Annotated in this window: 49 protein-coding genes and 7 pseudogenes (1 of these 56 running past the window's edge); 26 read left to right on the top strand and 30 right to left on the bottom strand. The window is 70.8% G+C overall.

Translation table 11 applies throughout. The annotated features are described in order from the left end of the window. The first annotated feature begins 17 nt into the window (after positions 1-17). Genes OHT21_RS03240 through OHT21_RS03225 form a run of 4 tightly spaced genes read left to right on the top strand, consistent with a single transcriptional unit; the run spans position 18 to position 2,857 of the window. Positions 18-635, top strand: a complete 618-nt coding sequence (locus tag OHT21_RS03240; RefSeq protein ID WP_328766661.1) for an Rv1733c family protein — start codon at positions 18-20, stop codon at positions 633-635. A 39-nt stretch (positions 636-674) separates the two neighbouring features. Beyond that, positions 675-2,066 (top strand): nicotinate phosphoribosyltransferase, encoded by a 1,392-nt coding sequence (locus OHT21_RS03235; RefSeq protein ID WP_328766660.1) that lies wholly within the window; start codon positions 675-677, stop codon positions 2,064-2,066. 11 nt (positions 2,067-2,077) lie between these two features. Further along, positions 2,078-2,389: a DUF1876 domain-containing protein gene (locus tag OHT21_RS03230; protein ID WP_328766659.1), complete on the top strand. Its 312-nt coding sequence runs from the start codon at positions 2,078-2,080 to the stop codon at positions 2,387-2,389. 3 nt (positions 2,390-2,392) lie between these two features. After that, positions 2,393-2,857, top strand: a complete 465-nt coding sequence (locus OHT21_RS03225) for an Hsp20/alpha crystallin family protein (protein ID WP_328766658.1) — start codon at positions 2,393-2,395, stop codon at positions 2,855-2,857. A gap of 50 nt (positions 2,858-2,907) precedes the next feature. Here OHT21_RS03225 and OHT21_RS03220 read toward each other — a convergent pair. Further along, positions 2,908-3,584: pseudogene (locus tag OHT21_RS03220) on the bottom strand (CBS domain-containing protein). A 163-nt stretch (positions 3,585-3,747) separates the two neighbouring features. Here OHT21_RS03220 and OHT21_RS03215 point away from each other — a divergent pair. Then, complete coding sequence (locus tag OHT21_RS03215; RefSeq protein ID WP_328766657.1) at positions 3,748-4,677, top strand: DUF1918 domain-containing protein; 930 nt, start codon at positions 3,748-3,750, stop codon at positions 4,675-4,677. Between the two features lie 54 nt (positions 4,678-4,731). Here the strand turns inward: OHT21_RS03215 and OHT21_RS03210 are convergent, their stop codons facing one another. Both OHT21_RS03210 and OHT21_RS03205 read right to left on the bottom strand, forming a co-directional pair. After that, positions 4,732-5,409: a CBS domain-containing protein gene (locus OHT21_RS03210; protein WP_328766656.1), complete on the bottom strand. Its 678-nt coding sequence runs from the start codon at positions 5,407-5,409 to the stop codon at positions 4,732-4,734. Between the two features lie 24 nt (positions 5,410-5,433). Further along, positions 5,434-5,835, bottom strand: a complete 402-nt coding sequence (locus OHT21_RS03205) for a Crp/Fnr family transcriptional regulator (protein ID WP_328773944.1) — start codon at positions 5,833-5,835, stop codon at positions 5,434-5,436. 345 nt (positions 5,836-6,180) lie between these two features. On the opposite strand from OHT21_RS03205, the gene OHT21_RS03200 reads away from it, so the two are divergent. Together OHT21_RS03200 and OHT21_RS03195 are read left to right on the top strand one after the other, a co-directional pair. After that, positions 6,181-7,056 (top strand): universal stress protein, encoded by an 876-nt coding sequence (locus tag OHT21_RS03200; protein WP_328766654.1) that lies wholly within the window; start codon positions 6,181-6,183, stop codon positions 7,054-7,056. A gap of 60 nt (positions 7,057-7,116) precedes the next feature. Beyond that, positions 7,117-8,310: pseudogene (locus OHT21_RS03195) on the top strand (glycoside hydrolase family 65 protein); the annotation flags it as partial. A gap of 62 nt (positions 8,311-8,372) precedes the next feature. On the opposite strand, the pseudogene OHT21_RS03190 reads toward OHT21_RS03195, so the two are convergent. Continuing rightward, positions 8,373-10,165, bottom strand: a pseudogene (locus tag OHT21_RS03190) (sensor histidine kinase). Between the two features lie 329 nt (positions 10,166-10,494). On the opposite strand from OHT21_RS03190, the gene OHT21_RS03185 reads away from it, so the two are divergent. Further along, positions 10,495-11,172: a hypothetical protein gene (locus OHT21_RS03185; RefSeq protein WP_328766653.1), complete on the top strand. Its 678-nt coding sequence runs from the start codon at positions 10,495-10,497 to the stop codon at positions 11,170-11,172. A gap of 518 nt (positions 11,173-11,690) precedes the next feature. On the opposite strand, the gene OHT21_RS03180 is transcribed toward OHT21_RS03185, so the two are convergent. From OHT21_RS03180 to OHT21_RS03165, 4 genes are all read right to left on the bottom strand, one after another. Next, positions 11,691-12,686, bottom strand: a complete 996-nt coding sequence (locus tag OHT21_RS03180; protein WP_328766651.1) for an Acg family FMN-binding oxidoreductase — start codon at positions 12,684-12,686, stop codon at positions 11,691-11,693. Between the two features lie 191 nt (positions 12,687-12,877). Continuing rightward, entirely contained in the window at positions 12,878-13,042 is a 165-nt protein-coding gene (locus OHT21_RS03175; RefSeq protein WP_328766650.1) for a hypothetical protein, read from the bottom strand. Positions 13,043-13,327: 285 nt separating this feature from the next. Continuing rightward, positions 13,328-14,038, bottom strand: coding sequence for a CBS domain-containing protein (locus tag OHT21_RS03170; protein ID WP_328773943.1), 711 nt, complete (start codon positions 14,036-14,038; stop codon positions 13,328-13,330). A 35-nt stretch (positions 14,039-14,073) separates the two neighbouring features. Continuing rightward, the gene (locus OHT21_RS03165; RefSeq protein ID WP_328766648.1) at positions 14,074-14,538 is read right to left on the bottom strand and encodes a Crp/Fnr family transcriptional regulator; all 465 of its coding nucleotides are present in this window, start codon (positions 14,536-14,538) and stop codon (positions 14,074-14,076) included. A gap of 193 nt (positions 14,539-14,731) precedes the next feature. On the opposite strand from OHT21_RS03165, the gene OHT21_RS03160 reads away from it, so the two are divergent. The 6 genes and pseudogenes from OHT21_RS03160 (at position 14,732) to pflA (ending at position 20,416) form a co-directional block, all read left to right on the top strand. Beyond that, positions 14,732-14,971, top strand: a complete 240-nt coding sequence (locus tag OHT21_RS03160) for a hypothetical protein (RefSeq protein WP_328766647.1) — start codon at positions 14,732-14,734, stop codon at positions 14,969-14,971. A 235-nt stretch (positions 14,972-15,206) separates the two neighbouring features. After that, a complete protein-coding gene (locus OHT21_RS03155) occupies positions 15,207-16,115 on the top strand; it encodes a universal stress protein (RefSeq protein WP_328766646.1) in 909 nt (302 codons plus the stop codon). Between the two features lie 47 nt (positions 16,116-16,162). Then, positions 16,163-16,327: pseudogene (locus OHT21_RS03150) on the top strand (ornithine carbamoyltransferase); the annotation flags it as partial. 6 nt (positions 16,328-16,333) lie between these two features. Beyond that, on the top strand, positions 16,334-17,257 hold the full coding sequence (locus OHT21_RS03145) for a carbamate kinase (RefSeq protein WP_328773942.1): 924 nt from the start codon (positions 16,334-16,336) through the stop codon (positions 17,255-17,257). Positions 17,258-17,414: 157 nt separating this feature from the next. After that, a complete protein-coding gene (pflB, locus tag OHT21_RS03140; RefSeq protein WP_328766645.1) occupies positions 17,415-19,673 on the top strand; it encodes a formate C-acetyltransferase in 2,259 nt (752 codons plus the stop codon). Continuing rightward, entirely contained in the window at positions 19,670-20,416 is a 747-nt protein-coding gene (gene pflA, locus OHT21_RS03135; RefSeq protein ID WP_328766644.1) for a pyruvate formate-lyase-activating protein, read from the top strand. The genes pflB and pflA overlap by 4 nt, the downstream gene beginning before the upstream one ends. A gap of 497 nt (positions 20,417-20,913) precedes the next feature. Here pflA and cydC read toward each other — a convergent pair. From cydC to OHT21_RS03115, 4 genes and pseudogenes are all read right to left on the bottom strand, one after another. Beyond that, positions 20,914-22,635, bottom strand: a pseudogene (gene cydC, locus OHT21_RS03130) (thiol reductant ABC exporter subunit CydC); the annotation flags it as partial. Positions 22,636-22,637: 2 nt separating this feature from the next. After that, positions 22,638-22,886: a hypothetical protein gene (locus OHT21_RS03125; protein WP_328766643.1), complete on the bottom strand. Its 249-nt coding sequence runs from the start codon at positions 22,884-22,886 to the stop codon at positions 22,638-22,640. Positions 22,887-22,941: 55 nt separating this feature from the next. Further along, entirely contained in the window at positions 22,942-23,940 is a 999-nt protein-coding gene (cydB, locus tag OHT21_RS03120; RefSeq protein ID WP_328766641.1) for a cytochrome d ubiquinol oxidase subunit II, read from the bottom strand. 73 nt (positions 23,941-24,013) lie between these two features. Beyond that, positions 24,014-25,555, bottom strand: a complete 1,542-nt coding sequence (locus tag OHT21_RS03115) for a cytochrome ubiquinol oxidase subunit I (RefSeq protein ID WP_328766640.1) — start codon at positions 25,553-25,555, stop codon at positions 24,014-24,016. A gap of 266 nt (positions 25,556-25,821) precedes the next feature. Between OHT21_RS03115 and OHT21_RS03110 the strand changes: the two are divergent. The 3 genes and pseudogenes from OHT21_RS03110 to OHT21_RS03100 all read left to right on the top strand — a co-directional run. Continuing rightward, positions 25,822-26,040: pseudogene (locus OHT21_RS03110) on the top strand (hypothetical protein); the annotation flags it as partial. Positions 26,041-26,182: 142 nt separating this feature from the next. Further along, the gene (locus tag OHT21_RS03105; protein WP_328766637.1) at positions 26,183-26,809 is read left to right on the top strand and encodes a hypothetical protein; all 627 of its coding nucleotides are present in this window, start codon (positions 26,183-26,185) and stop codon (positions 26,807-26,809) included. Positions 26,810-27,075: 266 nt separating this feature from the next. Further along, complete coding sequence (locus OHT21_RS03100) at positions 27,076-27,294, top strand: hypothetical protein (protein ID WP_328766636.1); 219 nt, start codon at positions 27,076-27,078, stop codon at positions 27,292-27,294. Between the two features lie 401 nt (positions 27,295-27,695). Here the strand turns inward: OHT21_RS03100 and adhE are convergent, their stop codons facing one another. The 6 genes from adhE to OHT21_RS03070 form a co-directional block, all read right to left on the bottom strand. Beyond that, the gene (adhE, locus tag OHT21_RS03095) at positions 27,696-30,371 is read right to left on the bottom strand and encodes a bifunctional acetaldehyde-CoA/alcohol dehydrogenase (RefSeq protein WP_328766635.1); all 2,676 of its coding nucleotides are present in this window, start codon (positions 30,369-30,371) and stop codon (positions 27,696-27,698) included. 643 nt (positions 30,372-31,014) lie between these two features. Beyond that, positions 31,015-31,740 (bottom strand): CBS domain-containing protein, encoded by a 726-nt coding sequence (locus tag OHT21_RS03090; protein WP_328766634.1) that lies wholly within the window; start codon positions 31,738-31,740, stop codon positions 31,015-31,017. Positions 31,741-32,379: 639 nt separating this feature from the next. Beyond that, complete coding sequence (locus OHT21_RS03085; protein ID WP_328766633.1) at positions 32,380-32,808, bottom strand: hypothetical protein; 429 nt, start codon at positions 32,806-32,808, stop codon at positions 32,380-32,382. Between the two features lie 217 nt (positions 32,809-33,025). Further along, positions 33,026-35,710: a pyruvate, phosphate dikinase gene (gene ppdK, locus OHT21_RS03080; protein ID WP_328766632.1), complete on the bottom strand. Its 2,685-nt coding sequence runs from the start codon at positions 35,708-35,710 to the stop codon at positions 33,026-33,028. A gap of 100 nt (positions 35,711-35,810) precedes the next feature. Next, positions 35,811-36,821 carry an alcohol dehydrogenase AdhP gene (adhP, locus tag OHT21_RS03075; protein ID WP_328766630.1) on the bottom strand — a complete coding sequence of 337 codons (1,011 nt, stop codon included), beginning with the start codon at positions 36,819-36,821 and terminating at the stop codon, positions 35,811-35,813. Between the two features lie 128 nt (positions 36,822-36,949). Further along, on the bottom strand, positions 36,950-37,822 hold the full coding sequence (locus tag OHT21_RS03070) for a universal stress protein (RefSeq protein WP_328766629.1): 873 nt from the start codon (positions 37,820-37,822) through the stop codon (positions 36,950-36,952). Positions 37,823-38,142: 320 nt separating this feature from the next. Here OHT21_RS03070 and OHT21_RS03065 point away from each other — a divergent pair, with 320 nt between their 5' ends. The 5 genes from OHT21_RS03065 to OHT21_RS03045 all read left to right on the top strand — a co-directional run bounded on the left by OHT21_RS03065 (position 38,143) and on the right by OHT21_RS03045 (position 42,329). Then, positions 38,143-38,835: a response regulator transcription factor gene (locus OHT21_RS03065; RefSeq protein ID WP_328766628.1), complete on the top strand. Its 693-nt coding sequence runs from the start codon at positions 38,143-38,145 to the stop codon at positions 38,833-38,835. Positions 38,836-38,970: 135 nt separating this feature from the next. Then, on the top strand, positions 38,971-39,999 hold the full coding sequence (gene gap, locus OHT21_RS03060; RefSeq protein ID WP_328766627.1) for a type I glyceraldehyde-3-phosphate dehydrogenase: 1,029 nt from the start codon (positions 38,971-38,973) through the stop codon (positions 39,997-39,999). A 431-nt stretch (positions 40,000-40,430) separates the two neighbouring features. Continuing rightward, complete coding sequence (locus OHT21_RS03055; RefSeq protein ID WP_328766626.1) at positions 40,431-41,273, top strand: GAF domain-containing protein; 843 nt, start codon at positions 40,431-40,433, stop codon at positions 41,271-41,273. Beyond that, complete coding sequence (locus OHT21_RS03050) at positions 41,233-41,529, top strand: hypothetical protein (protein ID WP_328766625.1); 297 nt, start codon at positions 41,233-41,235, stop codon at positions 41,527-41,529. The genes OHT21_RS03055 and OHT21_RS03050 overlap by 41 nt, the downstream gene beginning before the upstream one ends. Then, positions 41,508-42,329, top strand: a complete 822-nt coding sequence (locus OHT21_RS03045; protein ID WP_328766623.1) for an NAD(P)(+) transhydrogenase (Re/Si-specific) subunit beta — start codon at positions 41,508-41,510, stop codon at positions 42,327-42,329. The genes OHT21_RS03050 and OHT21_RS03045 overlap by 22 nt, the downstream gene beginning before the upstream one ends. A gap of 89 nt (positions 42,330-42,418) precedes the next feature. Here OHT21_RS03045 and OHT21_RS03040 read toward each other — a convergent pair whose 3' ends face one another. From OHT21_RS03040 to OHT21_RS03010, 7 genes are all read right to left on the bottom strand, one after another. Further along, positions 42,419-43,897, bottom strand: a complete 1,479-nt coding sequence (locus OHT21_RS03040; protein ID WP_328766622.1) for a hydrogenase large subunit — start codon at positions 43,895-43,897, stop codon at positions 42,419-42,421. A gap of 3 nt (positions 43,898-43,900) precedes the next feature. Further along, positions 43,901-45,538, bottom strand: a complete 1,638-nt coding sequence (locus OHT21_RS03035; protein ID WP_328766621.1) for a proton-conducting transporter transmembrane domain-containing protein — start codon at positions 45,536-45,538, stop codon at positions 43,901-43,903. A 26-nt stretch (positions 45,539-45,564) separates the two neighbouring features. After that, positions 45,565-46,272: a hypothetical protein gene (locus tag OHT21_RS03030; RefSeq protein ID WP_328766619.1), complete on the bottom strand. Its 708-nt coding sequence runs from the start codon at positions 46,270-46,272 to the stop codon at positions 45,565-45,567. Next, entirely contained in the window at positions 46,272-47,237 is a 966-nt protein-coding gene (locus OHT21_RS03025; protein ID WP_328766618.1) for a respiratory chain complex I subunit 1 family protein, read from the bottom strand. Before OHT21_RS03025 ends, OHT21_RS03030 begins: the two co-directional genes overlap by 1 nt. Next, positions 47,234-49,318, bottom strand: coding sequence for a proton-conducting transporter transmembrane domain-containing protein (locus OHT21_RS03020; protein ID WP_328766617.1), 2,085 nt, complete (start codon positions 49,316-49,318; stop codon positions 47,234-47,236). Before OHT21_RS03020 ends, OHT21_RS03025 begins: the two co-directional genes overlap by 4 nt. Then, positions 49,315-49,797, bottom strand: a complete 483-nt coding sequence (locus OHT21_RS03015) for an NADH-quinone oxidoreductase subunit B family protein (protein ID WP_328766616.1) — start codon at positions 49,795-49,797, stop codon at positions 49,315-49,317. The genes OHT21_RS03020 and OHT21_RS03015 overlap by 4 nt, the downstream gene beginning before the upstream one ends. A gap of 150 nt (positions 49,798-49,947) precedes the next feature. Further along, the gene (locus tag OHT21_RS03010; RefSeq protein WP_189325396.1) at positions 49,948-50,298 is read right to left on the bottom strand and encodes an ArsR/SmtB family transcription factor; all 351 of its coding nucleotides are present in this window, start codon (positions 50,296-50,298) and stop codon (positions 49,948-49,950) included. A gap of 252 nt (positions 50,299-50,550) precedes the next feature. On the opposite strand from OHT21_RS03010, the gene OHT21_RS03005 reads away from it, so the two are divergent. Continuing rightward, positions 50,551-50,700, top strand: coding sequence for a hypothetical protein (locus OHT21_RS03005; RefSeq protein WP_328766615.1), 150 nt, complete (start codon positions 50,551-50,553; stop codon positions 50,698-50,700). Between the two features lie 11 nt (positions 50,701-50,711). Here OHT21_RS03005 and OHT21_RS03000 read toward each other — a convergent pair whose 3' ends face one another. The 5 genes and pseudogenes from OHT21_RS03000 to OHT21_RS02980 form a co-directional block, all read right to left on the bottom strand. After that, the gene (locus OHT21_RS03000) at positions 50,712-51,128 is read right to left on the bottom strand and encodes an anti-sigma factor antagonist (RefSeq protein ID WP_328766614.1); all 417 of its coding nucleotides are present in this window, start codon (positions 51,126-51,128) and stop codon (positions 50,712-50,714) included. A 35-nt stretch (positions 51,129-51,163) separates the two neighbouring features. Next, the gene (locus OHT21_RS02995) at positions 51,164-51,595 is read right to left on the bottom strand and encodes an ATP-binding protein (protein ID WP_328766613.1); all 432 of its coding nucleotides are present in this window, start codon (positions 51,593-51,595) and stop codon (positions 51,164-51,166) included. Positions 51,596-51,612: 17 nt separating this feature from the next. Continuing rightward, a pseudogene (locus OHT21_RS02990) lies at positions 51,613-51,687 on the bottom strand (transcriptional regulator); the annotation flags it as partial. Positions 51,688-51,866: 179 nt separating this feature from the next. After that, the gene (locus OHT21_RS02985) at positions 51,867-52,232 is read right to left on the bottom strand and encodes a zinc ribbon domain-containing protein YjdM (protein WP_328766612.1); all 366 of its coding nucleotides are present in this window, start codon (positions 52,230-52,232) and stop codon (positions 51,867-51,869) included. Positions 52,233-52,503: 271 nt separating this feature from the next. Continuing rightward, positions 52,504-53,016 carry a universal stress protein gene (locus OHT21_RS02980; protein ID WP_328766611.1) on the bottom strand — a complete coding sequence of 171 codons (513 nt, stop codon included), beginning with the start codon at positions 53,014-53,016 and terminating at the stop codon, positions 52,504-52,506. A 528-nt stretch (positions 53,017-53,544) separates the two neighbouring features. Between OHT21_RS02980 and OHT21_RS02975 the strand changes: the two genes are divergently transcribed. The 3 genes in view from OHT21_RS02975 to OHT21_RS02965 are tightly spaced (at most 2 nt apart) and all read left to right on the top strand, a layout consistent with a single transcriptional unit that may run on beyond the window. Beyond that, positions 53,545-54,420 carry a universal stress protein gene (locus OHT21_RS02975; RefSeq protein ID WP_328766609.1) on the top strand — a complete coding sequence of 292 codons (876 nt, stop codon included), beginning with the start codon at positions 53,545-53,547 and terminating at the stop codon, positions 54,418-54,420. A 2-nt stretch (positions 54,421-54,422) separates the two neighbouring features. Continuing rightward, positions 54,423-55,196 carry an HAD family hydrolase gene (locus OHT21_RS02970; protein WP_328766608.1) on the top strand — a complete coding sequence of 258 codons (774 nt, stop codon included), beginning with the start codon at positions 54,423-54,425 and terminating at the stop codon, positions 55,194-55,196. Further along, a protein-coding gene (locus OHT21_RS02965; RefSeq protein WP_328766606.1) for a glycoside hydrolase family 65 protein crosses the window boundary here: on the top strand, positions 55,193-56,158 show its start. Its footprint extends 1,404 nt past the window's final position; 966 of the gene's 2,370 nt are visible here — the first part of the coding sequence; it begins with the start codon at positions 55,193-55,195; its stop codon lies beyond the right edge, outside the window. Before OHT21_RS02970 ends, OHT21_RS02965 begins: the two co-directional genes overlap by 4 nt.

Raw genomic sequence — 56,158 nt, 5'->3', positions numbered from 1 at the left:
CAGCTGGAGGCCAGACCATGAGCGCACAGGATCCGCCGCACGCATCCGGTCCCCACGGACCGCACAAGGAGCAGCCCCCGCCGAGAGGCGCGAACCCACTGAGGCGTACGTCCGATCGGGCCGAAGCCTGGTGCTCCGGTTTCCTGCTGGCGGTGCTTGTCCTCGGACTGCCCGTGGCTTCGGTGAGCGCGGGGCTGGCGGTCCACGAGTCGACGATGCGCACCGTTCAAGCCCAGGCCGCGGAGCGGTTCCAGGTCACCGCTCGGGTGACCTCGGCCCCGGAGGCAGCATCGGGCGCTGCTGCGGACGAGAAGCAGAAGGTTCAGGTCAGGTGGACCGACAAGGACGGCCGACAGCAGACGGGAAGCGCCCCTGTACCGCTGGACAAGACCGCAGGCTCGACCGTGCGGATCTGGGTGGACCGGGAAGGAACCGTCAAGAACCCGCCGATGCCTGCGAGCAACGCGAAGGCCGGCGGCTGGCTCATGGGCGGCATGACGGCGGTCGGCGTGTACGCCGGCTTCGTTGCTGCGCGCAAAGGTATGCGCCTGGCGTTCGACCGCAGAAGGTACGCACAGTGGGACGCCGAATGGGACCGGGTGGAACCCCTCTGGTCCGCGCGGTTCCACAGGTGACAGGCCGAGGCCCCGAGCGTGGTCCAGGAGGTGACGCAGATGTCCGATGCGACGACCACTGACCTCTACGAGGTCACGATGGCGATGTCGTACCTGCGTGAGGGAATGACCGGCCCGGCAACGTTCAGCCTGTTCGTCCGCGACATGCCGCCCGGCCGGGGCTTCCTGGTGGCCGCCGGCCTGGAGTCGTCGCTGGACTTCCTGTCAGGGTTCCAGGTCGACGCCGAGGATGTCGATTCCTTCGCCTCAGCACTGCACCGGCCGCCACGTGATCTGGCCCCGCTGCTGGGCATGGAGTTCACCGGCCAGGTGCGGGCGGTGCCGGAGGGGCGGATCGTCCTGGCGGGGGAGCCGCTGCTGGAGGTGACCGCTCCGCTCCCGCAGGCCCAGCTGGTCGAGACGTACATCCTCAACCAGGTCAACCACCAGACGACGATCGCCTCGAAAGCCGCACGGTGCGTCCTGGCCGCTGCCGGCCATCCGGTCGTGGACTTCTCCCTGCGCCGCACGCACGGCCCTCAAGCCGGTTTCCAGGCCGCCCGGCTGAGCGCCATGGTGGGATTCACCGGAACGAGCAACGTCGCCGCGGCCACCGCCGAAGGACTCTCGGCCGTCGGCACGATGGCCCACTCGTACATCGAGGCGTTCGGAACGGAGGAGGCGGCCTTCCGGGCCTTCGCCCGGTCCCACCCCGGTCCGGTGACGCTCCTGGTGGATACCTACGACACCGAAGAGGGGGTACGCGTCGCGGCCCGCGTCCTGCGGGACCTGGACCGTGGGCCCGGCTCGGCCGTACGGCTGGACAGCGGAGACCTGGGAGCCCTGGCGCAGACGGCGCGTGCCACCCTCGACGAGGCGGGACTGCCGGACGTACGGATCATCGCCAGCGGCGGTCTCGACGAGTACGCCGTGGACGAACTGGTCCGCTCCGGGGCGCCGATCGACGTCTACGCCGTCGGCACCCGCGTCGGGGTCTCGGCCGACGCCCCGTTCCTGGACTCGGCCTACAAGATGGTCGAGTACGACGGCCGACCGGTGATGAAGCTCTCCTCGGCCAAGGTGACCGCCCCTGGACAGAAGCAAGTGTTCCGCCGTCCCGGATTCGCGGACGTGATCGGGCTCCATGATGAGCAGCCGCCGGGGGCAGGCGTACCGCTGCTGGAGACGGTCATGCAGAACGGGAGTCGCACCGTCGAGCGCCCCACTCTGGACGAGAGCGGGGGGAGGTTCGCCGCCGACCTGGCCGGACTCCCGCCCGCGGCACGCCGCATTCATGCCCCCCTCGCGCCACGCGCGACCATCTCCGGACAGCTGACTGTCCTCGCCGACCAGGTCCGGCACCGTATCGAAGACGAGGTCCTGGCCTCATTCGCCAACCTGCGCAACCACGAGTGGAGCGCAACCGGATCACAGCGCTCCCAACCGAGATGAGGAGGGCAGCGATGCCGCATACCGTGGAATGGAAGGTTCGCCTCTACCTCTTCGAGGAAGAGGGAACGACCAAGGCACGTGTGGTGCTGGACACCGGGACCACGGAGCTCACCGGGCACGGGGCCGCGCACAGGAACCCGGCGGACATGGACGTGCCGGAGATCGGTGACGAGCTGGCGGCGGGCAGGGCCCTGCACGACCTCGGCCGGCAGCTGGTGAACGTTGCCGAGCGCGACATCGAGGGCATCGGCGCGGCCGCCGCCGGGCGCAGGGACCACCCGGAGACCGGCTGGCCGTTGCCGGATCAGATGCAAGGAGGATGACCGATGACGCTGCCCGCGCACCATCACCATGGGAGGGGCACTCTCCCCGCATGGGACCCCATCCGCGAACTTGAGGACCTGCACACTCGCATGGACCGTCTCATGCAGTCCGCCTTTCCCGGCGGCGCCGAACTCGGCACAGCCGGGGCATGGGCGCCGCTGGCGGACATCGAGGACACCGAGGACGCGTACCTGGTGGAGCTGGAGCTTCCCGGTGTGGACAAGGACGACATCACCGTGGAGGTCACCGACTCCGAGATCGATGTCCACGGCGAGATCAAGGAGAAGGAACGCACCGGCGTGGTCCGGCGGCGCGCCCGCCACGTCGGGGAGTTCGACTACCGCACGAGTCTGCCGCCGAACTCGGACACCGAACACATCAGCGCCGAGCTGACCAACGGGGTTCTCACCGTCCGCGTCCCGAAAGCCGAGAAAGCCAAGGCGCGTCGCATCGAGATCGCCGGCTGAGCCAAGGACGGGAGCAGCCCCCGTTGCTCCTAGCCAGTTCCTGCGATGCCTTAGCTGTTGTCCTTTGCCGAATTCTGGGAGGCGTCCGGGCGGTGCGCGATGTGCTCGGCGACAGAGACCACGCCGTCAACGCTCCTGCACAGCCGCTCGATCACCGGGATCAGGCTCCTGACCTTGACGGATCCACCGAGGCTCACGTGCCCTTCGCGAACCTCGACCGTCACGTCCGAGGCGATAGGTCCCAGGGTCCCCCGCAGCAGGTCCCCCGTGATCTCGTCGCGGATGGCGTCGTCACGGCGCAGGAAGATCCTCAGCAGGTCACCGCGGCTGACGATGCCCTGCAGCCGGTCCGTCTCGTCCACCACGGGCAGTCGCTTGACGTTCTGGACCGCCATGAGGCGAGCCGCCTCGACCGCGGTCCACTCCGGACGCGCGCACACGGCGGGAGCCGACATCAGCTCTTCGGCCCTGGCGCCTTCGGCCTTGGCACGCTCCCACGCCTCCAGATGCGGAACCGGTGTCAGGCCGGACGGGTCGGCCTGGGCGGAGGACTTGCGCAGCAGGTCGGCCTCGGACTCCACGCCGACGGGGCGGTCGAGTTCGTCGCCACGGGTACGGCGGTGACGTCGTTGTCCGCGAGCAGTTTCACGATCTCCTTGAACGGCATGTCGCGCCGTGCTCGCACGACATCTCGGGTCATGAGCTCCTCGACCGTACGGTGGTGCATGTCGCCTCTCCCTTCCGGGCGGAGACAGCCAGTGGCCAGGGGATGGGGCGGCGCCGGACCGGCCGTCCGGCCACCCGGATCACGGAGGTTCTCGTCCCGTGCGGCGGCACGCCGCGCGGGGGACGTTGGGTTACAGCAGCATTCTGCGGAAACGGCGGCGATCATGCGAGCTCAACTCGGCGATCAACTCGTGGTGAAGAGCCCTGCCACCGGCGCCACCAGGCGCGAAGGCGAGATTGTCGGACTCCACCACGAGGATGGAACGCCTCCCTACGATGTGCGCTGGTCGGACACGGATGAGGTGACCCTCGTCTTTCCCGGGCCCGACGCACACATCCGTCACATCGAGCACGGGCCCGGGAGCGCACACGAGCCTTCCCGGCCACGTACGGACCAGGCAGGCGGGCAGAGAAGTGCCGAGCCCCGCGGAACCCCGCCGAGCAGGCCGCCCAATCCCGGTGACATCGGCCGCCGCGTTGCCACCGAACGCACACGCCAAGGACTGACCCGGGAAGAGACAGCCCGCCGCGCCAGAATGGCACCGGAATACCTGGCATACCTCGAAGAACAGCCTGCCGACCCGACCGTTGCCACTCTTATCGGCCTGGCCGATGCGCTGGGCACCACCACCGCCGCTCTGCGCGGAGGCGGCATCGATCTGCCGCCTGGCCTGGGCCAGGCGCTCCTGCACCCTCGCCTGCTCGACCTCCACCCCGACGAATGCCGCACCCTGATGTCCACACACGGCGTGGGGCGCGTCGCGGTGTCGACAGCGCACGGCCCGGCGGTGGTTCCGGTGAACTACGAGGTCGTCGACGACGCGATCGCGTTCCGGACCGCGCCGGACTCGGTCCCGGCCGCGGCCGTGGGATCGGAAGTCGCCTTCGAGGTCGACCACGTCGACGAAGCCATGAGCCAGGGCTGGAGCGTGCTCGTCGTCGGACCCGCGCGTGAGGTTACCGACCCTGACGCCATGCGCGAGCTGGTCGATCGCGCCCACACCACGCCGTGGCCAGGCGGTGAACGCGAGATGTGGGTGTCGATCCAGCCCACGCGCATCACGGGGCGCCGTATTAGTTCGGCCGAGCAATGAGGGAGGAGCGCCGGCCACTCCTCCCCGCTCGGTACGTACGACTGGGGCGACCTTTCACCGCTCGCCCCTCGGTCCGGCCGGAGTGGTGGACTCACCGGTGAGGTGGGGCTCGACGTCCACCACGCCCTCCACTGCGCGCACGAGGCGCACGGCAACCGAGATCAGCGAGGTGTCCTGGATGTGTCCGCGGAGGGTGACGACGCCCTCGTGCACGTTCACGTGGATGGCGTGGCTGAAGGCCGGGAAAAGGTAGGACACCACGGTGCGGCGGACCTCCTCCTCGATTTCCGCGTCCGACCGCAGGAAGACCTTCAGCAGGTCGGCGCGGCTGACGATGCCCTGGAGCATGCCGATGTCGTCGATCACGGGCAGCCGTTTGACGTGCCTGACGGCCATGATCCTGGCCGCCTGGGTCAAGGTGGCGTCGGGGTGGACCGTGATGGCGGGGGTGCTCATGAGCTCCTCCGCCGTCACTGCCCCGGCCTTGACGACGTCGGACAGGCGCCGACGTTGCTCGGAAAGGCTCGGGTCGCTGTCGCGGAACTCCTCCTTGGGCAGCAGGTCGGCCTCGGAGACGACGCCGATGACGCGCCCTTCTCCCTCCAGCACCGGCATGGCACTGACCTTCCACTGCTCCATGGTCCGGACGATCTCCTTGAAGGGGGCGTCGCGTCCGACGGCCACGACCGTATGCGTCATCACATCGCTCACGATGTGCGGGGTCTCAGGCACTTCGGACCTCCTCGTCTCGCCTCGTCAGGGCACTTCGCCTGCGCCGTAGGGCGCGTACAGGTCGAGCAGTCGCACCCGGTCGGACCTGAGCCGGGCTGCGATCACTCCGGCGACATAGGTGCACATTTCGTGCTGCAGTTCCGGGTTCTTGCCGCACAGCTCACGGACCGCGGCCGCGTCGAACTCGTAGGCGCGCACCGGGCTGCTGGCCTGGGCACCCAGGTGCCAGTGGTGGGGAGGGACGAACCATGACCAGCCCAGCAGTTCCCCGGCCCCGAGGGTGTCGACGACCGCTGCGCGGCGGCCGGGCACGTGCAGGTCGAGAGCGACGGTGCCCGTGTGGATGATCCAGAAGCGGTCGGCCTTGCCGCCCTCGTTGAAGATGCGCTCGTCGATCTCGAACGACACCTCGTGAGCGAGGGACATGAGCTGCTCGCGATGTTCCTTGGTCAGGGCGCCGAAGACGCCGGTCCTCGCAACCACAATGGCCTTCCCTTCTCCATGACCTCGAGAGGCGGGCTCGTATCGGGGCACGGACGTCTCACCAGGCACGGACCCAGGCCAGCGCGAAGGCAGTGGCGGCGATACCGAGTGGCACCGAGCGCTGTGCTCCCGGCCACATGACTCCACGATCGTCGCAAATCGGCATGGTGCAACCCGGGCCGAGACCTCCCTGCGAGAGTCCGGCCACGTGTCGCGATGGCCCCGGGGCGGTGCGACGGTATTCACAGGGGGCCTTCGCGGTGGCCGGGCAGGAAGGCGGTAGGGACCATGGAGCTCCCGCTGGTCGTAGGTGTCGACGGATCGGAGTCCAGCCTGCAAGCCGTGGACTGGGCGATGGACGAGGCTGCGCGCCTCGGGCTGCCCTTGCGCCTCGTCTACGCCTCTCTCTGGGAGCGGTACGAGGGAAGCCGCCCGTCCTTCAGCACCGACCGCCCAGCGGAAGAGGTCATGGCCGAGCACATCATCGCGTCCTGCGCGGAACGCGCCCGGCTGCGCAACCCAGAGGTGAAGGTGTCGAGCGACGTGCTGCCCGACGACGCTGTGTCCGTGCTGCTGCACGCGGCACATGAATCCTCTGCCCTGGTCACGGGGTCCCGCGGCCGCGGCGAGGTCGCCGGGATGCTGCTGGGCTCGGTCAGCCTCACGGTGGCCGTCCGTGCCGCCTGCCCGGTCGTCGTGGTCCGCGGTGGGGAGCGGAACCGGCAAGGCTCCTTCGGCCGGGTCGTGGTCGGCGTCGGCGACTCCACCGAGGGCTCGGCTGCGCTGCGGTTCGCCTTCCACGAGGCCGAGGCACGCGGCTGCGCACTCAAGGCCGTACGGGCCTGGCGCCGCCCCGCCCACGAGCACGTGGACAGCCCTCTGATCGCCGATGATGCCGCACGTGCCCACGAGGAACGGGCCTCCACTCTCCTCACCGACGCACTGCGCGACGCCGAACGGAATCACCCGCAGGTCGAAGTGCGGCGCCAAGCCGTCGAAGGCCCCGCCCACAAGGCCCTCCTGGACGCCTCGGCCGACGCCGACCTGGTGGTTGTGGGTGCGCTGAGGCGGCACGGCCACTTCGGTCTGCAGCTCGGCAGGGCTGCCCATGCCCTGCTGCATCACGCCGAGTGCCCGGTGGCCGTCGTCCCGCAGCGGGTCTGAACTCCGGCGCGCGTCGCACGTTCCTGCACATCTCGTGACGGGAGAAGGCGAGGGCGACGGATGTCGGAGTGGACCTGGGAATACGAGGGATACGACCCCGCCGCCGAGCGGTTGCGCGAATCGTTGTGCACGCTCGGCAACGGCTGCTTCGCCACCCGCGGTGCTGTGCCCGAGAGCAGGGCGGGCCTGGTGCATTACCCGGCCACCTACGCCGCCGGGATCTACAACCGCCTGGAATCCGCTGTGGCGGGGCGACGGGTGGTGAACGAGGACCTGGTGAACCTCCCCAACTGGCTGCTCCTGCGGTTCCGTCTTCGTTCCGCCGACGGATCGGTGGGCCCGTGGTTCTCTCCCGACGCGCGGCGATTGTTCGACTACCGGCACACATTGGATCTCCGCCGTGCCACGTTGACGCGCACGTTCCGGTACTGGGACGACGAGGCGGCCGGCGTGCTGAGCGTGGAACAGGTCCGCCTGGTGCACATGGCGGATCCGCACCTGGCCGCGCTCCGAACCGTTTTCACGTCCGAGGAGTGGTCGGGCGAGGTCGAGGTCGAGTCCGTCCTCGACGGCGACGTGACCAACAACAACGTCCACCGCTACCGGTCCCTCAACCGGAACCACCTGACCCAGGTGCGGACGGGAGAGGCGGGGAACGATACGACGTGGCTGCGTTGCCGGACCAGCAGCTCCGACATCGCGATCAGCATGGCGGCGCGTACGGTCGTCACGGGACAGCGGCCCGCGTCGTCCGAGCTTCGCCCGTACAGCCACCGCGCCGTACACCGACTGGTGATCCCGATAGCCCCGGGCCGGCCCGCCGTGGTCGAGAAGACCGCGGCCCTGCACACCTCACATGACCTGGCGATCAGTGACCCGGTCGGAGCGGTGCTGGACCGGGTGACCGCTGCCGGGGATTTCTCGGAGCTCCTGGACTCCCACGTGGCGGCGTGGCAGCGGTTGTGGCGGCGGGCGGACGTCCAGGTCCCCGGCGAGGCGGGTCGTGTGCTGCGTCTGTATCTGTTCCATGTGCTGCAGACGCTCTCACCGCACACCGCGGAGCTGGACGTGGGTGTGCCGGCCCGTGGTCTGCACGGTGAGGCGTACCGGGGCCACGTCTTCTGGGACGAGCTGTTCGTGCTGCCGTATCTCAACCTGCACTTCCCGGAGGTCTCACGGTCGCTGCTGAACTACCGTCACCGGCGCCTGCCGCAGGCATGCCGCGCGGCTCGCGCGGCGGGCCGGTCCGGGGCCCCGAGCTTCCGGCCACGCGCCAGGCATCCGGCGCAGGTGGCCAGGGAGAGGCACAGGGCTCCTTACCCCTCGCCCACCGGCACCCGCCACACCAGCCGTGCGCCGCCGCCGGGAGGGCTGGCCACCTCCAGCGTGCCGCCCAACTGCTCAGCCCGGTCGGCCATGTTGCGCAGGCCGCTGCGGCGACCCTCGGACGGGATATCGATGCCGTTGTCGGAGACGGTGAGGCGCAGCTCGTCGCCGTCGTTCTCCACTACGATCTCGGCCCGCTCGGAGTGTGCGTGCCGGGCGATGTTGGTCAGGGCCTCGGTGAGGACGGCCATCACGTGGTCGGCGGTCTCCTTGGGGACCTGCGTGTCCAGCAACCCTTCCATGCGCAGGCTGGGCGCGAAACCCAGCACTGGGGCGGCCTCTCCGGCCGCGCGGACGATCTGGGCCCGCAGGCCCTGTCCCACGGCGTCCTCACGCGAGCGCAGCCCGAAGATCGTCGACCTGATGATCTTGATGGTCTCGTCCAGGTCGTCCACGGCCTGGAGCACCCGCTCCGAGGCCTGCGGGTGCTCGATGAAGCGCCCCGCGCTCTGCAGCGTCATGCCGGTGGCGAACAGCCGCTGGATCGCCAGGTCGTGGAGGTCACGGGCGATCCGGTCACGGTCCTGCAGGAGCGCGATCTTTTCGGCGTCCCTGCGGTGTTCTGCCAGTTCCATCGCGACCGCGGCTTGGGCGGCGAAGCCCTGCAGCGGTTCGGTCTCCTTCTCGGTGAACACCGTCCGATCCGCCGCGCGGACCAACAGAACCACGCCTCGTACGCCGTCTACGCTGCTGATGGGCACGGCCACGGCCGGGCCGAGGCCGGTGAAGGGCGGCGGACCCGACGAGACCAGCCCCCCCGCCTCCGGCCGGGGGCGCCCCGCTTTCGCTGCGCTCGTCGTGGGAGACGTCCGGGTTGGTGACCGGGGCGGCGTCGGAGAAGGCCCGGCCGATCAGGCTGTCGTCGACGGGCAGGACCAGCCCGCGGTGCCCTTCGGCTCCCTGTCCGATGGCCAGCTCCACCGTGAGCGAGTCGGTGCCCTCCATCGGCACGGCGACCACTGCGAGGGCGGCGCCCGTGATCTCCCTGGCCCGTTCGGCGATCAGCCCGAGCACCTCGCTGCGTTCGCTGCCTGACATCAGGCTGTGGGTGATCTCCGCGCTCGCCTGAAGCCAGCGCTCACGCAGCCGGGACTCCTCGTAGAGTCGGGCGTTGTCGATCGCCACGCCAGCCGCCACGGCCAGAGTCGACAGCACCGACTCGTCGTCTTCATCGAACTGCGCCCCACCCCGTTTCTCGGTCAGATACAGATTGCCGAAGACCTGATCCCGCACCCGGATCGGGACGCCGAGAAAGGTGTTCATCGGCGGGTGGCGGGGCGGGAAGCCGTACGAGGAAGAATGCTCGGAAATCTTTGGCAACCGCAGCGGCTCAGGGTGCCGGATCAGCTCCCCGAGGATGCCATGGCCCTCGGGGAAGGGACCGATCCGGGCGATCTGCTCCTCCTTGACCCCGACCGTGAGGAATTCCGACAGCCGCTTGCCGTCCGGTCCGATCACGCCCAGGGCGGCGTACTCCGCGTCCACCAGCAGGGCCGCTGCCTGCACGATGCTGCGCAGCGCCTGCTCGAGATCCAGCTCGCGGCCGACTGAGAGCACGGCCTCCAGCAGGCTGTGTACGTGGTCACGGGTTACCGCGGGCCGCGTCCAGGCGCGCCTGAAGCTCCTCCAGCAACTCGTCCAGCCTCAGCTGGGGCAGCCGTACGCGGGCGTCCCCGCTCCCTTTGGGGCTTCCCACCGGCGATCCTCCAGGTCCCCTCGGCATACCCACCGCCCGACCGATCCGGACACGTGCCACCGTATCGGTCCACGTCAAGCGGCGGTACGGGATCAGGGCAGCGGCCTGGGGGGCACGACGGCGGTCGGCTTCGTGGGAAGCGGGCGAAGCGGGCGGCGACGCTTTGGTGAGGTCGAGGAGCCGGTTGATGAGGCCTCACTGGTATCGGCGACAGCGTCGCGGGAGACGATCGGGGCGTCGGACACCCGAGGAATTGCCGTGGTGCGGGGCCGCCGGTCCCTGATGGGGCCGGGCTCTGGCGCTGGCGGTTGCGAGTTCCTGTGGTGGCACTGAAATGGAGCTGCGACGCTGAAGACATGAGCGAGCACCGGTCCAGGGCCCGGCGACGTCCTTTCGGCGTGGCGGCCGCTGCGCTGGCGCTGTACGGCGTCTTTCTGCGGCCGCGGGTGCTGACCTGGGGCACCGAGCGCGACGAAGCTGAACGCGGCTTCCCCGGCGATGACCTCATCCCCGAGGCCCACGGCTCCTCGACCATGGCCACGACCCTGCCGGCGCCGCCCGAAGAAGTCTGGCCCTGGCTGCAGCAGATGGGCTGCAACCGCGGCGGCTGGTACAGCTGGGACCGCCTGGACAACGGCGGACGCCCGAGCGCGCAACGCATCGTCCCCGAGTGGCAGCGCCTGGAGCAGGGCCAGCACCTGGACTCCCTGCCGAGCGGCGACGCCTGGTTCACCGTCGCGGCCCTGGAACCGGAGCGGACACTGGTGCTGCGCTCACAGGTCCAGCTCCCGTCGGGGCGCCCCTTCGACGAGCGGTACGGCCGGCTGCCCACGGCGTACATCGACTCGATCTGGGGCTTCCACCTCCGGCCGGAGTCCGGCGGAAGAACCCGGCTCATCGTCCGCGCGCGGGCCCACAGCCGCCCGCGGCTCCTCACCCGGTCCATGGACGTGCTGTTCTGGGAACCCGCGCATCTGATCATGCAGACCCGCCAGTTCCACAATCTGCGCACGCGCGTCGGTGCGGAGGCATGAATCCGGGGAGGACGCCGAGGCATTGCACCCGCGGACCGACTTCGTGCGGATCCTCGTGGAACAGGCGGTACGCTCGCCCGTCCTCGCACAGCACGTAGCCCCGGACCTTCCGCCGCGCAGGCGGCGCCGTCGGGGCGATGTCGTAGACGATGCTCGTCAGGATCAGCGCTCCGGCCAGCGAGGCAATCTGCTCGAAGAGCTTGGGGAAGTGTCCTCGTCCCGGTCGTCGCGGTGCTGGTCGTGGCCGCCGTGCGCGTCCTGGCACGCAGTTGCGGGCCTGCAGCACCGGTCCGGCCGCCACCGGGTCGGCCGTGCGGCCCACGGCGTCAGCGTGCCGGGCGGTCTCGGACAGGAAGAGTTCGTTGCAGACGACGAGCGGGCAGGCGTCCAGGGCTTGGATCACCCGGTACTGACCTCCGCGGACCCCCGCACGGTGGCGGCGCATCCTCGGCCTCCCAACTCGGCGTGCTCACTGCGGGCCACTGTGACGGGGGTCACTCAAGCACCGCTTCCGGCGCTCAGCGTGCGGCTGACAGTGGTTCCTCGGCCAGTGCCTGTTCCGCTGTCCTGCGCGGGGAAGGCGGTCCCTCCGGCCCGTACCCGAGGCGGAGCACCATCTGGGCGTGAGCGCGCCGGTCGCCAGGGCCCTGTCCGAGTTGGTCGCGCAGGTCCGGCCACTCCAGTGCCTGATGCAGCAGGGATGCCCGTACGCCGTGCGCGGTGGCCACCAGCAGGACGCGTTCGAGCGCCTGGCCGGCGCGCAGCCAGTCGGCCCGCCGGTCGTGCCCCGTGGAGAGCACCATAAGGGAGGGCCACGTCTCGAAGGGGCGGGCGGCCAGCACGGCCGGGTGCCGGTGGGCGCCGAAGTCCCGCATGGGGACCCGGTCCCGGAAGTCCTGCGGTCCCAGCGTCCCGGGCGGCATACCGAGGGCCGCACCGTTCGGTTCGTGCACCCAGCGGCGGCTCTCCGCGGCCCGGTCGGGGTCGGCCGTGTTGCGATGCTCAGCCTCGCGGGTGAGCTGCAGCAGGCGGTCGGTCTCGGCCGGACCGGGACGACTCAACAGGGCGCCTTCGGCGTGTGCAGCCTCGGCGAGCTCTGCCAGGACGGCGGTGGGCAGCGGTCGCTCTGAGTACGGGAAGCGGCTGCTGTGCCGACGCCACAGAGCGTCGTACAGGTGTGGTGTGGAGGAGGAGGCGGTGGTGCCGCCGAATCGCATGGCCGCGAGCAGGTCCGGCTCGTCGGGCCGGGGCAGCAGCCGGGTCACCGGCTCCCTGCCGAAGTGAGCCACCGCCACCCGGAGATTGAGCACCGCGCAGCCCACGGAGAGGTGCAGGGCGCGCCCGGTCGGATCGATGTGGCGCAGCCCGCGATCCGCCGCGGCACGGATCTCCAGTGTGACGGTGTCCGGGTCCAGCCGGAACCGCCAGGGCTGTGTGTTATGGATCGAGGGGGCGGACACGGCCGCGGAGACCAGGTCCTCCAGGGCCGGGACAGCGAGAACCGCAGAGCGCATCGGGAACTCCTCCCCGCCCTACGCCGACGGGGCGGCGGGGCTTGTCGTGAGCAGATGCCAGCGTGGCGCCCACGCCAGTGGCCGCAGGAGGGGCCGTACGGCCCTATCCGGTTCCGAACGGCCCGACTTCATTTCGCGGGAGTATCTGACCTGGGACGTTCGCGGCGGGCGAGGACGGCGGCCCGTATCCGCTACGGATTCGGACTCTGCCGCGTGAAGGGGCGTGCCTCGGTCACGTCGGACAGCGCGAGCGTGAAGGTCGGCACCGCGGTGTCGGTGTGGACGGACGGATGCGAGCAGTTGGTGTCCGCACTGATCGGCTCGGCGGCGGCGGCGCGTGTGGTGCTGACCGGCACGGGGGGCTTTGGTGGGGGCTGGTGATCCTCGCGGGCGGGCACGTGATCCGTCTGCGGATCGAGCGCCGGGCCACCGAGCTGTGGGCGGATCGAGCGCCGGGCCACCGAGCTGTGGGCGAGGAGTGGGACCGGAGCCGGCCGCAGTGGGGGCGCAAGACCAGCTGAGGCCCGGCCGCAGGTGTGCATCACGCGTTCCTGCGGTCCGCCTCGGGTTCGGCTGTTCCCCCGCCGTGGCTCTGATTGTCTCTGGAGGCGATCTCCTGAGGCTCGTTCACTCGCGGTGGGTCATGACAGCGACGCGTTCTCGCTCTTGCCGTGGCCTGACGGGGCAGTGGCCGACTCGGAGGAACCGCCGTGCTCGGCGAGGTTGAACTCCACGTTCACGACGCCCTCGACGGCCCGGACCAGACGTGCGGCCACGGGCACCAAAGACGTGTCCCGGATGCGGCCGCTGAGCGTCACGACCCCGTCCCGCACCGCCACGCGTACGGCTGACGTCGGCGCGGGGAAGAGGTACGACACCACTTCCCGGCGTACCTCCTCCGCGATGTCCTCGTCGTCGCGCAGGAACACCTTCAGCAGGTCGGCGCGGCTGACGATGCCCTGCAGCATGCCGACGTCGTCGACCACCGGGAGCCGTTTGACCTTGGCGTGTGCCATGGTCCGGGCGGCCTGGGCGAGCGTCGCGTCGGCGTGGACGGTGAGGGCCGGTGAGGTCATCAGCTCTCCGGCGGTCACCGCGCCTGCCTTCGCCAGGTCGGAGAGGCGGCGCAGCTGGGTGTGCCGGTCGGGGTCGCTGTCGCGGAACTCCTCCTTGGGCAGCAGGTCGGCCTCGGACACCACCCCGACGACCCGGCCCTCACCTTCCAGGACGGGCAGGGCGCTGACCTTCCAGTCCTGCATCATCCGCACGATCTCCTTGAAGGCGGCCTCGCGGCCGATGGCGGCGACGGTCTCACTCATGACATCGCTCACGATGTGCGGGCTGCCGTGCATCATGCCTCCCTGGGGGGTCGGTTCCTGCGACGCGGTCACAGGAGGTTGCCGCTGCCATAGGGGGCGTACAGGTCCAGCAGCCGGGTGCGGGCCGAGCGCAGGCGGTGGGCGAGGACGTCGCCCACCCACTGGGCGACGCTCGCGCCGAGCGCGGGGTCGTCCTTGCACATCGAGCGGATCATGGTGGCGTCGAACTCGTAGGCGCGCACCGGGGTGGTTGCCTCGGCGCCCAGGTGCCAGGTGTGTGGGGCGAACAGCCAGGACCAGCCGATGAGTTCGTTGTGTCCGAGGGTCTCGATGACGGCGGCGCGGCGGCCGGGCACGCGCATGTCGAGGGCGACGCTGCCGGTACGGATGATCCAGAACCGGTCGGCGCGGCGGCCCTCCTCGAAGAGACGGGTGCCCTGGGGGAACGACACCTCCCGGGCGAAGCGCATCAGCCGTTGCCGGTGCTCGGCGGGCAGCGCCCGCAGCATGCCGGCCGTCGCGGGAGCGTTCATGACGTGCCTCCGATCAGGGCGTACGAACCTGCCATGTCCAGCGTGGCCTCGTGCCCCCTCCTGGGCCATGGGCCACCCGGCCCTATGGCCGGGCCTCCCGGCACCCCGTGTGAGCCCTTGGACCCGCTGAGCCGGAACGGGCCCTGCGGTTCGATGAAGTCGGGAGACAACCCGCTGGAAGGGGGTGTTCATCGTGGGTACGTCACTGACCCCGGAGTTCTGGAGGCTGTTCGCCGTCCTCCTGGTGATCTCTATGGCGGTCACCTTCGTGCTCAGCGCCGCGCTCGACGCTCCCCCAGCCTTCGGCCGGGGGGACCCCCATCTCGCTTCGCTCGCGCTACGGGTACAGCGGCGCCACATTCGTCGTCGGCCGACGGCCACGCGGATGACCGAGGCGTCCCGTCGACCCGTTCGGACCGCGGTCCGGCACTGAGCCACAGCAGCGCGGAGCGTTGTTGTCGCGCTGGGAACCCATGGTGGCGTTGGTCCGGACATCCGAGCCCCCTTGGCGAAGTGGGTTCCGGCACGCGTGCGAGCCCTTAGCGGGGCTGGAGTTGGGGCCGAATGGGTCCAGGAAGGGCCTGTACGGCCTCTGCGCACAAGGCCGTTCCTGCACGACGCTTCGAACCAGAAGTGCAAAACAGGCTCGGACGGAGGAGGTAGGCAGCATGCTTCAGCAGGTCACCGCGGGAGTTGACGGTTCCACCGAGAGTCTCGCGGCCGCGCACTGGGCGGCTCGGGAAGCCCTGCGTCGCGGGGCCTTGTTGAGGCTGGTGCACGCGTGGACGTGGCACCCTCGCCCGGCCTCCTCCGTACCGGCGGACGCGAGCGAGGGCGATTGGGCCGAGCGGACCCTGAACCAGGCGGTCATGAGCGTCCGCGCTGCGTACCCCGGGCTGCGGATCGTCGACCAGTTGGTGTCCGGCTCCGCGGTCGACGCCCTGCTCGCGGCGGCCGAGGAGGCGGAGCTGACGGTGCTCGGCTCCCGCGGGCTCAGCGGTGTCGCGGGGTTCCTGGTCGGCTCTGTGTCCCAGCGGGTCGTCGCCAGGTCCGAGCGCCCCGTGGTGCTTGTCCGTGCGGGTGAGACCGCCGCCGACGAGCACCTTCCGGCCCCGGACGGTGTCTCGCCGGAGGAGATCCCCGAGATCCCGTACCGCGATGTCGTTCTCGGGCTGGACACCCGGCGCCCCTGCGATGAGCTGATCGAGTTCGCTTTCGAGGCCGCCCGCCGCTACGGCGCCGCACTGCACGTGATCCACGCCTTCAGCGTTCCGTCGGCCGACGGCGCCGACCTGCGCGCGGTAACCGGGTCCGGGCCGGAGTTCCTCGCGGCACAGGAACGCGCCGTCATCGCGACGCTGCGGCCGTGGTGCGTGAAGTTCCCCGGGATCTCCGTGACCGAGACCGTCTCCGAAGGCAGGGCGGCCACGGCACTGGTGCGCGCCTCGTCCGGAGCTTCCCTCGTCGTGGTGGGGCGCCGCACACGGGACGGCCGCCTTGGCACTCACATTGGCCCCGTGACACACGCGGCGCTGCACCATGTCAGCTGCCCTGTTGCCGTGGTACCGCACGCCTGAAGCGACTCCCAAGGTGCTTCCGTCGGCGCCCTCCACCTGTTGGCGCTCACGACCACCGCACCGGCCTGGACCGGGAACTGGTCGACACCTATGGCCTCGACGGACCGGAGGTCACCAACGAGTTCATTCCCTCGCCCACCTACACCGTCTTCGACCAGGCGGAGAACCGGTTGCACATCATCAAGGCCGTGCTGGTCGCCACCCTGGAGGACCGAACCGTGCGCATCGTCATCGCCCTCGGCGGCAACGCCCTGCTGCGCCGGGGTGATCGCCCTGACGCAGCCGTGCAGCAGGCGAACATCGACCGGGTGGCCACCGCCGTCGCCGGCCTCGCCCTCGAACATGAGATCGTCCTCACCCATGGCAACGAGCCGCAGATCGGCCTGCTCGCCATGGAGAGCGCGGCCGACCCGATCCTGACCGCCCCCTGTCCGCTGGACCTCCTGGGTGCCCAGACAGAGGGGCTGATCGGCTCGCTGCTGGTCCGCGCCCTGCACGACACGCTGCCCGGCCACAAGATCGCCGCACTGGTCACCCACACCCTGGTACGGGCCGACGATCCGGCCTTCGCGCGACCCACGAAGCGCGTCGGCCCCCTCTACCCTCGGGACGTCGCCCGCTCCCTGGCGCGAAGGCGCGGCTGGCACATCGCCAAGGACGCCACCGGGTGGCACCAGGTCGTCGCCTCTCCCGCGCCCGAGGGGATCGTGGAGACCGAGACCATCCACGACCTGCTCACCTGCGGCGTGCTGGTCATCTGCGCCGGCGGCGGGGGCGTCCCCGTCACCGCCGACCACGACACCGGCGCACTGACCGGTGTCGAGGCGGTCGTCGACAAGGACCTCACGGCAGCTCTGCTCGCCGAGGAACTCAAGGCCGACTTCCTGCTCATCCTCACCGACGTCCCGAATGTCTACGCCGACTACGGCACCCAGCACCAGCAGCCCGTCCTCGACGCAACCCCCGACGACCTGCGCCGCGGAGGCTATCCCAACGGCTCCATGGGCCCCAAGACGGAGGCCGCCGCACGATTCGTCGAACGCACCGGCGGTCTGGCCGCGATCGGTGCCCTCGACGCGGCGTACGAGATCGTTCACGGGAGGTCGGGAACCCTTGTGCGCCCTGACCTGACCGTCGGCTGAAGTCCGTCAGGGCGGGGCCGGGGGCCGAACGGCCCCATGGCCCGGGGACGGACGGCACCGTTCACAGGCCCTGTCCGGCACTGCCCGCAAACCCGGCGGAGGACAAGTATCTGCAGTGAGAGACGCACGCATGCGAACAGGGAGAGGACATCCGGGGATGACCATAACCGTGACAGCTGGCAGCCGAAGGGCCGAGGCATGGCGAGGCTTCGCCGGCACACGCTGGCGCGACCGCATCGACGTGCGTGACTTCATCCAGGCCAACTACACGCCGTACGAGGGTGACTCGGCGTTCCTGGTCGGTCCGACCGAGCGCACCCTCACGGTCTGGCGCAAGGTCAGCGCGCACTTCCCCGAGGAGCGCCGCAAGGGAATCTTTGACGTCGACCCGGGCAATCCGTCCACCATCACCTCGCACCGGCCGGGCTTCATCGACCGAGACCGGGAGCTGATCGTCGGCCTGCAGACGGATGCCCCGCTGCGGCGGGCGATCATGCCCAACGGCGGGTTGCGCATGGTCGAGAGCAGTCTGAAGGCGTACGGCTACCAGGCCGACCCCTTCGTCAAGCGCGTCTTCGGCACCTACCGCAAGACCCACAACGACGGCGTCTTCGACGCCTACACCCCCGAGATGCGCGCCGCCCGCAAGGCCGGGATCATCACCGGCCTGCCGGACGCCTACGGCCGCGGCCGGATCATCGGCGACTACCGGCGGGTCGCGCTGTACGGCACCGACCGGCTCATCGAGTCCAAGCGGGCCGAGCGTGCCCTGCTGGACGCGCGGCCCTCCAGCCCGGATGTCATCAGGGATCGCGAGGAACTGGCCGAGCAGATACGGGCGTTGGGTGAGCTGACCCGGATGGCGGCCTCGTACGGCTGCGACGTCTCCCGCCCCGCCGCCACTGCCCACGAGGCCGTCCAGTGGCTCTACCTCGGCTTCCTGGCCGCCGTGAAGGAGCAGAACGGCGCCGCGATGTCGCTGGGCCGCACCTCCACGTTCCTGGACGTCTACGTGCAGCGGGATCTCGACGAGGGCACCCTCGACGAGACCCGGGCCCAGGAACTGATCGACGACTTCGTGATCAAGCTGCGGATCGTACGGTTCCTGCGCACCCCGGAGTACGACGCGCTGTTCTCCGGCGACCCGACCTGGGTGACCGAGTCCATCGGCGGCATCGGAGGCGACGGGCGCACGCTGGTCACCCGCACCTCCTTCCGCTTCCTGCAGACCCTCTACAACCTCGGCCCGGCCCCGGAGCCCAACCTGACCGTGCTGTGGTCGCCTCAACTGCCCTCCGGCTTCAAGGAGTTCTGCGCTCAGGTGTCCATCGACACCAGCGCCGTGCAGTACGAGTCCGACGACCTGATGCGGCCACGCACCGGCGACGACACCGCGATCGCCTGCTGTGTGTCGGCGATGACGGTAGGTCGGCAGATGCAGTTCTTCGGCGCGCGGGTGAACCTGGCCAAGGCCCTGCTGTACGCGATCAACGGCGGCCGGGACGAGGTGACCGGTGAGCAGATCGCGCCCGAAGCGCCCGCCCTGACCGGCGAGTACCTGGAGTACGGGGAGCTGTCGGCCGCGTACGACCGCATGCTGGACTGGCTGGCGGCCACGTACGTCAACACGCTCAACGTCATCCACTTCATGCACGACAAGTACGCGTACGAGCGCATCGAGATGGCGCTGCACAACCACCCGGTGTACCGCTACATGGCCTGCGGCATCGCCGGACTCTCGGTGGCCGCCGACAGCCTCTCCGCCGTCAAGCACGCGCGCGTGAAGGTGATCCGGGACGACACCGGGCTGGCCGTCGACTACGAGACCGAGGGCGAGTTCCCCGCGTACGGCAACAACGACGACCGCGTCGACTCCATCGCGGCCGACCTCGTGAAGTCCTTCATGTCCAAGGTCCGCCGCCACCCCACCTACCGGGACGCCGAGCACACCCAGTCGGTGCTGACCATCACCTCCAACGTGGTCTACGGCAAGCACACCGGCAACACCCCCGACGGCCGCCGTGCCGGAGAGCCCTTCGCGCCCGGCGCCAACCCGATGAACGGCCGGGACCGGCACGGGGTGGCCGCCTCCGCCCTCTCGGTCGCCAAGCTGCCGTACGAGGAGGCCCGGGACGGCATCTCGCTGACCACGACGATCACCCCCGAGGGTCTGGGGCACAACCCGGACGAGCGGCCGGGCCACCTGGTCGGCATCCTCGACGCCTACATGGCTTCCGGCGGCTTCCACATGAACGTGAATGTCCTGGACCGGGCGACCCTGGAGGACGCCATGGAACACCCGGAGAAGTACCCGGAGTTGACGATTCGGGTCTCCGGGTACGCCGTCAACTTCGTCCGCCTGACCCGCGAGCAGCAGCTCGACGTGATCAGCCGCACCTTCCACGGATCACTGTGAGCACGACAGTCGAGCCGGTGACGGGCCGGGTCCACTCCTGGGACCTGTCCACGGGAGTGGACGGTCCCGGGACCCGGTTCGTGCTCTTCGTCAACGGCTGCCCACTGCGCTGCCTGTACTGCGCCAACCCGGACACCTGGCACATGCGCGACGGGCGCCAGGCCACGGCCGACGAGGTGATGGCGGAGATCGAGAAGTACCGGGCCTTCATCAACACCGCAGGTGGAGGGGTGACCATCACGGGCGGCGAGCCGCTGCTCCAGCCCGCCTTCACCGCCTCGGTCCTGCGCCGCTGCAAGGAGGCCGGACTGCACACCGCTCTCGACACTTCCGGCTTCCTGGGCGCCCGCGCCACCGACGAACTCCTCGCCGACACCGACCTGGTCCTCCTGGACATCAAGTCCTTCGATGTCCGCACCTACCGGAAACTGACTGGCGGCGAACTCGCGCCAACCCTGAACTTCGCCACGCGCCTGAACCGCCTCGGCAGCCGGATGTGGATCCGCTACGTCCTGGTACCCGGCTGGACCGACACCCCGGAAGCCGTCGACGGCCTCGCCCGCTTCCTGGCCGGCCTCGGAAACGTCGACCGCGTGGAGGTCCTGCCGTTCCACAAACTCGGCGCCGCGAAATACGACGCCCTCGGCCTGCCCTTCCCACTTCGCGACACCCCGAGCCCGGGGCCCGAACTGGTCCGGCGGGTCCGGGAGCAGTTCCGCGAGCGGGGTCTGACCGCGTTCTGAACGGCCGGGTCCCGGTGCGGCTTTGTCCTCACCAGGGTGGGTCCGGATCACGGTGTGACAGAGACTGCTCTCCGGCACGGCCGAGGCCGACGGCCCCTCACACGCCTTCCTCGTTCGGCCGAGGATGGACTCCTACCGCGGGACCGCTGCACCAGGCGAGAGCCGGTACGACCTCGGCATCGCGTGCTCGGGATGTTCGGCCCAATGTCAGTGCCATGCCTCAGACTTGAGGGATGCACAGGAACGGCAGCCTGTTCAACCACGGGCACCTTCGCGACTATCTGCGGAACAGAATCGAAAAAGATCACCCGGGCGGTCGACGCGTGGGACGCCGAGAAGCTCCTGGCGATGCCTGAGGCCGACATCATCGAGGAGCTGACGAACGACTTCCGCATCGTGGTGCCGACGCTCGACCGCGAGGGCGTCGAGATCGAGCCGTTGAAGGAGAGCTACGGCGGCGTGGTTCGGCCGGGCCGTTGTCGTGTTCGATGGAGCACTCAAGCGGCAGCTCGCGCCGGCTCGGCTGCCTGCTCCTGCTCGGCCGTTCGCCGCAACGGGCCTGGTACGGCCATGAGTTGGGCCCAGGTGCCGCGCTGGACCACGCGGCCGTGGTCGAGGACGACGATCTCCTCGACGTCCTCAAGTCCCGCCAGCCGGTGGGTGATCAGCACGGTGGCGCGTCCCCGCGTGGCCGCGAGGAGGTCGGTCGTGAGTGCGTCGGCTGTGGGCAGGTCAAGGTGTTCGGCGGGTTCGTCGAGTACGAGGACCGGGAAGTCGGCGAGCAACGCGCGGGCCAGGGAGAGGCGTTGGCGCTGACCTCCGGAGAGGCGGGCGCCGTGCTCGCCGACCGGGGTGTCGAGGCCGGCGGGCAGGTCCCGTACCCAGGAGTCGAGGCGGGCCGCGGCGAGCGCCGTCCACAGATCGGCGTCGGTGCACTCGGGGCGGGCCAGACGGAGGTTCTCGCGGAGGATGCTGTCGAAGAGGTGCGCGTCCTGGGCGCACAGGCCCACGACACGTCGTACGTCGTGTCCGGCCAAGCACGTCGCGTCGGTCCCGGCGAGCGTGTAGGTGCCCGCCGCGGGGTCGAGGAAGCGGAGCAGGACGTGGGCGAGGGTGGTCTTGCCGGAGCCGCTCGGTCCGACGACCGCGATCCGGCGCCCGGGGGAGAGGTCCAGGTCGATGCCGCTGAGCGCCGGCTCGCGGCGGCCGGGCCAGACGGCGGTCAGCCCGCGCAGTCGAAGGGGCAGAGACGGCTGGGGGAGCGGGGCCGGGTGCTCGGGTTCGCGGACCGGGACGGGAGCGTCGATGACGTCGACGACCCGTTCCGCGGCTCGGCGGCTGCGCTGCCGTACCTGGGCGGCGGCAGGGAGTCCCGACACCGCCTCGAACGCGGCGAGCGGGGTGAGGATCAGTACCGCGAGCAGAACCCCGTCCAGTCGGCCGGCGGCCACCGCCTGGACGCCCACGGCCGCGCAGGCGGTGGTCGTGAGCCCGGCGAGCAGCGCCACAAGCCCGGAGCCGAGCCCCGCGGTGGCGGCCGAGCGGGCGGCGATCCGGGTCATGCGGCGGTCCGAGGCTCGTACGGCGGCCAGTTGCCGGGGCAGTGCGCCGGTCACCGTGAGCTCGGCGGTACCGGACAACGCGTCCAGGACGGTGGTCGCCAGTTCGCCGCGAGCCGGTGCCTGGCGGCGTTCGGTACGGCGAGAGGTGGTCGCGGTCAGCAGGGGAACGCCCACGCCTGCGAGCAGCAGTCCGGTGGCGAGCACGATTCCGGCGGCGGGCAGCACCGCGCCCAGCAGTGCCGCGGCCGCCGTTCCCACCAGGGCCGCCGCCGCGGCCGGGAGGCGGAAGCGCAGGAGGTGGTCCTGCACGGAGTCGACGTCGGTGACGAACCGGGACAGCAGATCCCCCTTCCGATACAGGCGCAGTCCGGACGGAGCCAGCCGCTCCAGTCGTCCGTACACGGCGGTTCGCAGGGTGCCGAGACCGCGCAGTACGGCGTCGTGGGCCACCAGCCGCTCGGCGTAGCGCAGGACGCTGCGTCCGATGCCGAAGGCCCGTACGCAGGTCACCGCGACCATCAGGTGCAGCACCGGCGGCTGCTGGGAGGCGCGCGAGATCAGCCAGCCCGACGTGCCCATGAGTGCGACGGCACACCCGAGGGCGAGCGCGCCGAGCACGACCGCCAGGGCGAGGCGAGTGCGTATGCGCCCGGTGACGGTCATCCGTACAAGGGTGAGCCAGGCGACCGCGGCCCGACCGGACGAGAGGCGGCGGCCAGCAGGAGCAGTGGGCCTTGCAGAGAAGTAAGGTCCCGGCCGTCTTCGAAGGCCCCCACCACCACCTCGGCGATGACCGCGGCCTGGACCACGAGCAGCCCCGCGCCGATCGTGCCCAGGGCCACCGAGGCGGCGAGAAAGAGCCGGGTGGCACGCGCGTGGCGCAGCAGCCGCGGGTCGACGGGTTTCATCGCGTGTGTGCCTTTCGGGCTCTGAGGACGCTGGGGCTCTGGGGCTCTGGGATTGTCAGGCGGCCGGGATGTGCTCGACACCGATGCGCTTGCGGAACACCCAGTACGTCCAGCCCTGGTAGAGCAGCACGACCGGCGTCATGATCGCCGCCACCCAGGTCATGACCGTCAGCGTGTACGTGGACGAGGAGGCGTTGCTCACCGTCAGACTCCATGCCGAGTTCAGGCTGGACGGCATCACGTCCGGGTAGAGCGCGAGGAAGAGCATCGCGACGGCCCCGGCGACGGTGACGCCGGAGAGGGCGAACGCCCAGCCCTCGCGGGCCCGTTGGTTCGCGGCGAGCGCGCCGAGCAGCGCGACGACCGTGAGGACGAGCGCGACGAGGCTGCGGACGTTGCCGCCGCTGCCCTGGGTCCACAGCAGGAAGACCAGCGCGAACCCGGCGGTGGCGAGCCCCGCCCGGCCGGCCAGTGTGCGGGCCCGGTCGCGGATGTCGCCGCGGGTCTTGAGCGCCGCGAACACCGCGCCGTGGAAGGTGAACAGGGTGAGCGTGACGAGGCCGCCGAGGAGGGCGTACGGGTTGAGCAGGTCCAGGACCGTACCGGCGTACTCGCCCTCGGCGTCGATCTTCACGCCGTGGACGATGTTCGCGAAGGCCACGCCCCACAGGAACGCGGGCAGCAGGGAGGTCCAGAACAGGGCGTGCTCCCAGTTGCGCTTCCACCGGGTGTCGTCGCGCTTGCCGCGGTACTCGAAGGCGACGACCCGCACGATCAGGCAGACCAGGATGGCCAGCAGGGGCAGGTAGAAGCCGCTGAACAGGGTGGCGTACCAGACCGGGAAGGCGGCGAAGGTGGCGCCGCCTGCGGTGAGCAGCCACACCTCGTTGCCGTCCCAGACCGGGCCGACGGTGTTGATGAGCACCCGGCGCTCGGCCTCGCCGCGGGCGAGCAGCTTGGTGAGGATGCCGATCCCGAAGTCGAAGCCCTCCAGGAAGAAGTAACCGATCCACAGGACGGCGATCAGGGCGAACCAGACGTCGTGCAGCTCCATGGCCGTGTCTCTCTCCGTCTCTCCGGAAGTCTCGGACGGTCGTCAGAAGGTCTCGGAAGATCTCAGCGGGTTCTCAGTAGGCGAAGGTCATCGGGCGGTCGGAGTCCTCGTCGGCGGCCGGGCCGCGCAGCGAGGGGACCTCCGGCGGCGGCAGTTCCTCGACGGGACCGGCCTTGGCGTACTTGACGAGCAGCCGCACCTCGACAACGGCCAGGACGGCGTACAGGGCGGTGAAGACGCTGAGTGAGGTGATCTGCTCGGCGACGGAGACGCCGGGCGAGACCGCGTCGGCGGTGGTCATCAGCCCGTACACGCTCCACGGCTGGCGGCCCATCTCGGTGAAGATCCAGCCGAAGGAGTTGGCGACCAGCGGGAAGCCCATGGTGAGGACGGCGAGCCGCCAGGCCCAGGAGTTCAGGGCGGGACCCAACTCCCGCTTCGAGGTGAGCATCAACACGGGGACCTGGTCCTCGCCGCGCCGCTTGCCGTCGGCGAGCCACCGCTTCTTCCTCGTCAGCCACAGGCCGGCCAGGCCGATCGCGAAGGAGGCCATGCCGAAGCCGATCATCCAGCGGAACGACCAGTAGGCGGTGGGGATGCTGGGCTTGTAGTCGTCGGCGAGATCACCGTACTTCGCCTTCTCCAGCGCCTCGACGGTACTGATGCCGGGCACCGCCGAGGTGAAGTCGCCCTTGGCGAGGTAGGACAGCAGTCCGGGTATCTCGACCTCGACGGTGTTGCGGCCCTCGGCGACATCGCCGTACGCGAAGAGGGAGAAGGGCGCCGACTCCTCCGTCTCCCAGAGGGCTTCGGCGGCGGCCATCTTCATGGGCTGCTGCTCGTACATCACCTTGGCGAGCGCGTCGCCGCTGACCGCCGTGCCGAGACCGGCGATGACGACCGTGACCAGGCCGAGGCGCAGCGACGTGCGCATGGCGGCGATCCGGCCGGGAGTCTCCGGCTTCGTGGCCTTCGACGCGCGGCGCAGCTGGTACGCGGCGATGCCGACGATGAAGGCTCCGCCTGTGAGGAAGGAAGCGGTGAGGGTGTGGAAGACGACGACCAGGGTGGTCTTCTGGAACAGCACGGCCGCGATGTCGTTGAGTTCGGCGCGGCCGGTGACCTCGTTGACCTCGTATCCGACCGGGTGCTGCATCCAGGAGTTGGCCGCCAGGATGAAGTACGCCGACAGGAAAGTGCCGATCGCCACCAGCCAGATGCACGCCAGGTGGATCTTCCGGGGCAGCTTGTCCCAGCCGAAGATCCACAGGCCGATGAAGGTGGACTCGAAGAAGAACGCGAGCAGCGCCTCCATGGCGAGCGGGGCGCCGAAGACGTCACCGACGAACTTCGAGTAGGCGGACCAGTTCATGCCGAACTGGAACTCCTGCACGATGCCGGTGGCCACGCCCATCGCGACGTTGATCAGGAAGAGCTTGCCCCAGAACCGGGTGGCCTTGAAGTACTTGTCCTTGCCCGAGTGCACCCAGGCGGTCTGCAGCCCCGCGACGAGGAAGGCCAGGCTGATGGTGAGCGGGACGAACAGGAAGTGGTAGACGGTCGTGATGCCGAACTGCCATCGGGCCACGGTCTCCTGAGCCAGCGCCAGCTCCACGGCGGGCCTCCTCGTGTGCGGGGTCGCGCGCACCCCGGGGCCCGGGGGTCGGCAAAGGGAAAGGGACAGACCGGCCACGGAGGGCGCCGGCCCGTGGACGACACCCTCGCGGGCGGGCATACCGCCAGGACAGGCGCCGTACGGTCCGGCCACTGGGGCCGAACGGACCCCAGTTCCGGCCCTCCTCTGGGCCGAATGGCACTACCGCTCCCGGCGACTGGTCACCGGGCCGCGTGAACTCGTCCGCGGCCGCACCATGTACGGGTGAGACCGGCACCACGACCACGCCGTTCGACATGGTGGTCCGCAACGACATGGACCGCTACCGCCTGGTCATGGACGTCATCGACCGCGTCCCCGGCCTGGCGGTGCGTGCCGCCGTAGTACGCCGGCGGAGGGACGACGCCCGCCCGCACCACCACGACTGGATCCGCGCCCACGGCACCGACCTGCCCAGGGTCGCCGACTGGGTCCGGGACGCCTGAACGGACCGGCGGAGACGGGACCTTCGGCCCAGTTCTCCGGGCCCTCGGGGCCCTCCGAACTCCCTTGGCGGAGCGGGACATTGGAGGCGCAAGGAGAGTTGTTGATACCTCCAGGCGTCACCCCTTGGAAGGGATGAGCATCATGGCAGTCCACAACCACCCGCAACGGCACGCGGGGTTCCACTTCCCGTCCCTGCGCAAGACCCGGACGGCGGCACCGGAGTCCGCCGACACGACCACCGCGGCGGCGACGGCGACCCGCGCGTATGTCTTCGCCGGGCTCCGCGTCCTGACCGGATTCGTCTTCCTGTGGGCGTTCCTGGACAAGACCTTCGGCTTCGGCTACGCGACCCAGTCCGGCAACGGCTGGATCGATGGCGGCTCGCCGACCAAGGGCTTCCTCAGCGGCGTGGCCGTCGGGCCGATGGAGTCCACCCTCCATGCCTGGGCGGGCGATGCCTGGGCGAACTGGCTGTTCATGCTCGGTCTGCTGGGCATCGGCCTCGCCGTCACCGCCGGTATCGGCCTGCGGATCGCGGCCGTCGCGGGGACCGCGATGATGGCGTTGATGTGGATCGCGGAGTGGCCGCCGGCCAAGCACCTGTCCGACGGCGCGGCGAGCATGTCGACGAACCCGTTCGTCGACTACCACCTCATCTACGCCGTCGTCCTGATCGCCCTCGCGGCCGCGGGCGCCGGCGCCACCTGGGGCCTGGGCAAGGCGTGGGCGCGGCTGCCGTTCGTCAGCCGCAACCGCTGGCTGCTCTGACCTCCGCACCCATCGGGCCGGGGCACCGCCGCAGAACAGCGGCGGTGCCCCGGTCGTTTGTGCCGCCCACCGCCATCACCGGCGCCGATCGCCTGCACACACGGACCAGTGGGCCCCCTGCGCCCGCCGCGCGCCACGAGAGTGGAGTCACCTCGAGGGCCTCAGGAGGATCGCGTGGACGGTGCCGCTCATTGGGGCTGCCTCCCGCATCGGACGGGACGTGGCGACGGCCCTGCAGTACTGACCACGACGAAGGAGTGGTTTGCATGACAGGCCGTTACCCGATCGTCCGGCATCGCGAGCTGCGGCCGCGGTGGCGGTGGAGCGCGTGGCGCGAGCGGCGTCATCCGCTCATCGCCGGGCGCGGTGAGGTTCTCGTGTACGACGTAGGCAGGGCGTACACGACCGGGACGGCCGCTCCCACGCGGCGCACCGCCGTGCCCTGGTCAATGTCCGCCCCGGCATATCCGCCCGCTGGGAGCTGACGGCACACGGCAGCAACTGCGACTTCCCCGTCACGTTGACCTTCCGCTGCACGGTCGTCGACCACGTCGAGGCAGCACGGAGGCGTACAAGTGCCCCGTGGGACGTTCAGTACGTCCTCGCTCAGGACGACAGGCCGTGGGGGCCGCAGCGGACGCGCCCCGAGGGCGACGAGGACGGCCTGCGCCAGGCCCTGACCGCGCTTCTCGAAACGCGACCGGCCCACCGGGAAAGCGCCGGGGTGCGGGTGGAACTCGCGCGGATGAGTGTGGGGCCGGGACCCCACGGCATACCGACAGGGAGGGGCGGCGGCTGTGGGCAAGGGCCCCAGAGGGTCGATCAAGCATCGGCTCGATCTCGCCTTGCTGGGGCCCTTGCCCACTGTCCCGCCGTCCGACCGGTCCTACTCGCCAGGCAAGTCGACCGGTCCGTAGTAGGCCGCCTTCATGAGCTGCTGCATGTCGTCGAGCATCGGCATGCGCGGGTTGGCCGGCGCGCATTGGTCCTCGTAGGCGTTCATGGCCTGCTGGGGCAGGGCGTCGAGGAAGGCGCGCTCGTCGACGCCGAGGGCCCGGAACGACGGCTCGATGCCGACGGCGGTACGCAGCCGTTCCACCGCGGTGGCGAGGGATTCGACGCCCTCGGCGGGGGTGGCGGCGGGCAGGCCCAGGGTGCGGGCGATGTCCTGGAATCGTTCGGGGGCGCGGTAGTTCTCGTACTTCGGCCAGCCGGTGAGCTTGCTCGGCACGGTGCCGTTGTAGCGGATGACGTGGGGGAGCAGCACCGCGTTGGTGCGTCCGTGGGCGATGTGGAAGGTGGCGCCGAGGGTGTGCGACATGGCGTGGACGATGCCGAGGAAGGCGTTGCCGAAGGCCATGCCGGCGATGGTGCCGGCGTTGTGCATCTTCTCCCGCGCCTCGGCGCTGCCCGCACGGTTGTTCACCGCGGCGTCGAGGTGGTCGAAGATGAGCCGGATGGCGTGCAGGGCGGGGCCGTCGGTGAAGTCGTTGGCGTACACGGACACGTACGCCTCGATGGCGTGGGTGAGGGCGTCGAAGCCGCTGTCGGCCGCGAGGGCCGGGGGCAGGTCGGCGGTGAGCAGCGGGTCGACGATGGCCACGCTGGGCGTGAGCGCGTAGTCCGCGAGGGGGTACTTCTTGCCGGTGGCGGGGTCGGAGATGACGGCGAACGGGGTGACTTCGGCGCCGGTGCCGGAGGTGGTGGGGATGCACACCAGGTGGGCGAGCTTGCCGAGGACCGGGAAGCGGAAGGCCCGCTTGCGGATGTCGGAGAACTTCTGCCGCATGTCGGCGAAGTCAAGGTTCTTGCCGGCCGCCTGCTGCTCGTACAGCAGCCACATCACCTTCGCCGCGTCCATGGGCGAGCCGCCGCCGAGCGCGATGATCGTGTCCGGGCGGAAGTCGCGCATCAGACGGGCGCCGCGCTGGACGGAGTCGATGCTGGGCTCCGGCTCGACGTTGTCGATGATCTGCAGTGTCACGGGTTGAGGGCGGCGTTGCAGGACGCGGCCGATGCGGTCGACGAAGCCGAGGCGGGTCATGGTCGCGTCGGTGACGATGGTGACGCGGTGGACGTCGGGCATGGAGGCCAGGTAGCGGATGGATCCCGGCTCGAAGTAGATCTTCGGCGGGACCTTGAACCACTGCAGGTTGTTGTGGCGGGAGGTGACCCGCTTGATGTTCAGCAGCTGGGCGGCGGAGACGTTGTTGGACACCGACGTGCTGCCCCAGGAACCGCAGCCGAGCGTCAGCGACGGCAACAGGCTGTTGTAGATGCCGCCGATGGCGCCCTGCGAGGAGGGCGCGTTGACGATGGTCCGTACTGTTTTCATGCGAGTGCCGTACGCCTCCGCCAGTGCCGTGTCCTCGGTGTGGATGACGGCGGTGTGGCCCTGGCCGTGGAAGGCGACCATGTCGGCGGCCAGGTCGAAGCCCTGTTGTTCGGAGCCGGCGCGCAGCACGGCGAGTACCGGGCAGAGCTTCTCGCGGGTCAACGGCTCGTCCGGGCCGACCCGTTCGGCCTCGACCAGGATGACCGAGGTGTCCTCGGGCACGCTGAAGCCGGCCTGCTCCGCGATCCAGGCCGGGCTCTGCCCGACGGCCGCCGCGTTGACCTTGGGTTCGCAGCCACCGCCCGCGGCCTTGTCGGTCGGGAAGAGGAACTCCTCCAGCTTCGCCTTCTCCTCGGCCGTGGCCAGGTGGGCGTGCAGGGTGCGGAACTCGGTCAGTGCATCGTCGTAGATCTCGGCGTCCAGGATGACGGCCTGCTCGGACGCGCAGATCATGCCGTTGTCGAACGACTTGGACAGCACCAGGTCGTTGACGGCCCGGCGCAGCTTGGCGCTCTTGTGCACATACGCCGGGACGTTGCCGGCGCCGACACCGAGGGCGGGCTTGCCCGCCGAGTACGCGGCCTTCACCATCGCGTTGCCGCCGGTCGCCAGGATCAGCGACACCCCAGGGTGGTGCATCAGCGCGCCGGTCGCCTCGATCGACGGCGTCTCGATCCACTGCACGCAGTGCTTCGGCGCTCCCGCGGCGACGGCCGCCTCGCACACGATGCGGGCCGCCTCGGCGCTGGACCGCTGGGCGGAGGGGTGGAAGGCGAAGACGACGGGGTTGCGGGTCTTCAGTGCCATGAGCGCCTTGAAGATCGTGGTGGAGGTCGGGTTGGTGACGGGCGTGACCGCGCACACGACGCCGACCGGTTCGGCGATCTCGATCATGTTGTCGATGTCGTCGCGGGCTATGACGCCGACGGTCTTCATGGGGCCCATGCTGTGCGTGACGTGCTCGCACGCGAACATGTTCTTGGCGGCCTTGTCCTCGATGAGGCCGCGACCGGTCTCCTCCACCGCGAGCAGGGCCAGTGCGGTGTGCCGGTCGAGGGCGGCGACCGACGCCTTCTTCACGATGTGGTCGACCTGCTCCTGTGTCAGCGCCTCGTAGTCGGAGAGCGCCTTGAGCCCGTTCGTGACCAGTCGGTCCACCGCGATGGCGGTCTCGGACGGCGCACCGCCCAGGGCGGCGGCTCGGGTTCGGGCGTCCTGTCGGGTCATGGGGATTGCGCCTCCGTCGTCGAGGTCATGGGCCGGAAGACCGGCAACTTGCCGTGTGAGGAGCGCATCGCGAGGGATCGGTACCGCTCCCAGTACCACCGTCTCGCAGGCGGGAGCCGCCACCCAGGCGCCGAAGGTCCCGGCCGGGGCCCGACCGGCCCCGGATCGCCGGGGCAGGTCGGCACCTGACGGCGAGGTGCGCCGGATCGAGGACTGGGGCGGGCATCCGAAGGTCCGGCTGGAGGCCTTCGTCTATGGCGCGGCACTCAGCGAAGTGGTAGTCAACGCGACCGTGGGCGTCACCCGACCGGCAAGAATCGTCAGTCGTGAAGGTGCTGGCCGCGATCGTGTTCGTGGCCATGAAGGCTGCCCGTGCCGTCGGCTGCCACTGGTCGTTGGTCGTCCGGGCTCAGCGTGCACCGGTGGTTCACCAAGTGGGGCCGGGCCGGAGTGCGGGCCGGCTCCACCGGCTGGCGCTGGACGGGCTCGGAGGTTCCCGGACCCGGTTCGAGCTGGCAGGCACCCGGGCTGGTTGGGTGGGGTTCAGCGAGATCGGCGACGATGCGGGCATCGCCGGGCGAGGGGGCGTCGTGGCGGCCGTGGCCGCCGTGTCCGCTGCACGCCGCCGAAGCGGCGCCAGGGACTACCGCTCGGGGAGCCAGTGGTGGGCTATCCGGTGCGAGGGGTGCTTCTCGGGCGGGCGCGTGTCGTCGATGCGGAAGGTCAGGCTGTTCATCACGCCTACCACGCCGTCGACCCGCCAGGTCAGCTGGACCACCAGCGGGATGTCGCTGCGGCGTTCCAGGCGTCCCTCCAGCGTGGCCGTGCCGTCGTGGACGGAGACGATGACGGTGTGGGGCGGCAGGCACATGGCGCGGGTCAACACTTCGTCGATGATCTCCTGACGGATCTCCTCGTCGGTGCGCAGGAAGACCCGCAGCAGGTCGCGACGGGTGGCGATGCCGATCAGACGGTCCTCCTCGTCCACCACGGGCAGTCGTTCGATGTGGTGGCGTTCCATGACCCGTGCGGCGTCCGCGACGGGTTGTTCCGGGTGCACGGTGATCGCGGGTGTCGACATCAGCTGCCCGGCGGTCATGGCGCGGGCCTTGGCGGGCGCGATGCGTGCCTTCCGGCGCAGGGCCGGCAGCCGGAAGCGGCCTCCCCGGTCCCGTTCGGCCTTCGCCGCCTGTCGACGTATCAGGTCGGTCTCGGAGATCACGCCGAGGACCTTGTCGTCGGCGTCGACGACCGGCAGCCCGCTGATGCGGTGCCGGGCCAGCAGCTGCGCCACGTCCTTGAACGGTGTCTCCTGGCGGGCCTCGATGACCTCGGCGGTCATCACTTCGCCGACCTTGGAGGTCTTCATGGCAGTTCCCTTCAACACTGGTGCGTGCGGAGCGCGATCGGTGTCCCTTGCGCACGGCCCTTGCGGGCCGACGGATCCTTGCAGGGCGTCGTGCTCCTGCGGTGGGCATCGGGGGCCGGAACTTGCGGGTGAGGGCGGCCGGTCCGGCCGCTGCTGTCCCGTTGGACTGTCCCGGGTAGCCGGCCCCCGATGCCTCTTCAGCCTCCCGCGCACCGGCTCGATGGCGCTGGGGCCAACTGGTCCCGAGTCCCCGGGCCGAACCGCCCTCTCCTCGGCCCCACTCGGTCCGGGCACGGAACCGCCACACAGAAGGCCAGGAAGGCCGGCCGCCGCGCCGCGGGGCGACAAGGACTGCAACCGTCAAGCGGAGTACGACAGTTACCGCGCCCACTGTCACGACGGCGGCAGCCGCTCAGCGCGCGGCGGCGATGCCGAACGTCACCGAGGCTGAGGTCCGCGACGGTCCGGCCCGGCTGGACCCGGCCAGTTCCGTACGCTCCGGCGCCGAGCGGCGTGGGCGTTGGTTGAGGCCGAAGGCGCCGTTCTGTGCGCTTTCGTCTGCACAGCCCAGTGCGCAGTGGGTACTCCTCGAATGGCGCCGAGGTCCCCAGGCCCTGCACGGATCGCTGCCCGGGCGGGTCACGCCGAGCGGGTGTCCTGCTGTCCCGCGTCGCGGCCCGCGGGGGCTTCGGCCGGTTGCCCGCCGCGCCAGGGCGGGGTGACCGGCCGGTGGGCGGCATTGCCCCCTTGGGCCGCTCGCTCCACCTGACGGCGCAGCCGGTCCTGCAGCCGGTCGGTGACTTCCTGGCTGGTGGCCTCCTGCGCGTGAACGACCACGACGGTGCGGCCCACCCGGAGGTCGGCCACGGCCGACCACGGGTGCTCGGCGTGATGGGCCGCCGCCTTGGCGATCCTCACCTCGCCGGTGACCGCCGGCAGCCCCTGCCGGTTCACGACAGCGCCGATCTTGGAACGGGTGTACGCGAGGGCTTCCTCACTGACCTCCCCTTCGGCGCGTACCTGGACAACAGCCGTGGTATCCCGGGCTCCAGCGTCCCTGCCAGTCATGCCGACCACTCCTTCTTGTTCTCGTTCTCTGCCGGCTCCAGCCTTTCGCCGAGACCGGCCGTGGCCCCAGGGCCGATCGGCCTCGGCGCACGGGCCGTGGGTCCCGGCGTGATCACGGCCGACCCCGCTGATGGGGCGGACCTGCGCCGGATCCGGGCAAAGCAGTCCGCCGGGAGGGTCGAAGCCGGGCTTACAGCTCCGGCCCTCCGGGGGTGTGTCACCTGCTGTCGCCGGCGTCCGTCTCGGTCAGCGCGGCCCGACCGGCCTCCAGGCGGGCGACCGGGACCCGGAACGGTGAGCAGGAGACGTAGTCGAGGCCCGCCGCGTGGAAGAAGTGCACCGATTCAGGGTCACCGCCGTGCTCGCCGCAGACTCCGATCTTCAGGCCGGGCCGGGCGGCGCGGCCCTCGGCGACCGCGATCTCGACCAGGCGGCCCACGCCTTCGCGGTCGATCGTCTCGAACGGGGACACCTTGAAGATGCCCTTGTCGAGATAGGCGGAGAAGAACGCCGCCTCCACGTCGTCGCGGGAGAAGCCCCAGGTGGTCTGGGTCAGGTCGTTGGTACCGAAGGAGAAGAACTGCGCCTCCTGGGCGATCCGGCCCGCCGTGAGCGCGGCCCGCGGCAGCTCGATCATCGTGCCGACCGGGCACTCGACGGTGACGCCGGACTCCGTGCTGACCTCGGCCAGTACCTGTTCCACCTCCTCGCGCACGAGCCGCAGTTCCTCGACCGTGTCGATGAGCGGGACCATGATCTCCGCCCGCGGGTCGCCGCCCGCGCGCTTGCGGTCCACGACCGCCTCGGCGATGGCCCGTACCTGCATGGCGACCAGTCCCGGTGCCACCAGGCCCAGGCGTACGCCGCGCAGGCCGAGCATCGGGTTCTCCTCGTGCATGCGGTTGACGGCGTCGAGCAGTTCGAAGTCGTGGGCGCTGGGCGGGTTGCCGTGTGCCTCTGCGGCGGCGAGGCGTACGGCGAGTTCGGTGCGGTCGGGCAGGAACTCGTGCAGGGGCGGGTCGAGGAGGCGGATGGTGACCGGCAGGCCGTCCATCGCCTCCAGGATGCCGACGAAGTCCTGCCGCTGGAGCGGCAGCAGCGCGGCCAGCGCCCGTTCACGTTCGGTGTCGGTGCGGGCCAGGATCATCGCCTCGATCAGTTGCCTGCGGTCGCCGAGGAACATGTGCTCGGTTCGGCACAGACCGATGCCCTCGGCTCCGAACCGGCGGGCGCGGGCGGCGTCGTCGGGGGTGTCGGCGTTCGCCCGCACGCCCAACCGCCGTACGCCGTCTGCTTGTTGCATGGCGTGGGCCACGGCGTCGACCAGCCCGGCCGAGGCTTCGCCGGTCTCGAAGTACCGCATCACCGCCGAGTCCACCAGCGGAGCCGCGCCGGGATAGACGGCGCCTTCCGAACCGTCGACGGAGATGACCGTGCCCTCCTCGACGGTGGTGGCGCCCACGGTGAAGCGGCGGCCCTGCGGGTCCACGGTGATCTCTTCGGCCCCGCACACACAGACCTTGCCCATGCCGCGGGCCACCACGGCCGCGTGGCTGGTCTTGCCGCCGCGGCTGGTCAGCACGGCCTGAGCGGCGATCATGCCGGGCAGGTCGTCGGGTGTGGTCTCCTGCCGTACGAGGACCACCTTCTCCCCGGCGGAGGCACGCCGGACCGCCTCAGCGGAGTCGAACACCACGGCACCGACGGCGGCGCCCGGCGAGGCCGGGATGCCGTGCGCGAGCGGGTTGCCCACGGCCGAGGTGTCGAACCGGGGGAACATCAGCCGGGCCAGCCCATCCCCACTGACGCGCGCCAGCCCTTCGTCCGCGCTGATGAGCCCCTCGTCGACCAGCTCGGCGGCGATGGCGAACGCGGCCTCGGCGGTGCGCTTGCCCACCCGGGTCTGCAGCATCCACAGCCTGCCGCGCTCGATGGTGAACTCGATGTCGCACAGGTCCCGGTAATGGGTCTCCAACGTCCCCATGTGCTCGCGGAGTTGGGCGAACGCCTGAGAGTTCAGGCGACCCAGTTCGTCCAGCGGCACGGTGTTGCGGATCCCGGCGACGACGTCCTCGCCCTGCGCGTTGGACAGGTAGTCGCCGTACACGCCACGGGCGCCGGTGGCCGGGTCACGGGTGAAGGCGACGCCGCTGCCGGAATCGGGACCGAGATTGCCGAAGACCATCGTCTGCACGTTGACCGCGGTGCCCAGGTCGTCCGGGATGTGTTCGCGGCGGCGGTAGAGGCGGGCGCGCTCGCCGTTCCAGGACTCGAAGACGGCCAGCACTGCCCGGCGCAGCTGCTCGGCCGGGAGCTGGGGGAAGTCCTCCCCGGTCTCGTGCTTGATCAGGTTCTTGTACGTCTCCACGAGCTGGGCGAGGTCGCCCGCGTCCAGGTGCAGATCGTCCGGGGCGCCGCGCAGGTCCTTGAGCTGCGTCATGGCCTGCTCGAACACTGCGCTGTCGACACCCATGACGGTGCTGCCGAACATCTGCACCAGGCGGCGGTAGGAGTCCCAGGCGAAGCGCTCGTTCCCGGAGGTCTTCGCCAGACCGAGCACGGAGTCGTCGTTCAGGCCGATGTCGAGGATCGTCTCCATCATGCCGGGCATGGAGAACCGGGCACCGGAGCGGACGGACAGCAGCAGCGGGTCGTCCGGCTGCCCCAGCCGTCGTCCGGCGGCCTCCTCCAGGGTGGTCAGGTGCTCGGAGATCTCGTGGGCCAGGCCGTCCGGCTCGGTGCCGGTGGTGAGGAAGGCGCGGCAGGCTTCGGTGGTGACGGTGAAGCCGGGCGGGACCGGCAGGCCCATGCGGGTCATCTCGGCCAGGTTGGCGCCCTTGCCGCCGAGCAGGTCGGCCATGTCACGGCCGCCCACGGTGAAGTCGTACACGTAACGGACCATGACGGTGCTCTTCCTTCCGGCTTCCCGGGGAATCGTGGTGCCCGGCCGTCTGCCGCGTGCCGTACTGCGGTCGGCACGCGGTGGCCAGGCGGTGGGTGGGTCACATCTCGAAGACGATGCGTGCCTTGATCTGGCCGTTCAGGACCTCGGCGATGGAGTCGTTGACGGTGTCCAGCGGGCGGGTCTCGTAGATCACCTTGGTGCGGCCGGCGGCGTGGAGCTGGAAGACCTCGTCCAGATCCTGGCGGGTGCCGACGATCGAGCCGATGACCGAGGTGCCGTTCAGGACGGTGTCGAAGATCGGCACGCTGATGGTGCCGCCGGCGGGCAGGGCGACCATGACCAGCTTGCCGCCGCGCCGCAGTCCGCCGTAGACGGAGGCGAACGCCTGCTCGTTGACGGCCAGCGCGATCGCCGCGTGGGCGCCGCCGTGCTGCTTCAGGACCTCCGCTGGGTCCTCCTTGCGGGCGTCGATGAGGATGTCCGCGCCCAGCTCGCGGGCCAGTTCGAGCTTCTCGTCGGTGACGTCGATCGCGGCGACGGTGGCTCCGGCGATCTTCGCGTACTGCACGGCCAGGTGGCCGAGCCCGCCGACTCCGGAGATCACGACGAGTTGGGTCGGCCGGACTCCGGCGACCTTGAGCGCCTTGTACGTGGTCACGCCGGCGCAGGTCAGCGGGGCGGCGTCGCGCGGGTCGATGCCGTCGGGGACCACAGCGGCGAAGTCGGCCGGGGCGAGCATCTTCTCGGCGTAGCCGCCGTCCACGCTGTAGCCAGTGTTCTGCTGCTTCTCGCACAGCGTCTCCCAGCCCGACAAGCAGTGCTCGCACCGCCCGCAGGCCCAGCCCAGCCACGGCACGGCCACCCGCTGCCCGACCGCCAGGTGCGTCACGCCGTGGCCGAGCGCCTCGACGATGCCGACGCCCTCGTGGCCGGGCACGAACGGCGGCGTCGGCTTGACCGGCCAGTCGCCGTGCGCGGCGTGGATGTCGGTGTGGCACAGCCCGGACGCCTCCAGGCGGACACGGACCTGGCCAGGGCCGGGCTCCGGATCGGGACGCTCCTCGATCACCAGCGGCTGGCCGAACGACCGGACTACTGCTGCCTTCATTTTGATGCTCCTCAGTTCTGTCTGTTCGGTGCGGTTCCAGCGTCGAACGGGCCCCGACGCGGCGGGCAGGTCCTGGACGTCCTCGCCTATGGGGCCGCTCGGCCCTCAAGCTGTGCGGAATCCGGCCCTCAGTCGTGCGGGACGACGGCGACCGGGGCAGCGGCGTGGTGCAGGACGGCATGGGCGACCGGCCCGATACGCATACCGAGAGCGGGTCGGTGCACCCTGCGGCCGACCACTACCAGTCCCGCCTGGGCGGCTGCCTGCAGAACGACGCCGGACGCGCGGGCGAGATCGACCGAGTGGGCGACCGGGACCTGCGGATACTTCTCGCGCCATGGCTCGAGCACCTCGGACAGAGCCTGCTCGGCCTGCCCTGTAATGCCGCCATTCTGACTGGCTAGTCGGCCGACTGCGGGGCCGTATCCGTACAGCGGCGGCAGGTTCGGCGCGTGCACGGCGCGCAGCGTGGTCCTGCGGGCGGCGGCCGCGTCGAAGGCGAACTCCAGCAGCGGCCCGGCCGGGCCGCCCAGGTCCTGGAGTCCGACCACGACCTCCCCGCCGTCGTGCTTGGCGGCCGAGCGGGCGTTCGCCCGCACCATGACTACCGGGCTGTTCGCCCGGGCGAGCACGCGCTGGCCGACGGAGCCGAGCAGGAACCCGGCGACGGTGCTGTGACCGCTGGAGCCCAGTACCAGCAGCTCCGCCTTCTCCGCCTGGCCCAGCAGCACCTCGGCCGCGGTGTCGGAGATCTGCTCGGTGCTGACCGTCAGTTCCGGATGCCGCCCGCGCAGCTCCTCCTCGGCCTCCCGCAGAATTCGCAGAGCCCAGTGCTTCTGCGTGTCCAGGTCCTGCGCGACCGGCACGTCGTGCGGCTGCCAGATCCAGGCGTGCACCAGATGCAGCGGCAGATCGCGGCGCTGTGCCTCGCGGGCTGCCCAGTCGGCGGCGGCCAGACTCTCGGGGGAACCGTCCAGACCGACGGTGATGGGGCGAATCATGGGAAGAGACCTCCGTGTCCGAAACGGGACCAGCGGGCCGCGGACGATTGCGCCGACCCTCACCCTGAGCCTCACAACAGGGCTGCCGCGACTCCAGGGGCCGATGGTCCCGATCCGGACTGCTTGGCCCTGCCGGCCAGGGCCCGTCCGTCCCACACAGCATTCGGCACCGCCACAGGGGAAACCGCCACAGGGGAAAGGGCCGATCGGCCCTGGCCCTTCGGCCCGGAATCCCGCAGGATCTCTCCCAGGGACGACCGGTCCCGCCCGCCAGGCGGATCCCGGCGCGGGAGACAGACGACGCAGGACAGGAGCCGTCGATGACGGACAGCGAGCAGCCCACCCCCAAGACCCAGATCAGGGTCTTTCTGCTGGACGACCACGAGGTCGTACGGCGTGGGGTGCACGACCTGCTGGACGACCAGGAGGACATCACCGTGGTTGGCGAGGCCGCCAATGTCGAGCAGGCTCTGGTGCGCGTCCCTGCCCTGCGCCCGGACGTCGCCGTGCTCGACGTCCGCCTGCCCGACGGCGACGGCATCACCGTGTGCCGGGAACTGCGCTCGCGTATGCCGGAGCTGGCTTGTCTGATGCTGACCTCGTTCGACGACGAAGAGGCTCTGCTGGACTCGATCATGGCCGGAGCCTCCGGCTACGTGCTCAAGCAGATCCAGGGATCTGACCTGGTCTCCGCCGTCCGCACGGTCGCCGCGGGCCAGTCCCTGCTCGACCCGAGCGCCACCACCCGGCTGATGGCCCGCTTGCGCAACGACCAACAGAAGGAAGAGGAACCTGACGCGCTGCCCGGCCTGACCAGCCGGGAGCAGGAGATCCTCGCTCTGATCGGCGAAGGGCTGACCAACCGCCAGATCGGCCAGCGGCTCTACCTCGCCGAGAAGACTGTCAAGAACCACATCTCCCGGCTACTGGCCAAGCTCGGCGTGGAGCGCCGCATCCAGGCCGCGGTCATCGCCACCCAGGTCCAGGAGCGGCTCAAGCACGACGGGGCCTGACAGTCCGTACGGGATCGAGGTCCACCGGGCCGAACGTCCCTCACCTGGCCCCCGGACGGCCCAAGCCCGATCTGATCCCCTGCCAGCAGGCTGGCAGCGCACACCAGAAGCGGATCGATCGGGAGGACTACGGACATGAGCGTGCGCGTGGGCATCAACGGCTTCGGCCGCATCGGACGCAACTACCTGCGCTGCGTACTGGAGCGCGCGGAGACCGGGGCGGGCACGCCCGTCGAGGTGGTGGCCATCAACGACATCACCTCGCCGGCGGCCCTGGCCCACCTCCTGGCGTACGACTCGATGTACGGCCGCCTCGGCCGCACCGTCGAGCACGACGACGACTCGATCACCGTGGACGGGCATCGCATCGCCGTGACCGCCGAACGCGACCCGGCCGCGCTGGCCTGGGGCGAACTCGGTGTGGACGTCGTCATCGAGTCCACCGGCCGCTTCCGCAGCCGCGAGGACGCCGGACAGCACCTGAAGGCCGGCGCCCGCAAGGTGCTGCTGTCCGTACCGGGCAAGGCAGTTGACGCCACCGTCGTCATGGGCGTCAACGAGGGCACGTACGACCCGGACAACGACCACGTCGTCTCCAACGCCTCCTGCACCACCAACTGCGTGGCACCGATGGTCAAAGTCCTCGACGGCGCCTTCGGCATCGACAAGGGCTTGATGACCACCATCCACGGCTACACCAACGACCAGGTCGTCCTGGACGGCCCGCACAAGGACCTCCGGCGTGGCCGCACCGCCGCCGTCAACATCATCCCCACGTCCACGGGCGCCGCCCGCGCCGTGGGCCTGGTCCTGCCGGAGCTGGCCGGCACCCTCGACGGCCTCGCGGTGCGCGTCCCTGTCGAGGACGGCTCCCTCACCGACCTGACCCTCGTACTCGACCGGGAGGTGACCGTCGACGAGATCAACGCCGCCTTCCGGGAGGCCGCCGACGGGCCACTGAAGGGCATCCTGCGGGTGTCCGACGCCCCGATCGTCTCCCGCGACGTCGTCGGCGACCCCGCCTCCTGCGTCTTCGACGCCCCGCTCACCCAGGCCCACGGGAACCTGGTGAAGGTGTTCGGCTGGTACGACAACGAGTGGGGCTACACCAACCGGCTCCTCGACCTCACCGAGTACGTCGTCGCCCGGCTCCCGCAGAGCTGACAGACCGACAACCGACAGGCGCCATGGGGCCCGCCGGACCGGACACCGAAGCCGGTCGGCGGCCCTGTGCCGTCGCGCAGTTCGATCTCGGGGGTGCTGTCGCCGACCCTGGCGGTACTGAGTCGTGGAACGACGCCAAGGCCGTCGAGCGGCAGCTCACGATCGGTGGGGTCGTCCTCGGCGCCGGCGTGCTCGGCCGGTGCACGTCGGCCATGACACCGACACCGACGTCGGCACTCACGCCCTGCGTGACGTGCCCGCCCGCTCCTGCGTCCGTACCCGACCCCGCACTCGGTGGGGCGGCCGTGCGCCACGACCGGAGGCCCAAGCGTCCCTGGCGCAGGGGCCGTTCGGCCTCTGCACCCTTCCCCGGATGCGGGTGAGGCTGGTGCGACCGCACTGGACGAAGGTACGTAGGAGGTGCTGGCCGCATGGATGCTTTCACCGCCACCTCGGCATCCGCGCTGCGCTCCGCGCACGAGCGGTTCCTGACCTCGCTCGGAACGCCGGAGGGTGTGCGGCGCCTTGTGGCCGACTCGTGGCAGCGCTGCGCGGCTGGCGGCGTACAGCCCGACGGCAGCCGTCTGCCGCCGCTGCGCGGAACGGCCGAACAACTGGCGGCCTACCGGCGCACCCACCCGCTGGTCACGGTGCTCCCCTTGTTCCGGGAACTGTTGGGAGCCGGTGCCGCGGACGACGGACATGTCTTCGCGGTCGGTGACGCGGACGGCACCTTGTTGTGGGTCGAGGGCGACACCGCGGCTGTGGAGCGCGCCGAGCGGATGCACTTCGCCGAGGGCGCCATGTGGTCCGAGGCGCAGGCCGGGACCAACGCCCCAGGGCTCGTACCGGAGTTGGGGCAGCCCGTCCAGGTCGTGGCCGGCGAGCACTACAGCGTTGCCGCGCACGGCTGGTCGTGTGCCGCCGCCCCGATACGTGACCCGGGTACCGGCCGGGTTCTCGGTGTCGTCGACCTCTCCGGTGGCGGCACCATCGCCACGCCCCCCGCTCTGGCCGCGGTCCGGGGTGCCGCGTTGGCGGCCGAGGCGGAGCTCGCCCGCAAGCTGACCGCGCCGGCGGTACTGCTCGGTCCCGATGGGCGCGTGGTGCGCCAAGGACGCGGCCTGCCCGGGAGGGGACGGCGCCGTACGGCTGTTGGCGCTGGGCCGGGACAGTGCCCTGCTGGAGTGCGCGGGGCGCGTCCACCGGCTGAGCCCGCGGCACAGCGAGATCGTGGTCGCGCTCGCTCTGGAGGGCCGTGGCGCAACCGGTGACCGGCTCGCGGTGGACCTGTCGGAGCGGGAGTTGTCCCCTTCGACGCTGCGGGCCGAACTGACCCCGCTGCGCACGGTGCTCGGTCCCGCCCTGCTCGGGTCACGGCCGTACGCGCTGCTGAGCCCGGCGCGGACCGACTTCGCCGACGTGACCGCGCTGCTCGCCGAGGGACGGGTGAGCGAGGCGCTGGCCGGCTACCCCGCAGCCAGGTCGCGCTGTACGGACTCGTCGTCGTGGCGCTGCTCTTCGGCGTGACGATGGTGCTGCCGATCGGCGGCGCCGACATGCCGGTGGTCATCGCCCTGCTGAACGCCTTCACGGGCTCGGCGGTCGCGATGGCGGGCTTCGTCCTCGACGAGACCGCGCTCATCATCGCCGGCATGCTCGTCAGCGCCTCGGGCGGCATCCTCACCAAGCTGATGGCCGACGCCATGAACCGGTCCATCGCCAACATCGTCATCGGCGGCTTCGGCACCGGCGACAGCGCTCCGGCGACGGCCGGCGCGGGCGGGACACCCGCCCAGGTGCGCCCGGTCTCCGCGGACGACGTGGCGATCCAGCTGGCGTACGCGCGCAAGGTCATCTTCGTGCCGGGATACGGCCTGGCCGCCGCCCAGGCCCAGCACGAACTCGGCGCCCTGGCCCAGCTGCTCACCGACCACGGCGTCGACGTCAGCTACGCCGTCCACCCGGTCGCCGGCCGCATGCCAGGACACATGAACGTGCTCCTGGCCGAGGCCAACGTCCCCTACACACAGCTGAAGGAGATGGACGACGTCAACCCCGAGTTCCCGCAGGCCGACGTCGCCCTGGTCATCGGCGCCAACGACGTGACCAACCCGATCGCCCGCCGCCCCGGCAACGCGATCTCCGGCATGCCGATCCTCGACGTCGACAAGGCCAAGAGCGTCGTCGTCATCAAGCGCTCGATGGGCCACGGTTACGCGGGCATAGACAACGAGCTCTACACCGACCCGAAGACCGGGATGTTCTTCACCGACGCCAAGAAGGGACTGAGTGAACTGAAGGCGGCGGTGGGGGAGTTCGTCGGCTGACGCACAACTACTGGCCACACGGCTGCTTGAGCCCTTGCGGAAGGCGCGAGGGCTCAAGTGATGTCCGGTTCAGTCGGGTTCCTGACCGGTCAGAGATCATTGCCGGCGTAGGAGAGATTGAAGCTTTTGTTGGTCAGTGGGAAGTCTGGGACGATCGTGTCGTTCAGGGCGACGGGCAGCGCGGGCCAGTTGAAGAAGGACGGGTCGACGGGCTTGACCCGCTCGAGGGTGCCGTCGGCGGCGAGCTCGACGCGGGTGGCGATGGTGCCGCGCCAGCCTTCGACGAGGCCGACGCCGCTGAGGGGGCCTTCCCCGGGCACCGCGGTAGGGCCCAGAACCGCGCCGGTCGAGACGCGGTCGGTGAGTTCCCGGATCAGGGTGAGAGAAGCGTCGATCTCTTCGGCCCGGACCAGGAAGCGGGCCAGGACGTCGCCGCCGGCGTGCACGGGGACGTGACCGGGTTGCCCGTGCGGGGTGAAAGGGTGGGCGATCCGGGCGTCCTGGGCCAGACCACTGGCGCGGGCGACGTAGCCGAGGCAGCCGATGTCGCGGGCGGCCTCGGTGCGCAGGATGGCGGTGCCGGTGAAGCGGTCGTGGACGGTGGAGTGGGCCAGCGCCAGCCGGACGATGTCGCGGATGTCGTCGCCGACGGCGTCCAGTTGGGCGGGGCCGGGCAGGGTGCGCAGGGTGCTGCCGCCGGGGACCACGCCGCCGCGCAGTAGGCGGTGTCCGGTCACCGTGCTGTTGAGGCGCAGGAGTTGTTCGCGGACGCGCTGGGCGTGGGCGTTGAGGATGCCGTATCCGACGTCGTTGCAGAGCATGCCCAGGTCGGCGACGTGGTTGTGGAGGCGTTCGAGTTCGAGCAGCAGGGCGCGGGCGCACTGGGCCTGCTCGGGGACGGACGTGCCGGTGGCCTCCTCGACGGCCAGGCAGTAGGCGAGGGCGTGGCCGACGGCGGTGTCTCCGCTGATGCGTTCGGCCAGCGGCAGCCCGGCCGCCACCGAGCGCCCCTGGAAGAGCTTCTCGATGCCCTTGTGCACGAACCACAGGCGGGCCTTGAGTTTGAGGATGGTCTCGCCGACGACGGAGAAGCGGAAGTGCCCGGGTTCGATGATCCCGGCGTGGACGGGGCCGACGGGGATCTCGTAGACGCCGTCGCCGGTGACTGCCAGGAAGGGGTACGGACCTTCCTGTTCGCCGAAGGCGGGTGCGTCCCCGGCATCGGGGTGCATCGGGTACCAGCCCCTGGGCCAGTGGAAGTGGCGTACCAGGCGGCGGGGCTGCGGGTGGTCGAGGGGGACGATGCCGTGCAGGTCGCGCATCTCGCGTTCGAACCGGCCGGCGGGGAACGAGAGATGGGCCAGGCTGGGCACCTCGGGCCGGGTGGGGTCGAGGCGGACATGGAGTTCGATGCGGGTGTCTGGTGGGCCGGAGACGAAGAGGTGGACCAGGCGGACGGCGTCGGCGTCGTGGTGTGCGGCGATCAGGGCCAGGCGGTGTCCGTCGCGCAGCAGCGCCTCGGCCCGATTGGGCAGTTCGGCGGCGGGGACGTCGTGCACGGTGCGCATCGGTCAGGGCCTTTCGAGGACGGCGGCGGCCTGGGAGAGCAGGTCGCCCAGCGGGCCGGTGGCGATGCCGAGTGCGGCGCAGGCCGCCAGGCCCACAGTGAGGGGCCACAGGGCGGACGGACTGTCCTGGACGGCCGCCTCTCCGGCGGGGGAGGGTCCCAGCAGCATGCGCGCGGTGCGGGTGGCCAGGGCGGCGAAGGCGATCAGGACCAGCAGGAGGGCGGCGGCCATGGCCCAGCCCAGTCCCGCTCCCGCGGCGAATCCGGCGCGGGCGACGCCCAGTTCGGAAGCGAAGAGGCTGAACGGCGGAAAGCCCAGCAGTGCGACGACTGCGAGCCCGAACACCGCCCCCAGCCACGGTGACTGAGCGAGCAGACCGCTCACTCGTCCGATCTCCGACGTACCGCGCAGTTGCAGAATCCGGCCCGACGCGCAGAACGCGGTGGCCTTGGCCAGCCCGTGCCCGGCGATGTGCAGCAGCCCGGCGGCCAGAGCGAGCGGGCTGCCCACGGCCGCGGCGAGAGCGATCAGGCTCATGTGCTCCATGCTCGAATAGGCCAGCATCCGCTTGTAGTCGCGCTGGGCCAGCAGCAGGGCGGCGGCGAGCGCGAGGGTCAGCAGCGCGATGCCGGCCAGCAGGACGCGGGTGAAGTCCGGGCCGAGGGCGGCGTCCGCGATGACCCGGTAGCGCAGGATGGCGGCGAAGGCGACGGACAGCAGGACGCCCGACATCAGCGCGGAGACCGGGGCGGGGGCCTGGCTGTGGGCGTCGGGCAGCCAGGCGTGCAGCGGCACCAGGCCCGCCTTGGCGCCGTAGCCGAGGACGACCAGGGTGATGCCGAGCCGGGTGACCGCCGGGTCGAGGCGATCGGCACGGGCAACCAGGGTGGGCCAGTCCAGCGCCCACGCCTCGGCGATGCCGGCCTGCCGGGCGGCGTAGTAGAGCAGGACGGTGCCGAGGAAGGCGAGCGCGATCCCGGCCGAGCAGATCACCACGTACTTCCAGGCGGCCTCCACGGACGTACGGGTGCGGCGGTGCCCGACAAGGAACGCCGTGACGATGGTCGTCGCCTCGATCGCCACCCACAGCACACCGAGGTTCGCGGTCACCACGGCCAGGCACATCGCGCCCAGGAACGCCTGGACGAGGACGTGGTAGTTCCCCCACCTCGACTGCGCTCGACCAGGGGGGACCCCCATCACGGTCCGGCCCGTAGCCCGGTCGGTGGCCCGCTCGCCCGCCAGGTAGGCGGGTGCCGAGGCGCACGCGATGAACGCGACGGCACCGACGACCAGCAGCATCCATGCGGTCAGCGCGTCGGCCCGCAGCAGGCCGGAGTACGCGGACACAGGCCCGTCGTCGATGACGTCCGCGGCCAGCAGTGCGCCGCAGGCCAGGATCACCAGGGGGGAGGCCAGGCCGGCCCAGTCGCGGGGGTGTCGCCGCGCTGGACTGATCGTCGGCGCGACGGCCGGCACGGGTGCGGCCGCCCGACCGCCTCCCGCGGCCACGGGCTCCAACGGCCGCTGGACGGTGGGCACTTCGGCAGCCTGCCGCCCCGCGCGTAGGCCGCCGAGCGTGTAGGCGCCCGCGACGGCCAGAGGTGCGGCGGCGGGTGCTGTGAGCAGGAGTGCGGTCATCGCGGGCTCTTGAGAAAGATGCAGCATCAGTCGTGCAACTCCCGCAGGTCGTCGATGTCGGTGGTGCCGAACGCCTCCCGCACCCGCACGGTGAGCAGCTGCAGCACCAGCACGGCGAGCAACACGTCGAAGGAGACGCCGAGTTCGACGATGAGCGGCACGCCGGAGGTGGCCAGGAAGGCGGTCGCGGTGATGCCGTTGTCCAGCAGCAGGAACCCGACCACCTGGGCAAGCGCCCGGCGCCGGGTCACCAGTACGAAGAAGCCGATCAGCACCACGGCCAGGCCCACCGGCAGGGCACGGGTCGCCGGGGTCGGGTCCAGTTCGACCAGAGGGCGGGCGACCGCGTAGGCGAGGAGGGTGAGCGCGGCGGCGGTCAGCAGCGAGGCCGCCACATTCACCAGCGGCTGCGTCTCGCGGGCCTCGCCATGCCCGCCGTCCTGTCCGCCGCCATGCCCGCCGTCCTGTCCGGCGACGAGCACGGCCAGGGCCCGCCGGATCAGATACGGCAGCAGCCCGGCCCGCAGTGCCCCGATGCCCACCGCGACCACGAGCAGGTCCCAGCGGTCCTCGTGCAGCCCCAGCAGCAGGGCGATCGTCGCGAGCGCGAGGCCCTGCAGGGCGAAGAGCCGGACGATCGCGGCGAGTTCACGTCGCCACAGCACCACCACGGCGGCCAGCAGGAACGCCCCGCAGGCCAGATTGAGCAGCTGGCTGAACAGACTCTCGCTCATCACTGTCCCCCCTCTCCGCCCAGGAAGTACGAGGCGGTCACGGCCAGCAGTGCCAACAGGAAGGACCCGGCAAGGAGTTCGGGTACGCGGAACAACCGCAGTTTGGCCCAGAACACCTCAGCCGCCGCCAGCACCGTCCCCAGCACCGCCACCTTGAGCACCACCAGCAGCAGGGCCAGCAGCACGGCCGCGAGCGAGGAGGCACTGGTGGCGATCCCCCACGGCGCGAACAGCGAGGCCAGCAGCCCCAGCAGCACGGTCAGCCGCAGCTGTGCACCGAACTCGACCAGCGCCAGGTCCGGACCCGCGTATTCGAGGACCATGGCCTCGTGGACCATGGTCAGCTCCAGGTGGGTGGAGGGATTGTCCACCGGCAGCCGCCCCGTCTCGGCCAGCACCGCCACCGAGAGCGCGGCGATCGCCAGCAGCCCGGCCGGAGAGGTGAGGCGTGCGGGCTCGTCGGCCGCTCCGGCGACGATGACGGGCAGGTTCGTCGACCCTGCCGGAATCGACAGCGCGAACACCGCCATCAGGATGGTCGGCTCCACCAGCGCGGCGATGGTCATCTCCCGCGAGGCGCCCATCCCGCCGAACGCCGTGCCGGTGTCCAGCCCCGCGAGCGCCAACGCCACCGTGCCCAGCGCCAGCAGCGCCACCACGACGATCAGATCCGCCCGCCCCCGCACGGGCGACTCCGTGGAGATCAGCGGCACCAGCACGGCCAGCACCAGCGAGGTGGCCACCAGCACAAGCGGCGCCCACCGGAACGCCGGGCCCGTTCCGACCGGAGTGATCGGCTCCTTGCGCAGCAGCTTGCGCACGTCCCGCCACGGCTGGAGCACCCCGGCTCCGGCCCGCCCCTCCAGACGCGCCCGGGTCTGCCGCATCAGACCGGTCAACAAGGGCGCTCCGGCCACCACCGCGCCCACCTGGAGGACGATCGCCGCGTATCCGACCGTGTTCACCAGCCCACCACCAGGACGACAAGCAGAGTGACCAGCCCGACGAAGCCGTAGCCGAGATACGTGTGCACGCTGCCGCCCGCCAGCCTGCGCGCCGACTGCCCGGCGGCGGCCAGCAGGTCGAGGACCGGCCGGTAAAGGCGGTGCTCGATCCGGTCGGGCACCCGGTTGCGGAACTCCACCCGCTCCACGAGATACGTCGACTCGCGCACCGGAGTGACGTCCACGTCCTGCTCCGGCGCCAGCACGTCGTCGAAGACCCGCTGCAGCGGCTCGGCGAACGAGGTGGCCGTATAGGCCATACGTGGTGTCGGCGCTCCGCCCCCGCAGTCCCACAGCCTCGCCTGCGTACGCCTCCCCCAAGCTCTCGGCTTCGCTCGAGCAGGGGGTACCCCCAGCCGGCGCCGTGTCGCCCAGCCCACCGTCGCCATGACCGCGCCCAGTGCGACCATCAGCGCCGCGAGGACCCACAGCGGGGACAGCGTGGCGGACACCGCCTCCAGGCGCACCCGCAGCCCGCCGCCTGCGACCGGCCGCGTCCCGGTGTGCCCGGCTGCCTCCACCGCGCGGTCCAGGCCGTCGCCCAGCAGCCCCGGCATCAGGGCCAGTGCTGCGCACAAGGCGGCGAGCAGACCCATGCCGACCAGCATGAGCAGCGGCGATTCCTCGGCCGCCGTGGCCTGTTCGCCGCGCGGCCGGGCGAAGAAGCCGACGCCGAGTGCCTTGACGAACACCGCCGCCGCAAGACCCGCCGACAGGGCGATCACAGCCACCGCCAGCGGCAGCACGAGCGCCGTGGTCACCCCGGGCACTTCCAGGCCATGGATCATTGACTGCAGGAGCAGCCACTCGCTGATGAACCCGTTGCCCGGCGGCAGCGCCACCGCGCCCAGCGCGCCGACCGCGAACAGCCCGGCCGTGAAGGGCATCCGGGCCCGCAGCCCGCCGAGCAGGTCCAGGTTCCGCTCCCCGGTCGCGCGCAGCACCGAACCCGCGGCCCCGAATAGCAAGGCCTTGAACGCCGCGTGGTTGACCACGTGCAGCAGCGCGGCCGCCAGGGCCAGCCCGGCCAGCGCCTCGTTGCCGGCGTGGGCGAAAAGCCCGGCCGCCCCCACGCCGAGTACGACGAGCCCCATGTTCTCGGACGTCGAATAGGCCAGCAGACGCTTGAGGTCCGAGGCCATCGCCGCCTGCAGGATCCCGTACACCGCCGACAGCCCGCCCATGGCCATCACCAGCAGCCACCACCAGGCCGGCCCTCCGCCCAGCAGATCGAACCCGACCCGCACCAGCCCGTAGATCCCGAGGTTGACCATGGCCGCACTCATCAACGCCGACACCACACTCGGGGCTTCGGGATGCGCCCTCGGCAGCCAGGCGTGCAGCGGCACGAGACCCGCCTTCGAGGTGAAAGCCACCGCCGTCAGTACGAAGACGAGCCCGCGCACGGTCGGCGAGATCCCCGCCGTACCGGCACGCAGGGCCGCGAAGGTCTCGCCCCCGGCCTGAGCGGCGTACACGGACAGGCCCGCGAGCAGCAGGACGAGCCCCAGGTGGGTCATCACCGCGTACCAGACGCCCGCCTCCCGCACGGCGGGCCGGGCCTGGTGCTCGGCCAGGACAAGCAGCAGCGAGCTGAGTGCCATCAGCTCCCACAGCAGCAGGAACGTCGACACCGAGGCCGCCGCCGGCACCAGCAGCAGGCTCAGCGCGAACAGCGGCAGCACCGCTTGGGCGCTCCGCGAGCCGAGGCCGTGCGACCCATGCGATCCGTGCCCGGTCACATAGCCGATGCCGTAGACCGCCGCCGCCACCACCACGACCCCGGCCACCGCCATGAACAGGCCCGACAGCGCGTCCACTGCCAGATACGTACCGGCCAGCGGCAGCAGCCCGGGTACCTCGGCCGACCAGCCGCTTCCTCCCAGTGCAGCCACACCCGCTGTACCACCGGCCACCCCCACGCCCGCCGTCAACACACCCACCACCCAGCCGCGCACGCGCTGCGGCAGGACCAGTCCGGCCGGCGCGCCCGCCACGCCCAACACGGTGGCCGTCGCGAGGGCGGCCGGAATCAGGCTCACCGTCCGGTCACCCTCCGCAGCGCCGCGATGATCGCGTCCGGCTCCGGCGGGCACCCGGGCACGGCCAGATCCACCGGTACGACGTCGGAGACGGCGCCCTCGACGCCGTAACCGCCCGCGAATTCCCCGCAGTTGATCGCGCAGTCACCGACCGCGACCACCAGCCGCGGCTCCGGCATCGCAGCGACCGTACGGCGCAGCGGCTCGGCCATGTTCCGGGTCACCGGCCCGGTCACCAGCGCCACGTCCGCGTGCCGGGGCGAGGCCACCAGCCGGGCCCCGTACCGCTCGGCGTCGTACACCGGGTTGAAGGCCGCCGCGATCTCGATCTCGCAGCCGTTGCAGGACCCCGCGTCCACACAGCGCACCTGCACCGAGCCGCCGAACCCCCTGGCTGCGGGCGGCTGTTCACCCGCCGGCCTGGGTGGGGACGGCTCGGCCACCCGCCCGGTGTCCCGGATCTTGCGCAACAGGCCCATGAACCCTCCCTGACACGGTGAGGACTTGTCTACAGGTGCCCAACAGGCACCTGCGACCGGAGTTACGGCACTCGAGGGTGAAGGCGGCCGCCTCCCGCACCACGGAGCGCTGTCAGCTCCCGGGAGACGGCCACCGATTGAGGGCCGGCGTTACGACGGCGGTTTCGCCTGCGTCTGGGCGGCCTGAAGATCGGCGAGCAGTTCGGCCTGGCCGGCGAGCACGCCGGACAGAATGGTGCGGGCGACCCTGAGCAGCTCGGCGATGTGCGGGCTGGTCAGCGAGTAGTACACGGTCGAGCCCTCCTTGCGGGTCACCACCAGGTTCGCCCGTCGCAGCACCGCGAGCTGCTGCGACAGGTGGGCCGGCTCGATCCCCACCTCGGGCAGCATCTCCGCCACCGCGTGCTCGCGCTCGCTGAGGAGCTCAAGGACCCGTATGCGCGCCGGGTGTCCGATCGTCTTGAAGAACTCGGCCTTCAGTTGGTACAGCGGCGTGCTCATGGTGCTGTCCCCTCCCCGGCGGAACAATACGGCCGTATTGGCCGGCCCTCGGCGCATCACATCCACCCTCCCCGCCCTTCGGGCGGAGGCACCCTCATCTTGCTTCGCTCGTCACACACATGCGGCCCGTCCTCGCCTGCGGCGGTGGCCGCGCTGAATCCGCGCACGAGAACCGAACCGCCCGGAATCAGCGGTGACGACCTCGACAATTGCTAAGATTAGCAACTCCATACGTGCTGTGAGGAGGCTTGCGTGAGAGTTATTCCGCTGCGTGGCGCGAGTGTCTCCGGCCGGGAGCTGTCCGCAACGGGCTTCGCCGAGGACGTGGCCATCGCCACGGAGGAGGACGCCTGCACCGTCGTCCCCGTACGGGACGACGACGGCGCCTTCGCCCCTGGCTGAACCAGCCGGGCTCACTCGCCGGCGTCGTCTCCAGTCCTCGGCCACCCTGTCGTCCTCCACTCGTGGCGTCCCTCCGGCGCCTCGCCGTGCCGTGTGCTGTGTGAGGCGAGCGCGCCGACCAGGTCGGCATGCACGGGGATGGGCGAGCAGTCTCCGTCGGGGACGAGGGAGCCGTCGGCGGGGATCGCGGCCAGTTCCAGGCTGCGGTCGGCTGCGGCGAGGCGGCGTGCGGCGTCGGTGATCGCCAACTGTCCCTCGGCCGACCAGCCGCGCAGTCCGGTCAGGTCGACGATGACCGGGCCGGTCCCGCGTCCCACGACCCAGCCGACGGCGCCGGCGAAGCGGCGAACGGCGTCCGGGCCCAGGTATCCGGAGACGGACAGGACGCCGAGGTCCTGTTCGACGGTGTAGCGCCACTCGATGGTCATGGTCGTCAACTTCCTTGCGCGGTCGGCCTGTTTGGTCAGAGTGGAAGGGTGATCCAGATGCTCTTGCCCTTGCCGTCGACGTCGGCGCGGACGACCGCGGTGCCGCCCAGGCCGAGGGTGAGCTCCATGACGGTGGCCAGACCGCCCGCCCCCGTGCCGGTGTCGGTGACCGACGCGTTCAGCGAGGGCCGGTGGGGGTGGCGGTCGTGCACGGCGAAGGCCAGACAGTCCGCGCCCGCCGCGTAGATGACGGTCACCTGCGGGGAGAGCGCCGCGGCGTGCCGGACGCTGTTGGTGACCAGTTCGCTGAGTATCAGCAGAGCCGGGCCGACCGTCGGGTGGCGCAGGCTTATGCCCCACTCGGCCAGAGCCCGCTCGGCGGTCTCCCGGGCCGTGCGGACCGCGGACGGCATCGCGGGCAGCGTGAGCACATGCCGGTGAGGCAGGGCTTCGAGCCGGGTACTCATCACGCCTCCGCGTGGGCGAGCACCCTTATCCGTACGGGATGTCCCAGCATCCGGAAGAACTCGGTCTTGGCCTGGTACAGCGGAACGGACACGACCCCTCGGCTTCCCTGACAGCGCCCCACCCGGGGGCGAGCGAAAGCTGTGCCCGCGGCTGCCTGCGAGCATGACCAACACAGCATCTAACCAATTGCGAAATTTTGCAATTAAGCATCAAGCTGCAGCCCTGAACATCCCTCCATGGATGGGACGGCGGGCCAGGGCGAGTCGTGGATCAGGCTTTCTTGACCACGCTGGACTTGAGCTGCATCGCTCCGAAACCGTCGATCTTGCAGTCGATGTCGTGGCCGTCGACCCCGTCGACCAGCCGGATGTTGCGCACCTTGGTGCCGACCTTGATGCCCGACGGGCTCCCCTTGACCTTGAGCGCCTTGACGACGACCACGGAGTCGCCGTCCCGCAGCTCATTGCCGACGGAGTCCTTGACGACCCTCCCCCAGCCTTCGGCGGTGTCTCCACCCTCCGTACCGCCCTCGGCGGGCACCCATTCGTGGCCGCACTCCGGGCACACCACCAGGGCGTTCATCTCGTAGGTGTACTCACACGAGCACTTCGGACAGGGGGGAAGATTCTCGATCATCCCGCCAGCGTATCCGGCCTCGGTCTTCGTCCCGACGGGATGAGAAGGACCACGGGTGGCCGCCCTGGGTACGGCGTGAACCGGTAGGTCAGCCGGCGGGAGGGTGCCCACGCGGGACGGGGCCCGAGTGATCACAAGAGCGTCCGCGCCGCCAAGCGCCGTGGCGCCGGTGATGCGGTAGCCGGGCTGTGCCTGATCTGCTTGGCTCGACGATCTCGCGGGTGGAGCTGTAGGCGGTCGCATATCCCGCCAGGCGTTGGCACTCCGCCCCCTACGCGGCACCGCTCCTGGCGAGAGGCGACGTTTCCACGGTCCTGAGCGGCGGCGCGGGCCGCTGCGCGGCGGGCACCGCGACCACGGGGACCGTCGCGTGCCGCAGACACTCACGGCCCACCGCCCCGATCGCGGGCAGCTCGTACTGTCCATGAGCCCTGCGCCCCAGGGCGAGCAGCAGTGCGCCGGGCGCGTGACGGAGCAGTGCCCGCGCGGGCGGCCCCTCCACGAGAACAGCGCGCACGGAGCCGCCGATCCGTGGGCCGAAGACCTCTCGCACCGTCGAGGCGAGCAGCTCGGCAGCCTGTTCGCGCTGCTGCGCGGCCGTGGGACGGGCCGATGCCGGAGCGTACGGCGCGAGTCCGGATGTGGTCGGTTCCCAGGCGTGTACGGCCACGACCTCCGCCCGCAGGGCGCGGGCCTGCTCCCTGGCCCAGCGCAGTGCGGCTTTGGACGCCTCCGATCCGTCGACGCCCACCACGATGCTGTTGCCGTCGGCGAGTTGGGTCATGTGCAGCCTCCCTGGATGGCCTCTCGCCCCACGGTGCCCCGATTCGGTCGGGCGGGGCGTGGGCCGAGGGGTTCCCTACGGGTGCCCAACAGTCCCTTGCCAACCGTCGTGGCGGACCCGCTCGGTACGGCAACGCGTTCCTCCGCTCGTTCGCTCAGAGCGCCGGATTCCGCCGATGTCCGTACGCCGTAGGCGCCGGTTCACCGTTGTGGTGCCGGGACCCGTCGGCCCTGCCCGAATGCTGGTCCTGTCCGTCAACGGTGCGCGCACCGGAGTTCGTTGGACAGGTGGTCATCGGTCGTGACGAACCTGCTGCGGGCTCAACTTCAGTGTCCGGTCGAGGCACAGAGCCGCCCGGGGGCCGAGCCGGGGCGGAGTGGCACTCAACGCCGGCGCGAGATCCGACAGGGGCCGAATGGCCCAAGCCGTGGACGAACCGCCCCTCCCACCCCCCGGCCGTGGATGCAACGGTGAGGGGAACCCGTGCTGCTGCACGTCCGCGCAGCCCGGCGAAAGGTGGTGAGGGACATGGAGCTGCCCCTGATCGTGGGTGTCGACGGATCGGATTCGAGCCTCGTCGCGGTCGACTGGGCGGTCGACGAGGCGGCCCGGCACGGACTGCCGTTGCGACTGGTGTATGCCTCCCTGTGGGAGCGCTATGAAGGGGTCGCCCCGTCAGGGAGTGCTGAACACCCGTCCGAGGAGGTGCTGGCGGACAACATCGTCGGTTCCGCGGCGGAGCGTGCCCGGCGGCGCAATCCCGAGGTGAAGGTCTCCGCCGAGGTGGTGCCCGAGGAAGCGGCGTCCGCCCTTCTGCTCGAGGGCCACAATGCCTCCGCCCTGGTGACGGGATCTCGTGGCCGCGGTGAGCTGACGGGCCTGCTGCTGGGTTCGGTCTCGCTGGCCGTGGCGGCCCGTGCCCACTGCCCGGTGATCGTCGTCCGCGGCGACAAGGCCGGCCTGGCCGGCATCCATGAGCGGATCCTGCTCGGCGCGGGCGAGTCCACCACCGGCGGCGAGGCGGTGCGCTTCGCCTTCCGCGAGGCCGAAGCGCGCGGGTGCACCCTCGATGCCGTACGCGCCTGGCGCTGCCCCGCGCACGAGACCGCCGAACATCCCCTGCTCACCGGGGATCCGGCGCACTTTCACGAGGAGCAGGCGTCCGCCGCGCTCGATGCCGTGCTCCAGGACCCGATGGCGGACCACCCAGGCGTACGGGTCCGCCGGCACACCGTGGAAGGACCAGCTCGCAAGGTGCTGCTGAGCCGGTCGGCCGCCGCCGACCTCCTGATCGTCGGAGCCCGGCGTCGGCACGGCCACTTCGGCCTCCAGCTCGGCCGCGTAGGGCACGCGTTGCTTCACCACGCACAGTGCCCGGTGGCGATCGTGCCGCAGAGGGTGTGACCATGCAGTCCCCTCACACCCCTGCGGCGTCCCGCGATGCACTGGCACCGGTGCTGCGGGACGTGCGGGCCGTCGTCTTCGACACCGATGGAGTGATCACCGACTCGGCCCGCGTGCACGCGGCGGCATGGAAGGCGGCGTTCGACGCCTACCTGCGAGCGCACCCGCCCAAGGACCCCGAACGGCGCCGCCCCTTCGACGTGCAGGACGACTATCTGCGCCACGTCGACGGCAAGTCCCGCCTCGACGGCGCTGCCGCGTTCCTGGCCGCACGCGGCATCGACACCTCGCCCGAGACGGTGCGTGCTGTAGCGGCGGACAAGGAGCGCCGGTTCGTGCGGCGGCTGCGCGAGCACGGTGTCGACGCCTATCCGGGGACCATACGGCTGGTGTGTGCCCTGCGCCGGGCGGGGGTACCCCGTGCGGCGGCCTCCGCGTCCCGGCACGCCGGTGAGCTGCTGGTCCGGGCCGGGGTACGTGATCTGTTCGACGTCCTCGTGGACGGTGGCGAGGCGGCCCGCCTTGGCCTGGCGGGCAAGCCGCAGCCGGACCTGTTCCTGGAGGCGGTGCGCCGGCTCGGCGTCCCGGCCGGCCGCGCGGCCGTCATCGAGGACGCGCTGGCGGGTGTGGAGGCGGGCCGGCGCGGCGGGTTCGCCCTGGTGATCGGCGTGGACCGCACCGCCGGTGACGACTCCGGGGCGCGGCTGCTGCGGCACGGCGCCGACATCGTCGTACACGATCTGGAAGAACTGTGCGGGGGAGGAGCGCCGAAGTGACGGGCTGGAGCTGGGAGTACGAGGGCTACGAGCCCGCCGACGAACGCCTGCGGGAGTCGCTGTGCACCCTGGGCAACGGCTACTTCGCCACCCGTGGCGCGCTGCCGGAGTGCGCCGCCGACGAGGTGCACTACCCGGGCACCTATGTGGCCGGCTGCTACAACCGGCTCACCTCCGAGGTCGCGGGCCGCCAGGTGGAGAACGAGGACATGGTCAACGTCCCGAACTGGCTGCCCCTGCGCTTCCGCCTCCCCGGCGGGCCCTGGCTCACCCCCGACACCGCGGCTGTGCTCGACCACCGCCAGATCCTGCACCTGTCGGCCGGGCTGCTGGAGCGCCTGACACGGTACGACCTCGGTGAGGGACGCGAATTGAGGGTGCGTCAGCAGCGGCTGGTGCACATGGCCGACCCGCATCTGGCCGCGCTGCGCACCGAGTTCACGGCCGAGGGCTTCTCCGGGACGCTCGAGGTGGAGGCAGCCCTCGACGGCGGTGTCACCAACTCCGGCGTGCCGCGCTACCGGGACCTGGACGGCCGCCACCTGATCCACGTGCACACCGGCACCGCCGCCCCGGACACCGCGTGGCTGCGCTGCCGCACCGGTACCTCGGACATCCGTATCGGCATGGCGTCCCGCGTCACCGCCGAGGCACCCGTCACCATCCGCCACGAACCCCCGTACGCCCTCCAGCAGTTGACCCTCGATCTGACGTCGGGCCGCACCGCGACCGTGGACAAGACCGTCGCCCTGCACACCTCCCGCGACCCCGCGATCAGCGACCCGCTCCACACCGCCGTCGACCGGGTGGAACACGCCCCCGGCTTCGACGCGCTGGTGGAGTCGCACCTGACCGCCTGGGACCAGCTGTGGCGCCGCTGCGAGCTCGACGTTCCCGGGGAGGCGGGCCGCATCCTGCGGCTGCACCTCTTCCACGTCCTGCAGACCCTCTCGCCGCACACC

The sequence above is a fragment of the Streptomyces sp. NBC_00286 genome (assembly GCF_036173125.1).
Classification (GTDB): Bacteria; Actinomycetota; Actinomycetes; order Streptomycetales; family Streptomycetaceae; genus Streptomyces.
Note: the sequence above shows the minus strand (reverse complement) of the source record. Positions and strands in the feature narration are given on the sequence as shown.

Excerpts from the sequence above, each read along its gene's own strand:
- OHT21_RS02970 (WP_328766608.1), top strand. The coding sequence starts at position 54,423 with ATGCAGTCCCCTCACACCCCTGCGGCGTCCCGCGATGCACTGGCACCG.
- adhP (WP_328766630.1), bottom strand. The coding sequence starts at position 36,821 with ATGAAGGCAGCAGTAGTCCGGTCGTTCGGCCAGCCGCTGGTGATCGAG.
- OHT21_RS03180 (WP_328766651.1), bottom strand. The coding sequence starts at position 12,686 with ATGCGCTCTGCGGTTCTCGCTGTCCCGGCCCTGGAGGACCTGGTCTCC.
- OHT21_RS03035 (WP_328766621.1), bottom strand. The coding sequence starts at position 45,538 with ATGACCGCACTCCTGCTCACAGCACCCGCCGCCGCACCTCTGGCCGTC.
- OHT21_RS03065 (WP_328766628.1), top strand. The coding sequence starts at position 38,143 with ATGACGGACAGCGAGCAGCCCACCCCCAAGACCCAGATCAGGGTCTTT.
- OHT21_RS03205 (WP_328773944.1), bottom strand. The coding sequence starts at position 5,835 with ATGTCCCTCGCTCACGAGGTGTCGTTCGAGATCGACGAGCGCATCTTC.
- OHT21_RS03235 (WP_328766660.1), top strand. The coding sequence starts at position 675 with ATGTCCGATGCGACGACCACTGACCTCTACGAGGTCACGATGGCGATG.
- OHT21_RS03170 (WP_328773943.1), bottom strand. The coding sequence starts at position 14,038 with ATGCACGGCAGCCCGCACATCGTGAGCGATGTCATGAGTGAGACCGTC.
- OHT21_RS03155 (WP_328766646.1), top strand. The coding sequence starts at position 15,207 with ATGCTTCAGCAGGTCACCGCGGGAGTTGACGGTTCCACCGAGAGTCTC.
- OHT21_RS03070 (WP_328766629.1), bottom strand. The coding sequence starts at position 37,822 with ATGATTCGCCCCATCACCGTCGGTCTGGACGGTTCCCCCGAGAGTCTG.
- OHT21_RS02980 (WP_328766611.1), bottom strand. The coding sequence starts at position 53,016 with ATGACCCAACTCGCCGACGGCAACAGCATCGTGGTGGGCGTCGACGGA.
- OHT21_RS03010 (WP_189325396.1), bottom strand. The coding sequence starts at position 50,298 with ATGAGCACGCCGCTGTACCAACTGAAGGCCGAGTTCTTCAAGACGATC.
- OHT21_RS03200 (WP_328766654.1), top strand. The coding sequence starts at position 6,181 with ATGGAGCTCCCGCTGGTCGTAGGTGTCGACGGATCGGAGTCCAGCCTG.
- OHT21_RS03000 (WP_328766614.1), bottom strand. The coding sequence starts at position 51,128 with ATGACCATCGAGTGGCGCTACACCGTCGAACAGGACCTCGGCGTCCTG.
- OHT21_RS02985 (WP_328766612.1), bottom strand. The coding sequence starts at position 52,232 with ATGATCGAGAATCTTCCCCCCTGTCCGAAGTGCTCGTGTGAGTACACC.
- OHT21_RS03215 (WP_328766657.1), top strand. The coding sequence starts at position 3,748 with ATGCGAGCTCAACTCGGCGATCAACTCGTGGTGAAGAGCCCTGCCACC.
- cydB (WP_328766641.1), bottom strand. The coding sequence starts at position 23,940 with ATGGAGCTGCACGACGTCTGGTTCGCCCTGATCGCCGTCCTGTGGATC.
- pflB (WP_328766645.1), top strand. The coding sequence starts at position 17,415 with ATGACCATAACCGTGACAGCTGGCAGCCGAAGGGCCGAGGCATGGCGA.
- OHT21_RS02995 (WP_328766613.1), bottom strand. The coding sequence starts at position 51,595 with ATGAGTACCCGGCTCGAAGCCCTGCCTCACCGGCATGTGCTCACGCTG.
- OHT21_RS03040 (WP_328766622.1), bottom strand. The coding sequence starts at position 43,897 with ATGCGCACCGTGCACGACGTCCCCGCCGCCGAACTGCCCAATCGGGCC.
- OHT21_RS03015 (WP_328766616.1), bottom strand. The coding sequence starts at position 49,797 with ATGGGCCTGTTGCGCAAGATCCGGGACACCGGGCGGGTGGCCGAGCCG.
- OHT21_RS03230 (WP_328766659.1), top strand. The coding sequence starts at position 2,078 with ATGCCGCATACCGTGGAATGGAAGGTTCGCCTCTACCTCTTCGAGGAA.
- OHT21_RS03100 (WP_328766636.1), top strand. The coding sequence starts at position 27,076 with ATGACAGGCCGTTACCCGATCGTCCGGCATCGCGAGCTGCGGCCGCGG.
- OHT21_RS03225 (WP_328766658.1), top strand. The coding sequence starts at position 2,393 with ATGACGCTGCCCGCGCACCATCACCATGGGAGGGGCACTCTCCCCGCA.
- OHT21_RS03055 (WP_328766626.1), top strand. The coding sequence starts at position 40,431 with ATGGATGCTTTCACCGCCACCTCGGCATCCGCGCTGCGCTCCGCGCAC.
- OHT21_RS03165 (WP_328766648.1), bottom strand. The coding sequence starts at position 14,538 with ATGAACGCTCCCGCGACGGCCGGCATGCTGCGGGCGCTGCCCGCCGAG.
- gap (WP_328766627.1), top strand. The coding sequence starts at position 38,971 with ATGAGCGTGCGCGTGGGCATCAACGGCTTCGGCCGCATCGGACGCAAC.
- OHT21_RS03090 (WP_328766634.1), bottom strand. The coding sequence starts at position 31,740 with ATGAAGACCTCCAAGGTCGGCGAAGTGATGACCGCCGAGGTCATCGAG.
- OHT21_RS03105 (WP_328766637.1), top strand. The coding sequence starts at position 26,183 with ATGGCAGTCCACAACCACCCGCAACGGCACGCGGGGTTCCACTTCCCG.
- OHT21_RS03085 (WP_328766633.1), bottom strand. The coding sequence starts at position 32,808 with ATGACTGGCAGGGACGCTGGAGCCCGGGATACCACGGCTGTTGTCCAG.
- OHT21_RS03185 (WP_328766653.1), top strand. The coding sequence starts at position 10,495 with ATGAGCGAGCACCGGTCCAGGGCCCGGCGACGTCCTTTCGGCGTGGCG.
- OHT21_RS03030 (WP_328766619.1), bottom strand. The coding sequence starts at position 46,272 with ATGAGCGAGAGTCTGTTCAGCCAGCTGCTCAATCTGGCCTGCGGGGCG.
- ppdK (WP_328766632.1), bottom strand. The coding sequence starts at position 35,710 with ATGGTCCGTTACGTGTACGACTTCACCGTGGGCGGCCGTGACATGGCC.
- OHT21_RS03125 (WP_328766643.1), bottom strand. The coding sequence starts at position 22,886 with ATGAAACCCGTCGACCCGCGGCTGCTGCGCCACGCGCGTGCCACCCGG.
- OHT21_RS03240 (WP_328766661.1), top strand. The coding sequence starts at position 18 with ATGAGCGCACAGGATCCGCCGCACGCATCCGGTCCCCACGGACCGCAC.
- OHT21_RS02975 (WP_328766609.1), top strand. The coding sequence starts at position 53,545 with ATGGAGCTGCCCCTGATCGTGGGTGTCGACGGATCGGATTCGAGCCTC.
- adhE (WP_328766635.1), bottom strand. The coding sequence starts at position 30,371 with ATGACCCGACAGGACGCCCGAACCCGAGCCGCCGCCCTGGGCGGTGCG.